Below are 56,579 nucleotides of genomic sequence, written 5' to 3'. Positions count from 1 at the left end.
ACCGCGCCAGCACCGCGCTGCCCGGCGAGTACGCCGGCCGCCACGCGCGCGCCGAAGGGCATCCGGATACGCATGTCCTGGTCCACGCGTCGGCGGCTTCGCCCGGGCGCCCGGCCGGCACCGCGATCTCCGCGCCGAAGGGCTGGTACGACGCCGGCGACTACAACAAGTATGTGGTCAATTCCGGCATCACCGTCTACACGCTGCTGTCTGCCTACGAGCAGTTTCCGGCTTACTTCGCCGCGCAAAAGGAAGGTATCCCGGACAGCGGCGGCGGCGTGCCGGACATCCTGCGCGAGGTCGACTGGAACCTGCAGTGGCTGCTGGCGATGCAGGATCCGGGCGACGGCGGCGTGTACCACAAGCTGACCAACCTGGACTTCGGCGGCATGCAGATGCCCGACCAGGCGCGCGCGCCGCGCTACGTGGTGCAGAAGAGCACCGCGGCCACGCTCGACTTCGCCGCGGTGATGGCCCAGGCCAGCCGCATCTACGCGCCGTTCGACGACCGCTTCGGCGGCGGCGTGTCCAAGCGCATGCTGCAGGCGTCGCGCCGCGCTTGGGCCTGGGCGCAGGCGCATCCGGACGCGGTCTACCGGCAGCCGGCGGATGTGCACACCGGCGGCTACGCCGACGACACGCTCGACGACGAGTTCGCCTGGGCGGCGACCGAGCTGTACCTGGCCACCGGCGAGGATGCCTTCTACGACGCGGCGATGGCGCGCAATGTGCCTGCGAGCGTGCCGAGCTGGGGCGCGGTGGGTGGGCTGGCCTGGATGTCGCTGGCGCAGCACCGCGCGCGGCTGACCGCGCATGCCGATCAGGCGCGCATCGCCCGCGAGATCGACGGCGTGGCCGCGCAGCTGCTGCGCGCCTGGCAGGATTCGGCGTGGAAGCTGGCGATGACCCCCGGCGACTTCCACTGGGGCAGCAACGGCAACGCGCTGAACCAGGCGATGCTGCTGTTGCAGGCGTATCAGCTGGAGCACAAGCCGCAGTATCTGCAGGCCGCGCAGTCGCAGCTGGACTACGTGCTCGGACGCAATCCGCTGGGCATGTCGTTCGTGACCGGCATCGGCGCACGCTCGCCGCTGCACATCCACCATCGCATCTCCATCGCCGATGGCGTCGCCCTGCCGGTGCCGGGCCTGCTGGTCGGCGGCCCGCAGCCGGGCCAGCAGGATGCCAAGGTGTGCAAGCATGCCTACGCCTCGTCGCTGCCGGCGCTGTCCTACCTGGACCAGGAGTGCAGCTACGCCAGCAACGAAGTGGCGATCAACTGGAACGCGCCGCTGGTGTACGTGAGCGCGGCGCTGCAGAACCTGCAGCGCTGAGGTCGCGCGGAGCTGCGGCTCAGGCGACCCGCGTACCGAAGATGCGGTCGCCGGCGTCGCCGAGGCCGGGCAGGATGTAGCCCTTGTCGTTGAGGTGGTCGTCGATCGCGGCGGTGTAGATCTCCACGTCCGGATGCGCCGCTTGCAGCGCCTGCAGCCCTTCCGGCGCGGCGACCAGGAAGATGCCCTTGATCCGCCGCGCGCCGGCGCGCTTGAGCATGTCCACGGTGGCGATCAGGGTGCCGCCGGTGGCCAGCATCGGGTCCAGGATCAGCGCGTCGCGTTCTTCCAGGCGGCCGGTGAGGCGCTCGAAGTAGGGCACCGGCTGCAAGGTTTCCTCGTCGCGCTGCAGGCCGACCACGCTGACCCGCGCCGTCGGAATCAGCGCCAGCACGCCGGGCAGCATGCCCAGCCCCGCGCGCAGGATCGGCACCAGGGTGATCTTGGCCCCGGCGATGCGTTGTACCTCGGTTGGGCCGGCCCAGCCGTCCATGGTGTGCGTTTCCGTCTCCAGGTCGGCGGTGGCCTCGTAGCCGAGCAGGGTGCCGAGTTCGGTGACCAGTTCGCGGAAGCCCTTGGTGCTAAGCGCGGCGTCGCGCAGCAGGCCGATCTTGTGCTGCACCAGCGGATGGCGGACTTCGACGATCTTCATGGGCGCGCTCGCAACGGGGATGCGCACAGTGTGCCGCAGCCGGCGCGAGCGTCGCCAGTTGCGTGCAGCGGCAAGTGCCGGCACCGGCGCCAGCCGGAGGCGCGAAATCCGGCCAGCCGCTGTGCTGTTCCGTCGCGTCGATGGCACGGGTAGCGCCGGCGCTCGAAATGCGTGCTGATCGCCGCCACCAGGTGTCCGCCCGCCGAGAAGCCCAGCACGCCGATCTTGATCAAAAGGAACGCTGGCTGCCAGCGAGGTAGTGGTCAGCTCGACCGAATGAGGCCGCCAGCGCGACTCACCGCGCCAGGCGGTAGAGCAGGAACGCGGCCAGTGCCAGCAGCGCCCAGCACGCCAGGCCCAGGATCATCAGCGCATCGTCGCTGGCGACCATGCTGCCGCTGGCGTCGCGATAGAGCAACGCTTGGCCGTGGTGGCGCTTGCCGGGCCGGTGCAGCGGCCGGTCGCGCCGGGCTTCGGCGCGAATCCAGCCCAGCGACAGCGCCGGTAGTAGCAGCCTGCGGCCGCTCCAGTAGCCGAACAGCTGCAGGACGCGTTCGAACAGCGGCCGGGCGATCGCCTCGGCCAGGTCCTGCAGCATGCGCCAGCCGGCCTTACGCGGCTGCGGCCTGCGCCAGGCGCGGACCCTCGCGCAGCGCGCGGCCGATCAGCCCGACCAGCAGGTCCAGCTCGTCGCTGTCCATCGCGAAATGCGGGGTGAAGCGCAGCGAGTTCTCGCCGCCGTGGATCACGTTGACCCCGTGCTGGCGCAGCCATTCCTCGGTGGAGCCGGCGCCGTAGCACTTGAACTGCGAGGCCAGCGCGCAGGAGAACAGCAGGCCGGTGCCTTGCACCTGGGTGATCAATCCGCCGAGCTCGCTCTTGAGCTTCTCCAGTTTCTGCACTGCCTCGGCGCCGCGCGCGCGGATGTTGGCGCGCACCTGCGGGGTCAGCTGCGCCAGCGTGGCGCTGGCCACGTCCAGCGCGCGCGGGTTGCTGGTCATGGTGTTGCCGTAGGTGCCCTTGCGGTACAGCTGCGCGGCATGCTCGGTCACCGCCAGCACCGACAGCGGATATTGCGCGGCGTTGAGCGCCTTGGAATAGGTTTCCATGTCCGGCGCCTCGAGTTGCTCGAAGCCGGGGTAATCCACCACCGACAGCACGCCGTGGGCGCGCAGCCCGGCCTGGATCGAATCGACCAGCAGCAGGCTGCCGTGGGCGCGGGTCAGTTCGCGCGCGGCGGCGTAGAACGCCGGCGGCAGCGCGCGGCCCGGGTCGCCTTCGCCCATCACCGGCTCCAGGAACACCGCCTCGACGAAGCAGCCGTGCTGCTCGGCATCGGCGAACGCGCGGCGCAGCGCGTCCACGTCGTAGGGCGCGATCGCGATCACCGAATCCTCGCCGCGATAGCTGGCCAGGTGCTGCAGATAGGCCTTGCGGCTGGAGTCGGAATACAGCCCGGGACGGTCGGTGCGGCCGTGGAAACTGCCCTTGACCACGATGCGCCTGATCCGGGCGCCGGCGTGGCGCGCGCCCGGGTCGGTCTGCAGCTTGGCGTTGATGTCGGCGATGCGCGCGGCCAGGCCGACCGCTTCGGAACCGGAGTTGAGGCACATGAACTTGCTGTACGGACAGCCGCCGCGGCTTTGGCCGATCTCGGCGCGCAGCGCGCGCTCGAAGCGCAGCTGCGCCAGGCTCGGGGTCATCACGTTGGCCATCGCCTGCGGCCGCGCCATCGCCTCCAGCACCGCGTCCGGGGTGTGGCCGAAGCCGAGCATGCCGTAGCCGCCGGCGTCGTACAGCACCGCGCCCTTCAGCGTGACCACCCATGGCCCGCGTGCGGTCAGCGCCACGTACGGGGTCACCGCGTCGTCGGCGTAGAAGTTGACGAAGCCGGCCTGCAGCGTGCGGATCTGCTCGATCTCGTCCAGCTCGAGCAGGTCGGCGAACTCCGTGACAAGACGCGCATGGTCCGCGGCGGCGGCGTCGATCGCGGCGCCCAGCTGCGGGTGCGAGGCGGCCAGACGGTCGATGCTGGCATCGTCCAGGCCAGCGGTCAGGCGTTCGCCGGCATGGGCGCGCAGCGGGGCGAGGGGGCCGAGGACGGACATGCGGGATCTCCTGGAGGCGGGGCGTTTGGCGATAGGCTTTCTATTATCAGGACCGGATCGTCGGTTGGCAGAGTTGATTTGTGCAGGAAATCGGATAATTTCGTCGATTCGACGAAATCTGGCCGCGCATGAAGATCACTTCCTCCGACGAACGCCTGCTCTCGCTGCTGCGCGAGGACGCCCGCGCCTCCACCGCGCAGATCGCCCGCAAGCTCGGCCTGTCGCGCACCACCGTGCAGAGCCGGATCGAGCGGCTGGAGCGCGAGGGGGTGATCTGCGGCTACACGGTGCGCACCCGCGACGACTTCGAGCAGGGCCACATCCGCGCGCACATCCTGATCACCGTGCTGCCGAAGAAGATGACCTCGGTGGTCAAGGCGCTGCGCGAGATCGACGAGGTCCGCGTGCTGCATTCGGTCAGCGGCTCCTACGACCTGATCGCGCTGGGGGTGGTGCCGGGCGTCAACGACATGGACGTGCTGACCGACCGCATCGGCGCGGTCGATGGGGTGGAGCGGACGACCTCGTCGATCATCTTGTCGACCAAGTTCGAGCGTTGAGGTGCCGGGATTGGGGATTCGGGATTAGGGATTGGTTAGAGCGGAGCCAGGCGCCGCGCTTTTTGCGAATCCCCAATCCCGAATCCCCAATCCCGGCCCTCCAGCTACAATGACCGGCCACCTGTACTGTGATGCGCCGGCCTTGAAGAAGTCCGATTTCCACTACGACCTGCCCGAGGAACTGATCGCGCAGGCGCCGCTGGCCGAACGTTCCGCCAGCCGCCTGCTGCTGGTGCCGCCGGCACCGGCGCCGTTCGCCGACCGCCAGGTGCGCGATCTGCCCGAGCTGCTGCAGCCGGGCGATCTGCTGGTGTTCAACGATACCCGGGTGATCCCGGCGCGGCTGTTCGGCAACAAGAGCAGCGGCGGTCGTGTCGAGATCCTGATCGAGCGCCTGCTCGGCGGCCAGCGCGCGCGCGCGCAGCTGGGCGTGAGCAAGTCGCCCAAGGCCGGCGCGCGCATCGCCCTGGATGCCGGCGGCGAGGCCGAGGTGCTGGACCGCGACGGCGAGTTCTACGTGCTGGAATTCCACGTACCCGACACCCTGGAGGCGTGGCTGCAGCAGGCCGGGCGCCTGCCGTTGCCGCCGTATATCCGCCGCGAGCCCGGGCTGGACGACCGCGAGCGCTACCAGACCGTGTTCGCGCGCGAGGCCGGTGCGGTCGCCGCGCCGACCGCTGGCCTGCATTTCGATGCGCCATTGCTGGAGGCGTTGCAGGCGCGCGGCGTGAGCGTCGGCCACGTCACCTTGCACGTGGGCGCCGGCACCTTCCAGCCGGTGCGGGTGGAGGCGCTCGCGCAGCACGTGATGCACCGCGAATGGCTCAATGTCGGCGCCAGCCTGGTCGAGCAGGTGCGGCGCACGCGCGCCGCCGGCGGCCGCGTGATCGCGGTCGGGACCACGGTGGTGCGCGCGCTGGAGAGCGCCTCCAAGGATGGCCAGCTGCATCCGTTCGCCGGCGAGACGCAGATCTTCATCCTGCCCGGCTACCGCATCCGCAGCGTCGATGCGATGGTCACCAACTTCCATCTGCCTGAAAGCACGCTGCTGATGATGGTTTCGGCCTTCGCCGGCCGCGAGCGCATCTTCGACGCCTACCGGCATGCGATCGAACAGCGCTACCGCTTCTTCAGCTACGGCGATGCGATGTTGTTGTGGGGCGGGGAATCGGGAATGGGGAATGCGGCGTCGTAAAAGCCAGAAGCCGTTGCTCCGTCCGTTGTCGTTTCCATTCCCGATTTCCGATTCTCCATTCCCGGCCTCTCCATGTCCCGATTGCAGTTCCAGCTCGATACCACCGACGGCGCCGCGCGCCGCGGGCGCCTGACCTTCCCGCGCGGGAAGGTCGAAACCCCCGCGTTCATGCCGGTCGGCACCTACGGCTCGGTCAAGGGCGTGCTGCCGGAGCAGATCAAGGCGCTGGGCGCGCAGATCATCCTCGGCAATACCTTCCATCTGTACCTGCGGCCGGGCCTGGACGTGATCGGCGACCACGGCGGGCTGCACGGCTTCGCCCGCTGGGACGGGCCGATCCTGACCGATTCGGGCGGCTTCCAGGTGTTCTCGCTGGCGCACCGGCGCAAGATCAGCGAGCAGGGCGTGACCTTCGCCTCGCCGACCGACGGCGCCAAGGTGTTCCTGGGGCCGGAGGAGAGCATGCGGATCCAGAAGGTGCTCGACTCGGACATCGTGATGATCTTCGACGAGTGCACTCCGTACCCGGCCACCGAGGACGTCGCGCGCCGCTCGATGGAGCTGAGCCTGCGCTGGGCGCAGCGCTCGCGCGAGGCGCACGACGGCCTGGACAACGACGCGGCGCTGTTCGGCATCGTCCAGGGCGGCGTGCATGCGGACCTGCGCACGCGCTCGATCGAGGGCCTGCAGGCGATCGGCTTCGACGGCTATGCGATCGGCGGGCTGGCGGTGGGCGAGCCGGAGCACGAGCGCAACGCGATGCTCGAACACCTGCATCCGCGTCTGCCGGCCGACCGCCCGCGCTACCTGATGGGGGTCGGGCGGCCGGAGGACCTGGTCGAGGGCGTGGCCCGCGGCGTGGACATGTTCGATTGCGTGATGCCGACCCGCAATGCGCGCAACGGCCACTATTTCACCGCGTTCGGCACCGTGCGCATCCGCAACGCCCGCTACGAGCGCGACCTGGCGCCGATCGAGCCGGGCTGCGGCTGCCACGCCTGCAGCGGCGGCTATACCCGCTCCTACCTGCGCCATCTGGACCGTTGCAACGAGATGCTGGCGCCGATGCTGGGCACCCTGCACAACCTCTGGTACTACCAGAAGCTGATGGCCGACATGCGCGCGGCGATCGCCACGGGAACCTTTGCCCAGTTCCGGCGGTCCTTCTATGCGGCGCGCGGGGCGGAAGCGACACCGCTTCCATCGGAGCAGTGACAAAGCCCCTCTCCTCCGGCAGAGGGGTTGGGGGAGGGGGCGGCGCGCAGCGTCTCGCGGAGTCTGGGTGCACCAGGCTGCGCCCGTACCCTCATCCGCCGCTGCGCGGCAGCTTCTCCCGACGGGAGAAGGAACAGCGGTCCCGGTGGGAGAAGAGAGGCGTTGCGGCCCGAACCAGGGGTAAGGAGAGATCGTGGCATAATCGGCGGCTGCTTGCCGCCTCAGGCGACAAACCAGCAGTCCGTGCCTTTCCCGGCGACGGGCTGCCCAAACCATAGGACACACCGATGAACCCGCTCGATTTCCTGATTCCCGTGGCCCAGGCGCAGACCGCCGGCGCCGCTCCTGCCGCCGGTGGCGGCATGCAGATGTTCCTGCTGCCGATCATCCTGATCGCGGTGATGTACTTCGTGATGCTGCGCCCGCAGATGAAGCGGCAGAAAGAGCACAAGTCGATGCTGGACAAGCTCGGCCGCGGCGACGAGGTCATCACCTCCGGCGGCGTGGCCGGCGTGGTCACCGATATCGGCGACAACTTCATCACCGTGGAAGTCGCCGACAACGTGCGTATCCGCGTGCAGAAGGCCGCCATCGGCAACGTGCTGCCCAAGGGCACGCTGAAGTCCGCCTGATCCATTTCTCTTACTGCTAGGCGCGGCGCCGGCGTGGCGTCGCGCGGGGTCCTGCAATGCTCGAGTTTCCGCGCTGGAAGTATTTCCTCATCCTGATCGTGCTGGCGTTCAGTGCGTTGTACGCGCTGCCCAACGTCTACCAGAAGGACCCTTCGGTACAGATCACCGCCAGCCGTGGCGGCCAGCTCGACGAGGCCCTGCGCGATCGGGTCAGCGCCGACCTGAAGGCGGCCGGGATCACCCCCAAGTCGGTGGCCAAGGAGGGCGACAGCCTGATGGTGCGCCTGCAGAACCTGCAGGCGCAGACCCGTGCCAACGACATCCTGCGCCAGCAGGTGGGCGAGAACTACACGGTGGCGCTGAACCTGGCCTCGACCGTGCCGCAGTGGCTGTCGGCGATCGGCGGCAAGCCGATGGTGCTGGGCCTGGACCTGGTGGGCGGGGTGCACTTCGCGCTGCAGGTGGACCAGAAGGCGGCGCTGGACAAGCGCCTGGACGCCTTCGCCGAGGACATCCGCACCACGCTGCGCGACAGCCGCATTCCTTACCGCTCGGTCGAGCGCCGTGCCGACAACAGCATCCAGGTCGGGCTGGGCGAGGGCGCCGACGTCAATGCCGCGCGCGCCGCACTGAGCAAGGCGCAGCCGACGCTGAGCTATGCCGTGTCCGGGCAGACCATCGCGGTCGGCGTGCCCGACGCCGAGCTCAAGCAGATCGCCGCCGGCGCGATCGAGCAGAACCTGACCACGTTGCGCAACCGCGTCAACCAGCTGGGCGTGGCCGAGCCGATCATCCAGCGCCAGGGCGAAGACCGCATCGTGGTCGAACTGCCGGGCGTGCAGGACACCGCCGAGGCCAAGCGCATGATCGGCGCCACCGCCACGCTGGAGTTCCGCGGCGTGGTCGAGGGCAATGCCGAGGACGCGGTGCGCACCGGCAACATCCCGCCGGAAGCCAAGGTGTTCCGCCTGCGCGACAGCGGCACGCCGGTGCTGCTGAACAAGCGCGTGCTGGTGTCCGGCGACCAGATGGTCGGCGCGGTGGTCAGCAACGACCAGAACGGGCTGCCGGCGGTCTCGGTGACCCTCAACAACGTCGCCGGCCAGCGCATGTTCGACTACACCAGCGCCAACACCGGCAAGCTGATGTCGGTGGTGTACATCGAGCGCATCCCGACCGTGAGCATGGTCGACGGCAAGGAAGTGCGCAGCGTGCGGGTCAAGGAAGAGGCGCTGGCGCCGACCCGCATCGCCGGCGTGTTTGGCAAGAACTTCCAGACCACCGGCCTGGAGAAGGTCGAGGCCGAGAACCTGGCCAAGCTGCTGCGCGCCGGTTCGCTGGCCGCGCCGATGGATTTCGTCGAGGAATACGTGATCGGCCCGAGCCTGGGCGCGGAGAACGTCGAGCGCGGCGTCACCGCGGTGGTCTATGCGTTCCTGTTCACCCTGGCGTTCTTCGGCGTGTACTACCGCATGTTCGGCGCGATCACCTCGGTGGCGCTGCTGATGAACCTGCTGATCGTGGTCTCGGTGATGTCGTTGTTCGGCGCCACCATGACCTTGCCCGGCTTCGCCGGCCTGGCTTTGTCGGTCGGTCTGTCGGTGGACGCCAACGTGCTGATCAACGAGCGTATCCGCGAGGAACTGCGGCTGGGCGTACCGCCGAAGTCGGCGATCGCCGCCGGCTACGAGAAGGCGGGCGGCACCATCCTCGACGCCAACCTCACCGGCCTGATCGTCGGCGTGGCCCTGTACGCGTTCGGGACCGGGCCGCTGAAGGGCTTTGCGCTGACCATGATCATCGGCATCTTCGCCTCGATGTTCACCGCGATCACCGTGTCGCGCGCGCTGGCGACGCTGATCTACAGCCGCCGCAAGAAGCTCAAGTCCGTTGCTATCTGATGCGAGTCCCTCGCAAGAGCCCGCACATCCCTGTGCGGGTTTTAAAAAATTGAAGAGCACGTCTCCATGAAAATTTTCCCGCTCCACCTGATCCCGAACGACACCAAGATCGACTTCATGCGTTGGCGGCGTCCGACCCTGGTGCTGATGCTGGTGCTGGCGGTGGCCTCGCTCGGGGTGATCTTCGGCAAGGGCTTCAACTACGCGCTGGAGTTCACCGGCGGTGCGCTGGTGCAGACCAGCTTCCAGAAGCCGGTGGACATCGACCACGTGCGCGAGCAGCTGGCCACGGCCGGCTTCGAGAACGCGCAGGTGCAGAACGTCGGCAGCGGCAACGCGATCGTGATCCGCCTGCAGCCGCAGGGCGAGCACAACAACGAAGACCTGACCAGGAACCTCGCCGAGCAGGTGCGCAAGGCGGTGACCACGGCGGAAAATCCGGCGACGGTGAAGCCGGGCGAATTCGTCGGCCCGCAGGTCGGCAAGGACCTGGCGCTGAACGGCGTGTACGCGACGCTGTTCATGCTGGTCGGCTTCCTGATCTACATCGCGTTCCGCTTCGAGTGGAAGTTCGCGGTGGTGGCCAGCCTGACCGCGCTGTTCGACCTGCTGGTGACGGTGGCCTACATCTCGCTCACCGGCCGCGAATTCGACCTGACCGTGCTGGCCGGCCTGCTGTCGGTGATGGGCTTTGCGATCAACGACATCATCGTGGTGTTCGACCGCGTGCGCGAGAACTTCCGCAGCCTGCGCGTGGAGCCGGTGGAAGTGCTGAACCGCTCGATCAACCAGACCCTGTCGCGCACCGTGATCACCGCGGTCATGTTCTTCCTGTCGGCGCTGGCGCTGTACCTGTACGGCGGTACCTCGATGGAAGGCCTGGCCCTGACCCACATGATCGGCGCGGTCATCGTGGTGGTGTCCTCGGTGATCGTGGCGGTGCCGCTGCTGTCGATCGGCCCGTTCCAGGTGACCAAGCAGGACCTGCTGCCGAAGACCAAGGATGTGGAGGCGTTGGCGCGGAGGCCGTGAGGAGCCGGGACCAGGGACCGGGGACCGGGGACCCGGAAGAGCGGGTTTCTGCTGCTGCAAGATTCCTGACAACAAAAAGCCGCGCATCTGCGCGGCTTTTTGTTTGACGAAGGGGCGGTAATGATCGGGGAGGGCGTCGCAATCGTCCTCGGCACCCCGGCTTTTGCTTTTCCGGGTCCCCGGTCCCCGGTCCCGAGTCCCGCCTCCTCAATCAAAACTTCGCGTCGAACTCCGCCGCATACCCGGTGTTGACGATCAGCTTCTGCAGCACTTCGCTGAGCTTGATGTTGCCGGCCACGATCTGGTACTGCGGGACGCCGCGGTCGTCGATGCGGCCCGGGGTGGCGCCCTTGAAGTCGGTGATGCGGCCGCCGGCCTCGCGCACCAGCAGCACGCCGGCGGCGATGTCCCAGGCCTTCACCCCCGCCTCGAAGTAGGCGTCGGTGCGGCCGCAGGCCACGTAGGCCAGGTCCAGCGCGGCCGAGCCGGTGCGGCGGATGTCCTCGGCCTGCACCATCAGCGCGTCCACGCACTTGAGCTGGGCGCTGGTGCGCTTGCGCTCGCGCGGGGCGAAGCCGGTGTTGACCATCGCCCCGTTCAAATCCTTGCGCTCGCTGACGCGGATGCGGCGGTCGTTGAGCACCGCGCCGTTGCCGCGGCTGGCGGTGAACAGCTCGTTGCGCAGCGGATCGAAGATCACCGCGTCGATCGGCTCGCCGTTCTCGACCAGCGCGATCGACACGCAGTAGTGCGGGAAGCCGCGCAGGTAGTTGCTGGTGCCGTCGAGCGGGTCGATCACCCACATGTAGCGGCCGCCGCCCTGCACGCCGCCTTCCTCGCCCATCACCCCGTAATCGGGATAGGCGCGGTGTAGTTCCTTGACGATCACCTTCTCCGCGTCGGCATCGACTTCGCTGGCGTAGTCCATGCGGTCCTTCTGCACCACGTTCAGCGCTTCCAGCCGGTTGATATGGCGCAGCAGCACATTGCCGGCGAGGCGGGCGGCCTTGACCATGACGGTGACGGCGGGTTTTTGCATGGCAACGGCTCCCGAGAGGGCGGAGAAGGATCTGGCGGAGGAAAAGAACAGTCCGGCGCGAAGGCCGGCCGCGCAGTTTACCATCTACGCCCCGTTCGCTCCGCATCTTCTCTGCCATGACCGCTTCTGCCCGCATCCGCTTCGTCCTGGTCGGTACCCAGCACCCCGGCAACATCGGCGCGGCGGCGCGGGCGATGAAGACCATGGGCCAGGCACGGCTGGTGCTGGTGGCGCCGGAGCGCGCGCTCGACGAGGACGCCTACCGGCGCTCGGCCGGCGCCGAGGACGTACTGCAGCAGGCGCCGGTGCTGGCCACCCTGGCCGAGGCGGTGGCCGACTGTCAGCTGGTGCTCGGCTGCACCGCGCGCAGCCGGCGGGTGGCGCTAGAAGAACTGCTGCCGGCGGACGGCGCGCAGCGCCTGGTGAGCGCGGCCGGGCAGGCCGAGGTGGCGCTGGTGTTCGGCCGCGAGCGCACCGGCCTGACCAACGAGGAACTGCAGCTCTGCCACGCGGCGGTGCACATTCCTTCCGATCCCGCGTTCAGCTCGCTCAACCTGGCCGCGGCGGTGCAGGTGCTGGCCTATGAGCTGCGCCTGGCGCACTTGCGCGGCGAAGGCACCGCGGCGGTGGCGCCGGAACCCGGCTTCCGCGAGGCCGCGGCCAGCCATGCTCAGCTGGAAGGGTTGTTCGGGCAATTGGGCGACACCCTGGACGACATCGACTTCCACAAGGGCCGCGCGCCGGATTCGGCGATGCGCAAGCTGCGCCGGCTGTTCCTGCGCAATGCGCTGAGCGAGCAGGAAGTGCGGCTGCTGCGCGGGATCCTGTCCGATGCGCAGCGCATGGCGCGGCTGGCGGGACAGGCGCGCAGTTAGTTTCGGGACTCGGGACTCGGGACTCGGGACTCGGCGAAGCAGGAGCCCTAGTCGTTGGCAGCTGGTCGCTTGTCGTGATGCACGGCACGTTCGTTTCCTTGCCGCGCCATGGGCGCCCCGAGTCCCCAGTCCCCAGTCCCGAGTCCCGAGTCCCGGCCCCAACAGCTGTTGCCAGCTGACGCTTTCGGCTAGGCTTATGGATTCTGCATGGGGAATGTGGTTTGCAAAGTTCGCGTTGGCGTGTCGTCATGGTGTGGCTGGCGCTGGCGATCTGCTGGCCTGCGGTCGTGCACGCGCGCCCGTCGGTGCTGGTGCTGGGCCGCATCAGCGACAACCCCAAGGCCCACTATGAGCAACTGAAACCGTTACTGGACTACGTGGTGCCGCGCATGCGCGATGTCGGCATCACCTCCGGGCAGATCCTGATGGCGCGCGACAGCCAGCAGATGAGCAGCTACCTGCGCCGCGGCCGGGTCGACTGGGTCACTGAAACCGCGGCCACCGCGATGGCGCTGCAACAGCGCGGCGGGGTGCGGCCGTTGCTGCTGACCGAGCGTGGCGGGGTGCGCGACTACCACACCGTATTCTTCGTGCGCCGCGACGGCCCGCTGCACACCCTGCGCGACCTGCAGGGACGGACCCTGGCGCTGCAGAGCACCTTGTCCACCAGCGCCTACCTGGTGCCGATGATGACCCTGTTCGAACACGACCTGCACCCGGAGATCCTGCTCTCGCCGAAGGACCAGGCCTCGGCGAATACGGTCGGCTACGTGTTCGCGCGCTCCGAACTCAACATCGCCTCCTACGTGCACAAGCACCTGGTGGACGCCGGCGCGCTGAGCAACCTGGACTGGGATGACGACCGCCGCGTGCCGCCCGCGTTCCGCCGCGATTTCCGGGTGATCTACCGCACCGAGCCGTTCCCGCGCGCGGTGGAGATGGTGCGCAGCGACCTGGCCTCGCCGGTGGAGGCGCGTCTGCGCGAGGTGCTGCTGGAAGCCGCCGACGACCCGCAGGGCAGCGCCGCGTTGCACAAGTTCTTCGGCACCTCCGGCTTCTACCCGGTCGATCGGGCCTCGCAGAGGCGGCTGGACCAGCTGCGTGCCGGCGTTGCGCAGGTCAAGCTGGAAGTGGAATGAAGAGGCTGCGCTTCGGACTGCAGGCCAGGTTCCTGCTGGCGATGGGCGTGGCCGCGTTGCTGATCATGGCGATCCTGGCGTTGATGCTGGAGCGGCAGGCGGCGATGCAGAACGAGGTGCGCACGCTCAGCGGCAACGTGATCCATGGCCTGTTCGACCGCAGCATGCGCACCCGCGGCGAAACCCTGGCGCGGCAGCTGTCCGAGTCGCTGGCCAACCCCGTGTACTACTCGGACCTGGACGCGATCGGCACCCAGGTGCGCGCGGCGCTGGGCTACGTGGCGGTGGCCTACGTGCTGGTGTACGACGCCGACGGTCGCCTGATCCACGACGGCAGCGACGATCTGCCCGGCTACGGCCAGCGCATGCGCGGCCCGATGGCCGAGGCGGCGATCAAGGCCAATGGCCTGCTGGCGCAGGAGTCCGAGGAGATCCTGGACGTGTCGATGCCGATCATGATCGGCGACCAGCGCGTGGGCGGGGTGCGCGTGGGCATGTCCTGGACGCGGGCGCTGGTCTACGAGCGCAAGGCCGGCGAGAACCTGGACGAGCGCCTGGGCGCGTTGGGCAAGCGCCACCTGGGCTGGCTGTTGCTGCTGCTGGCGGCGCTGGGGCTGACCGCGGTGATGGTGGCGATCTACGTGCAGCGCACGCTGGTGGCGCCGGTACGCTGGCTGGCTGCGGCCGCGCGCCAGATCGAGGCCGGCGACTATGTGGTGGAGCGCCGCGACAGCGGCCGCCACGACGAGGTCAGCGAACTGCTGCGCGCATTCGTGCGCATGAGCGAGGCGATCGCGCGCCATGACCGCGACGTGCGCCACATGGCCTACACCGACGCCTTGACCGGACTGACCAACCGGCTCGCGTTCCGCGAGGCGCTGGACCACCGCATGCTGACCGCGCGCACCTCGCACCGGCGCCTGGCGCTGCTGTTCGCCGACATCGACGACTTCAAGCGGATCAACGACACCCTCGGCCACGAGGCCGGCGACGAGGCGCTGCTGCAGTTCGCGCGGCGCATCCAGCTGGCGGTGGATCAGCTGGGCGGCCACGACGCGCTGCTGGCGCGTTTCGGCGGCGACGAATTCGTGATCCTGGTCGAGGACGAGCATGCGGTGCAGGTCGCCACCAGCCTGGCCGAGCGGCTGGTGCAGGAACTGCGCGAGCCGCTGCGGATCCAGGACCGTGAGGTGTTCATGGGCACCTCGATCGGCATCACCGTCTACCCCGGCGATGTCGAGGACGCTTCGGCGCTGCTGAAGAACGGCGACATCGCGATGTACCAGGCCAAGCTGGCCGGCAAGAACTGCCACCGTTTCTACAGCCGCGCGATGGACTACGCGGTGGAGCGGCGCATACACATGGAGCACGAACTGCGCGGCGCCTGGGACCGCGACGAACTGAAACTGGTGTACCAGCCGATCTTCCGCACCCTGGACCGGCGCATGGTCGGGGTGGAGGTGCTGCTGCGCTGGCAGCACCCGGCGCTGGGCACGATCTCGCCGACGGTGTTCATCGACGTGGCCGAGCAGAGCGGGCTGATCGAGAGCATCGGCCCCAAGGTGCTGCGCGCGGCATGCCTGGAGGCCACGCAATGGCAGCGCTTCGACGGCAGCCGCGACCTGTTCGTGTCGGTCAACGTGTCGCCGCGGCAACTGCGCAGCGGCGACCTGCCGGAAATCGTCGCCGACTGCCTGCGCGAATCCGGGCTGCCGGCGGCGCAACTGCACCTGGAACTGACCGAGACCGCGGTGATCGGCGACGAGTTGCAGGCCGCGAGCATGCTGGCGCGGCTGCACCGCACCGGGGTCAAGGTGTGGCTGGACGATTTCGGCACCGGCTTCTCGGGGCTGAGCCATTTGCGCCAGGTACCGGTGGACGGGGTCAAGATCGACAAGAGCTTCGTCGCCGACCTGCAGCGCGACCCCGACGACCTGGCCCTGACCACCGCGATCATCGCCATGGCGCATTCGCTGGGCATCACCGTGGTCTCCGAGGGCATCGAGCAGGAAGTGCAGTTCGAACTGCTGCGCGAGCGCGGCTGCGAACTGGGGCAGGGCTTCTGGCTCAGCCACCCGCTCAGCGCCGCCGAATTCCGCCAGCTGCTGGCGAGCGAGGGCATGGCGCGCGGTCAAGTCTAGTTCGGGACCCGGGACTCGGGACTCGGGACCCGGAAGAGCGGGGTTCCCGGTGCTGCAAGATTCCGAATGAAAATGGCTGCGCGGATGGCGGCTTTTTATTCGGTGAAGGCCAGGGGAATGGGGTGTCGCCATCGTTCCCGGCGTCCCGGCTTTCGCTGTTCCGGGTCCCGAGTCCCGAGTCCCGACAAAACCTACAGCGCCCGCTTCCCCGTATCGCCAGCAATCTCACGCACCAGCTTCGGCACCAGATACCCGGACAGCCGCGCGGCCAGGGCTTGGTGCAGGGCGCGCGCGGTGGCGTCGTCCACTTCGAAATGGGCCACGCCTTCGACCCGATCCAACTGGTGCAGGTAGTACGGCAGCACGCCGGCGGCGAAGCTGCGCTCGCTCAGCGCGGCCAGCGCGGCGACGCTGTCGTTGACCCCGCGCAGCAGCACCGCCTGGTTCAGCAGCTGCGCGCCGCTGTCGCGCAGCTGCGCCAGCGCGGCATCCACGCTGGCGTCGAATTCGTTGGCGTGGTTGGCGTGGATCACGAACGCCACCGGCCACGGCAGCGCGCGCAGCCAGGCCAGCAGCGGCGCATCGACGCGCTCGGGCAGCACCACCGGCAGGCGGCTATGGATACGCAGGCGCTTGAGGTGCGGAATGGCCGCCAACGCCTCGGTCAGCTCGACCAGCTTGGAGGTGGCCAGCGACAGTGGGTCGCCGCCGGACAGGATCACCTCGTCGATGTCCGGGTCGGCGGCGATCGCCGCCACCGCCTCGCGCCAGCCGTCGCGTGCGGCGGTTTCCTCGGCATACGGGAAGTGGCGGCGGAAGCAGTAGCGGCAGTGCACCGCGCAGCTGCCGGTGGCGACCAGCAGCGCGCGGCCGCGGTATTTCTGGATCACCCCGTCGGCCTTCTTGGCCGCCGCGTCGCCGACCGCATCCAGCGCAAAGCCCGGCATCCGGCGCAGTTCGGCGTCGATCGGCAGCACCTGGCGCAGCAGCGGATCGTGCGCGTCGCCATGGCGCATGCGCGCCACGAAGCCGCGCGGCACGCGCAGTGCGAACTGCGTCGCAGCCTGTTCGGAGACGCCGAGCGCCTGCGGGTCCAGCCCCAGCAACGCCAGCAATTCGCGCGGGTCGCGCACGGCGTCGCGCCATAGCTGCTGCCAGCGCGGCGGGGCCAGGACGGCGGGGGACGGGGACGGCTGCATCGGGCGGGGGGCTGCGGTTATCATATGCGGTCATAAAACGAGTGCCCGCCGGTTGCGGCGGGGCTTTCCATTCTATCCGGCCGGCCGCCGAACGCGGCGGGTTTGCCTTACCCGAGGAGTTTCAGATGGCCAGCTACGGCATGAACGACGTCAAGAACGGGATGAAGATCCTGGTCAACAGCGAGCCCGCGATCATCACCGATACCGAATACGTCAAGCCGGGCAAGGGCCAGGCCTTCACCCGCATCAAGTACCGCTTCATCAAGTCCGGGCGCGTGGTCGAACTGACCATGAAGGCGACCGACAGCCTGGAAGCGGCCGACGTGGTCGATACCAACATGCAGTACCTGTACACCGACGGCGAGTACTGGCACTTCATGCAGCAGGAAACCTTCGAGCAGGTGCAGGCCGACAAGACCGGCGTCGGCGACGCCGCCAAGTGGATCAAGGGCGAAGAGGATTGCGTGGTGACGCTGTGGAACGGCACCCCGATCCAGGTCACCCCGCCGAACTTCGTCGAACTGAAGATCGTCGAGACCGACCCAGGCGTGCGCGGCGATACCTCCGGCGGCGGCGGCAAGCCGGCCACGCTGGAAACCGGCGCCGTGGTGCGGGTGCCGCTGTTCGTCGGCCAGGACGAAATCATCAAGGTCGATACCCGCTCGGGCGAGTACTTCTCGCGCGTCAAGTAAGCCCACGGCCGGCGCGGCCGGGCGGCACCTGGCCGCCCGCCGGCAACCGGCAGCGGCTGCGCTGGACGGCAGCAGGTCGCATGGGTTCGCCGCGTGCGGCCGCCACGCCGATGCAATGCCGAATCGCCGTGCGGCGATCGCGGCCGATCCGCTTCCAGGAATACCCGCGACCATGAGCCACGCCGCCGCCGATGCCAAGTACCCGCACGACCGGGTCGTGTTCTTCAGCGATGCGGTGTTCGCCATCGCCATCACCTTGCTGGCGGTGGAGATCAAGGTGCCTGGGCATGCCCAGGTCGAGGCCGCCGGCGGCATCCTGGCCGCGCTGCGGCACATGCTGCCGCTGTTCATCGGGTTCGCGGTCAGCTTCCTGGTCACCGCGTTGTTCTGGAAGTCGCATCTGCAGTTGTGCCGGCACATCCGCCAGTTCGACGAACGGCTGATCTGGCTCAACGTGCTGCAACTGCTGCTGATCGGCCTGCTGCCGTTTTCCACCGCACTGTATTCGGACTATTTCGGCAACCACGAGGCGTTCGCGGTGTATTGCGCGCATCTGGCCGCGATCGGCCTGGCCGCCTACCTGATGCATGCCTAAGCGGTGCGCAAGGAGGGCCTGGTGCAGCGGCTGGGCGCGCTGCAGGCGCGGGCGATGACGCAGCGCGTGGCGGTCGCGCCGGTGGTGTTCGCGCTGTGCATTCCGCTGGCGATGGTTGCGCCGCTGCTTGGGCGGCTGGGCTTCGTGGCCGTGTTCGTGCTGCAGTGGGGGGTGATGCGCGTGTACCAGCGGCGCATCGACCAAGCCCAGGCGGCGACCTGATCTTTCCTTTTCCAGAGCGCTTGCGATGACCTCCAATCCCGAATCCTGCGACCTGCTGATCGAAGCCGGCTACGTGGTCCCGATCGAACCGCACGCGGTGGTGCTGGAAGACCACGCGGTGGCGGTGCGCGGCAGCGAGATCGTCGCGCTGCTGCCGACCGCGCAGGCGCGCGCGCGCTTCGCCGCCGCGCGCACCGTGTCGCGCCCGGACGCGGCGCTGCTGCCGGGCCTGGTCAACGCGCACACCCACAACCCGATGACGCTGCTGCGCGGCATCGCCGACGGCCTGCCGCTGATGGTGTGGCTGCAGCAGCACATCTGGCCGGTGGAGACCGCGGTGATCGGCCCGGAGTTCGTCGCCGACGGCACCGCGCTGGCGATCGCCGAGATGCTGCGCGGCGGCACCACCTGCGCCAACGAGAACTACTTCTTCTCCGACGTGCAGGCCGCGGTGTACAAGCAGCACGGTTTCCGCGCGCGGGTGGGCACGGTGATCATCGATTTCCCGACCGCCTGGGCCAAGACCTCCGACGAATACTTCGAACGCGCCTGCGAGGTGCACGACCAGTGGCGCGACGATCCGCTGATCGGCATCGCCTTTGCCCCGCACGCGCCGTACACGGTCAACGACGCCAACTTCGAGCGGGTGCGGATGCTGTCCGACCAGCTCGACGTGCCGGTGCACCTGCACACCCACGAGACCGCGCAGGAGATCGCCGACTCGCTCAAGCAGTACGGCCAGCGCCCGCTGGCGCGGCTGGACCGGCTCGGCCTGGTCAACGACCGCCTGATCGCGGTGCACATGACCCAGCTCACCGACGCGGAGATCCACCTGTGCGCCGAGCGCGGGGTCAGCGTGGTGCATTGCCCCGAGTCCAACCTCAAGCTCGCCTCCGGCTTCTGCCCGGCCTGCGCGCTGCAGCGCGCGGGCGTGAACCTGGCGATCGGCACCGACGGCTGCGCCAGCAACAACGACCTGGACATGTTCAGCGAGAACCGCACCGCGGCGATCCTGGCCAAGGCGGTGGCCAACGACGCCACCGCGCTCGACGCGGCCACCACGCTGCGCGCGGCCACGCTGGGCGGCGCGCGCGCGCTGGGCTTCGGCGAGAAGATCGGCTCGATCGAGGTCGGCAAGCAGGCCGACCTGATCTGCGTGGACCTGTCGGCGCTGGAAACCCAGCCGCTGCACAACGTGCTGTCGCAGCTGGTCTACGCGGCCGGCCGGCAGCAGGTCAGCGACGTGTGGATCGCCGGCCAGCGCAAGCTCGAGCAGCGCGTGCTGGTGGACATGGATACCGACGCGCTGGTCGCCAACGCGCGGCAATGGCGCGAACGCATCCGCAGCGTGCACGCCTGATCCGCTTTACTGCCGTGCCGCGCTGCGCGCGCGGCCCAACCGAGATGCCGCCATGACCGCTTCCGCTGCCAATACGTCCGCCAACTTCGATCAGGCCGAACTGGACAAGTTCGGCGCCCTGGCCACCCGCTGGTGGGACGCCGACGGCCCGCAGAAACCGCTGCACGCGCTGAACCCGGTGCGCCTGCGCTACGTCGCCGAGCGGCTGCCGCTGCGCGGCGCCAGCGTGCTCGACGTGGGCTGTGGCGGCGGCCTGCTCAGCGAGGCGCTGGCCAAGGAGGGCGCGCAGGTCACCGCGATCGACCTGGCCCCGGAACTGGTCAAGGTGGCGCGGCTGCACCAGCTCGAGTCCGGGGTGGAGGTCGACTACCGCGTGCAGTCGGTCGAGGATCTGGCCGCCGAGCGCCCGGGCAGCTTCGACGCGATCACCTGCATGGAAATGCTCGAACACGTGCCCGATCCGGCGGCGATCGTGCGCGCCTGCGCGACCCTGCTCAAGCCCGGCGGCCAGCTGTTCCTGTCCACGCTCAACCGCACCCCGGCCGCGTTCGCGCTGGCCATCGTCGGTGCCGAGTACGTGGCGCGGCTGCTGCCCACCGGCACTCATCGCTACCAGGATTTCATCAAGCCGGCCGAACTGGCCGCGTGGCTGCGCCAGGCCGAGCTGCAGTTGCACGACGTCAGCGGCATGCTCTACGAGCCGTGGCGCAACCGCGCGCGGCTGTCCACGCGCACCGAGGTGAACTACCTGGCGTGTGCGCTGAAGCCGGGAAGCGGGAATGGGGAATAGGGAATCGGCACCGCCGGCGTGCGGCGGATTTCCGCGCGCGGTGCTGTTCGACCTGGACGGCACGCTGCTCGATAGCGCGCCGGATCTGCTGGCCGCGGCCAATGCGCTGCTGGCCGAACGCGGGCGTGCCGCGCTGACCCTGGAGCAGCTGCGCCCGGTGGTGTCCAAGGGCTCGCGGGCGATGCTGGGCGTCGCCTTTCCCGAGTTGCCGGCCGCGGAGCGCGATGCGTTGATTGCCGATTTCCTGCGCCAGTACGAGATGCGGATCGGCCGGCATTCGCAATTATTCGACGGCATCGCGGCGCTGCTGCAGCGGCTGGAGGACGCCGGCTGCGTGTGGGGCATCGTCACCAACAAGCCCGAATCCCTGGCGCGGCTGATCCTGCCGCAGCTGGGCTGGGAACGGCGCTGCGCGGTGCTGATCGGCGGCGACACCCTGGCCGAGCGCAAGCCGCACCCGCTGCCGCTGCAGGTCGCCGCGCAGCGCCTGGGCGTACCGCCTGAGCAGATCGCCTACGTCGGCGACGACGAACGCGACATCCTCGCCGCGCGCGCCGCCGGCATGGCCTCGGTGGCGGTGCTGTGGGGTTACCGCCTGGACGGCGAGGATCCGCTGGCCTGGCGCGCCGATGCGCTGGTCGCCGCGCCGGCCGACTTGCTCGATGCGCGCGCCTGGCCCGGCGCGCCGCAGCTTCCCTGACCTTCCGGACGTTCCGATCGCATGAGCAGCACCTCCGCCCTGGATGCCTTCCTCGACAAATGGCGCAGCCGCTGGCCGGAATGGACGGTGGCCGAGACCTTCGTGCCGGCGCCGCAGCGCACGCGCGCGGTGGCGTGGTTCGCGCTGCTGCAGGAATTCGACGACATCCTCAACATCGCCGGCGATCCGCTGCCGGCCGACGCCAAGCTGGCGTGGTGGGGCGAGGAATTGCGCAGCTGGGCCGGGCAGCGCTCGCGGCATCCGCTGGGGCGGGTGCTGGAGCCGATCGCCGCGCCATGGGCGGCGCTGGCCGAGGCCTTGCCGGGGCTGCTCGCCTCGCGTGCGGCCGCGGCCGATCCGGCGCACGCCTACGCGCGCCTGGAGGCGTTCGCGCTGGCCGCGGCGCAGGTCGAATGCGCGGTGTTCGAGGGCCAGCGCGACGCGGCGGCGGCACTGGCCACGCAGGTGCTGGCGCAGCGCCTGGCCGACGCCGGCATCGCCGCGGTGCCGTTGTCGCTGCGCGGCGGCGACGCGGCGCAGGCACAGCAGCGCTGGGCGCAGGCCTTGCTGCAACGCTGGCCGCGGCGCGTGGCCGGGCCACGGCCGCGGCGCATCGTGGCGGCGCTGGCGCGTGCGCGGATCGCGCAGCAGGCCCGCGCTGCGCGCAAGCCGCCGAGCCCGATGGCCACGCTGTGGCGCGCCTGGTGGGCCGGCCTGGGCTGAGCGCCACGGCGCGCCGCGGTCACGCAGCTCAGTCGGCGCTGCCCGCGCCGCTGTTGGCGTACTCGTAGAAGCGGTTGGCCGATTGCGTGCAGCCGCTGCTGCAATACGGGCGGCCGACCGTGGAGGCGTTCCATGGCGCGCTCTTGCGCACGTGCGCGTCCAGGCTGGACTCGCGGATCACCACCTTGCCGTTGGGCGAGCTGCCGTTGACGTAGTTGGACAGGCTGCCGACGCTCTCATCCCAGGCGCGGCCCAGGGACACCGTGTTCGCCGCCGCGCCGCCGACCGCGTCGAAGCTGCTGGCGACGGCCAGGAAGCCGTAGCCGCTGCCGGGGCGGGTACTGGGCGCGAAGATCACCCCGCCGCCGCTGGCGCCGCGGCGCGCGGCGGTGTAGCGGATGCTGCTGCCGGAGAACACCGCCACGCCGGAGCCGAAGATGAAGTCGGTGTCGCCCTCGATGCTGCCGCCCTTGAAGAACGCACGGATCACCTTGTTGGCGCTGGCGGCGCTGACCAGCAAGGTGTCCTGGTTGCCGGTGAGCGCCACGTTCTCCAGCACCGCCTTGTCGCCGCGCAGCGCCAGCGCCACCGCCGACTGGTTGCTGCTGGCGTAGGTGTCCTCGACGTAGCTGTTGACGATGGCCAGGTTGCGCGCCTGGAACTGCGCCGCGCGCACGGTCACGGTGCCGCTGTCGGAGGTACCGACCGTGCTGCTGGACGCGTTGCTGGCGCAGGGATGGGTGGCGCTGCCGCTCGGTTTCGGTGTTGGGTTGGCGTTGCCGAAGCTGATGGTGGTGTTGGCCGGCGCGCTGCCCAGGCCGAACAGGGTGATCGGCGGCGCCGCGGCGGGCACGCAGACCACTTCCCTGTAGGTGCCGGGCTTGACGCTGATGTAGCGCCGCATCGTGCCGCCGGCCGCGACCGCGGCATCGACCGCGGCCTGCACGGTGCGGTAGCGGGTGGAGCCGTCGGCGGCGACCGCGTAGTCGGCAGTGAGCAGGGCGACGCCGGCGCTGGGGTTCCAGTTGTCGGTGCTCAGTGCGCCGATGGTGCCGGCCTGGGCCAGGTGCTTGGCGACGGTCTGGTTGGCCGCTTCCGAACTGGTCAATTGCGGCCTGGAGGCGGTACCGGTCAGCGCCCAGGCGCTGGCGATGACGCCGCCGGCCAGGGCGAGGATGGCGGGGATCTGGAACCGGCGCGATGCGGTCATGGCGGTGTGCTCTCGGTTGGGATGGAGGGGCCGGGGCCAAGGTGGCGCCCCTTGCACGCTTGGTGATACCGGTGTCATCCGGCGGCCGGGAGGTGGCAACCGGCAGCCGTGGATGTGGCCGGCGCGAATGCTAGGCGCGCATCGCCGCGCTGCCGGGCGAAACCGCAGCCAAGTGCCGATTGTGGAGGAGCGATCACATTTCGGCGTGGACCGCTGCGTTGGCCATGCCGCCGCCGTCGCCGCAGGTGGGATCGGTTGCCCGGCGGCAGCGGACTCGCATCCCAGGCCGACCGGTGGCAGTGCGCGCGCTCGGCGCACGCTGTTGCGCTGCGCCACGCTGTCGCGCGAGGCGGTGCGTGCGAATGGACAGGGCGCGTGCGCTGTTGCAGGGCGCGGCCACCCACGGCGCCGCTGCGCGCGCGGTGCCGGGCGCACGCGCCTGCCTGCCGTTGCGCATCGTCACATCAGCGGCTTCCTCGCAGCCGCGCCGCCCATCGCCTCGACCGCTGCGCAGCCGCGGACGTGGCGCGCCGCAGCCGCCCTGGCGGCAGCGCTGGAGCAGCGCCGTGCGCACGCCGGCGCTGCGCATGCACGATGCATGCGATCAGATCGGCGAATCGGCCAGTACGCTGCTGTAAGTGACGAATGCCGCGCTGCAGTCCAGCGGCTTGCCGGTTCCGGGCTGGCCCTGCAACTGCACGTCGTACTGGGTGGACGGGGCCAGCAGGTTGGCGAAGCTGACCGGTCCGCCGGTGAAGCGGAAGTGCGTGGCCGCCGGATTGGCGTCCGGCCCGCCATTGTGCGGCGGGGCGAAGGAAATGGCGCCGCCCTCGAGCACCACGTTGTCCAGCGCGAGCGTGATCGGATAGGACAGTTTCGCGTCGCGGTAACCGTAGAAACTCAACTGGCCTGCGCCGAAGTCGCGTGAACCCAGCGAATGCACGTTGCGCAGCGTGATGTTGTCGAAACGCGGATATGCGCTGCCGAGATCGGCATTGGCCGGCTTGCTGTAGAACGCATCGAACACCAGCGGGCGCGCCACGTTGCGCATGCAGATGTTCTCGAAGGTGATATCGGAGACCTGACCGCCGCGGGTGCGGTCGGACTTGATGCGCAGGCCGTTGTTGGCGGCGGGGTCCTTGATCGCGTCATTGCTGTTGAAGCCGTCGATGCTCAGGTTCTGCACCTGGACGCGGCGGATGCCGGTATCGGTTTCGCTGCCGAAGGACATCCCATGGCCGTAGTAGAACTGGTTGTTGAGGAAGGCCATGTCGGTGGACGGATTGCTGGATGTGGCGCTCGCGTGCGCCTTGATGGCCACGTCGTCGTCGCCGGTGCTGATGTAGGAATACGCCAGCAGCACGTTCCTGGACTGGCCGGGGTCGAAACCGTCGGTGTTCTTGGCCGTTTCCGGGGTGAAGCAGGTGGCGGGCGTGCGCTGGTCCGGCGTGCTGCCGGCCGGGCAAGCGTAGCCTGGCCGGGTGTAGACCAGGCTCGGGCTGAGGATCTTGATGCCCCAGGCGGTCACGCCGCTGACGTTGTCGGTGACCACATGGAAATTGGGCGAATTCTCCAGGGTCAGCGCATACAGGGTGAAATCCTTGCTGTTGTCGATCTGCAGCAGGCGCGGCGCGTGCTGCACCAGCCCCTGGCTCACGTTCTGGTAGGCCACGTCCCACCAGCTGCGCTTGCCGGCGTTGGGGCCTGCGGTCAGCACGCTGCCGCCGCGTCCGTCGATCTTGCCGTCGCCGACCACGCCGCTGTTGCTGATCGCGTTGCCGTAGATCAGCGGCTTGCAGGATTTGCCCTTGTCGGTGTTGGCGATGCCGCAGGTGCCCAGGCCGTTATCGTAGTCGCGCGGATTGCGCGAGCCGAACAAGGTGACGCCCCGGTCGATCCACAGCGTCACGCCGCTCTTGAGGGTCAGTGGGCCGCTGAGGAAGCCGGATTCGCCATGGGCGCCGGTCACCAGCTGCACCGCGCTGCCGGCAGGGCAGTCGCTGATCGCATCCTGGATGCGCAGCGTGTCCGGCGCCGAGTAGGCCGGGTCGGCATCGACGCCGTCGAGCGAGCCGCCGATCGGTTGCAGCGTCGCCGCCAGTGTCATGCACACGTTCTGCGGCAGCGTTGGCTGATCGATTGTGCCCCAGCCGGTACTGACGTTGGCGGCCTGGTCGCGCTGGGCGAGAGGCGGGTGCACGGCTGCGTTGGCATGCAGCGAGGCGATCGCCAGCAGCGGCAGGGCGAGGTTGAGACGGGACATCGCGCTTGCAGTGGTCATGAGGTGGGGTCTTCGGGTTTGACGAGGGGAGGGGAATGGAGACGCTGGATGCCGGCCCCGGCAGCCGCGCGAACGGCGGCGCGGCCGGGGCGGCGCGATTCAGTCGGCGCTGCCGGGGCCGGTATTGGCATATTCGTAGAAGCGGTTGCGGGCGTACGCGCAATCGGCGCTGCAATAAGGGCGCTTGGAGGTGCCGATCACCGCCGCATTGGCGTTGGTGGCGCAGGGCTGGCTGGGCGTGCCGACCGGCTTTGGCGTCGGATTGGCGTTGTCGAAGTTGATCAGCGTCTGACTGCGGGTTTCGCCGAGGCCGAACAGGGTGATCGGCGGCGCGTCGGCGGGTACGCATACCAGTTCGTTGTAGGTCCCCGCTGCGAGGCTGATGTAGCGGCGCATCTTGCCGCCATCGGCGACGGCCTTGTCCACCGCGGCCTGGACGCTCCTGAACGCTGCGGAGCCATCGCTGGCGACGCGATAGTCGGCGCTCAGCAGCGCCACGCCGGCGCTCGGATCCCAGTTGTCGGTGACCAGCGCACCGATCATGCCGGCCTTGGCCAGGTAGGTGGAGACGGTCTGCTGGCGGGCATCGGCAGCGCTCAATTGCGGCCGGTCGGCGGACCCGGTAACGGCCTGTGCGTGAGCGCTGAAGACGCTGCAGATGGCCAGTAGCGCGGAAACTTGCAACGAAGCGGAGAAATGCATGGAGGTTGCTCTTGTTCGAAGCAGGATGGCGGCGGGCATCGGTCGTTGGGCGCGGATCTGTGCGTTGCCGCTGTGGATCGCCCGAAGTGGATGCTTCTGCAAGTTCGCGCACGGCGACGGGAGTTCGCTCGCCGCCGCGTTTTTTTGTAATGGGTTTTGTGTCTGCAGGAGATTGCCGCGAAGTTATAGCGGGTGCAGATGAAGCGGTCCTGCGTTTTTCGCGGGAAACATGCTTTTTTCCGTGTTTTGAAGTGCATCCGCGTTATTGCCTGTGCGCGCAATCGCGTTTTCCATGTGCGGCCTTGCCTTATGCGCGCCGCAGTGGGCATCGCCTGCATGGCCGGCTGACCATGGCGCGGCGGCGATGCTGGTCCCGGTTGCTGCAGGGCGTTGGCCGATGCCGCCTGTCGCGGCTGAAGCCGCTTGTGTCTGGAGATTGCTCTACAGTTTGAGTGGAGAGCGATGTGCGGCACGCCGACAGGCCGTAGTGTTCAAGCACGTGTAGGAGCCAGGGCGGCCGCACATCGACCTCGTTGCCTAGCCCGAACAGTTGAACGAGCGTTCGCTCGAACTTCACAAGCGTGGGCAGCGACGAGGTGGCTCTCTCCTGTCCCCCAGTCTACCTAACGCTTATGCCTCTTTGGATCGGTATCGATGTGGCCAAGGACACCTTGGCCGTCCACGTGCTTCCCCTGGACCAGTTGCTGTCCTTTCCCAATACCGCCCAGGGCCACCAGCGCCTGTGCGACCACCTTGCCGGGCACTGCGTCGGCAACGCGCTGCTGGAGGCCACCGGCGGCTACGAACGGGCGGTGATGACGGCACTGGCCACGGCAGGGATCCCGGTGACCCGGATCAATCCGCGCCGGGCACGCGCTTTCGCCACGGCCTTGGGCACAACCGCCAAGACCGATCCGCTGGATGCGGCCTTGCTGGCGCGCATGGCTCACCTGGTGCAAGCGCCCGCGCCGGCTCCCGATCCCTTGCGTGAGCAACTGCGCATGCTGGTCCAGCGCCGCGAGCAACTGGTCCAGCAACGTGACGACGAGCGCCGTCGCTTGCATCAGGCGACCCTGGCCATGGTGCGCGCGTGCCTGATCGAGCAGATCGGCGACGTGCGCCGCCGTATCCAGCGGATGAACCAGGCGATCAAGCAGGTGCGGTGCCAGCTCGACGATGCGCTGGCGCACGCCCTGGGCACGGTCCCGGGCATCGGCGAGGTCACCACCGCCAGCCTGATGGCCTATCTGCCCGAACTGGGGACGCTGGATCGTCGCCAGATCGCGGCCCTGGTCGGCCTGGCTCCCTACAACGTGGACAGCGGGCAGCACTGCGGCAAACGCCGCATCCGCGGCGGGCGTGCCACGATCCGACGAGTGCTGTACATGGCCTGTTGGAGCGTTGTGCGCACTCAAGCCTCCTTCAAGGAGCGTTATCAACAGTTACGGGCACGCGGCAAGCCCGCCAAGGTCGCCATCACCGCATGCATGCGCGTGCTGCTTATCCGACTCAACGCCATGGCACGAGATCGCACACCATGGCGTGAGGTTATCGGATGAGAAGACAGTTGCTCCTACAAGGCGACGGGGACGTGCCTTGTGCACTGTAGGAGCGGCTTCAGCCGCGACAGGTGCTACGTGGAAGGCCCGTCGCGACTGAAGCCGCTCCCACAAAAAAGCACAGACCGTTACTTGCTCCGCTCCAGCACCAACAGCGGATCGATCCGCACATCGAACCAGTTCATCCCCCAATGCAGATGCGGCCCGGTCGCGCGGCCGGTGGCGCCGACCGCGCCGAGCACCTGGCCCTGGGCGATGCGGTCGCCGACCTTCACGTCGATCCGCGACAGGTGCAGGAAGTTGGAGCTGACTCCGTAGCCGTGGTCGAGCAGCACGGTGCCGCCGGTCAGGTACAGGTCCGGCGCGGCGAAGGTGATCACGCCGGCCGCCGGTGCCTTGACCGGGGTGCCGGTGGGCACGGCGATGTCCATGCCGGAGTGGCCGGCGCCGGGTTGCCCGTTGTACACGCGGGCATTGCCGAAGCGGCCGCTGATGCGGCCCTGCACCGGCCAGATGAAGGGCGCGGCGAAGTCGGTGCGGTCGTCGTCGCGGTCGCGCGCGGCGGTGACCTGCGCCTGTTCGCGCTTGATCCGCTCGGCGATCGCCGGCGGCGGGTTGACCGTTTTCGGCGGCACGCCGTTGACGCGTTCCAGCGGCCAGTCGCGCGGCGTCACCGCGATGTCGATGGTTTCGTTGGAACCGTCGGCGTGCTGCACCAGGATCCGCAGCGGGCCGCGTTCGTCGCGGCCGATGCCGAACACCACGCTGCCGTAGCCGCTGACCCGCAGCGTGCGCCCTGCGTATTGCACGCGGCTGCCGGGCGCCACCTTGCCGATCACCAGCGCGCCCTGCGAGGCGCTGGCCGGGAACACGCTGCGCGTGTCGGCGCTGGCGGCGGAGCCGGCCTGCGCCTGCAGCGACGGCATCGCCAGCGCCGACGCCAGCAGGCCCAGCGCCAGCGCGGCGCCCGGCACGCGTACGCGCCGCATCAGCGGTCGAACGCCAGGCGCTGCCCGTTCGGGCTGCCGACCAAGCGGGTGCCGTCCCAGGCCAGTGCGCCGTTGACCCAGGTCGCGGCGATCTTGGAGCGGAACGTGCGGCCCTCGAACGGCGACCAGCCGCACTTGGACAGGATGTCCTCGCGGCGCACGGTGAAGGCGGTATCGTCGATCAGCACCAGGTCGGCGTGGTAACCCTCGCGCAGGAAGCCGCGCTGCTGCACGTCGAACAGCAGCGCCGGTGCATGCGCGAACTTGTGTACCACCTGGGCCACGCTGAGCCGGCCTTCGTGCACCAGCTCCAGCGCCGCGACCAGCGCGTACTGCACCAGCGGCAGGCCCGACGGCGCCTGCGCATACGGCTTGCTCTTCTCTTCCCAGGTGTGCGGGGCGTGGTCGGTGGCGAGCACGTCGATCACGTCCTCGGCCAGCGCGCGGATCAGCGCCTCGCGGTCGCTGGCGTCCTTGATCGCCGGGTTGCACTTGATCAGGTTGCCCAGCGTCGCGTAGTCGGTGCGGTCGAAGCGCAGGAAGTGGATGCAGGTCTCGGCGGTGATGCGCTTGCCCTGGATCGGGCCGGGCGCGAACAGCGCCAGTTCGTCGGCGGTGGAGATGTGCAGCACGTGCAGGCGGGTGCCGTGCTTCTTCGCCAGCGATACCGCCAGCTGCGAGGATGTCAGGCAGGCCTCGCGCGAGCGGATGTCCGGATGCATCTCCGGGGTCAGCGCGTCGCCATACTTTTCCTTGAACGCGGCCAGGGTCGCGTCGATGGTCGGGGTGTCTTCGCAGTGGGTGATGATCGGGGTCGGCGCGTCGCGGAAGATGGCGTCCAGCGTCTGCGGGTTGTCCACCAGCATGTTGCCGGTGGAGGCGCCCATGAACACCTTGATCCCGGGCGCGGTCTTCGGGTCCAGGGTCTGGATCGCGGCCAGGTTGTCGTTGCTGGCGCCCAGGTAGAAGCCGTAGTTGCCCCAGGCGCGGCCGCCGGCGGCGTCGCACTTGGCCTGCAGCGCCGCCGCGTCCAGGGTCGGCGGGTTGGTGTTGGGCATGTCCATGAAGCTGGTCAGGCCGCCGGCCACCGCGGCCGCCGACTCGCTGGCGATGTCGCCCTTGTGGGTCAGGCCGGGTTCGCGGAAGTGCACCTGGTCGTCGATCATGCCGGGCAGCAGCCAGCGCCCGGCGGCATCGACCACGGTCTCGCCGTCGCGGGCGGACAGCTGCGGGGCGATCGCGGCGATGCGGCCGTCGGCGATGCGCAGATCGCCCTGGGTTTCGTGGCCTTCGTTGACCAGGCGGGCGTTGACGATGAGGGTGGAGGAGGACATTCAGTGTTTTCCTGGGCAGCGGCAGGCCGGCGGCGCCGCGGGATCGGGCACCGGGTCGAACCCGCCGGGATGGAAGGGATGGCAGCGGCCGACGCGGCGGGCGGCCATCCAGCCCCCGCGCAGCGCGCCGTAGCGGGCGATGGCGGTGACCGCGTAGGCCGAGCAACTGGGCACGAAACGGCAGCGCTGCCCCAGCAGGGGGCTGATGAAGCGCTGGTACAGGTGCAGCAAGGCAATGAGAGCACGGGCGATCACCCGGCCATGATATGCCACTTGCGCAACGGGCCGCCGTTCCCCGGCCTGCCGTTCATTAGCGTGTAGACGGCGTGGTTGCCGCTGGGGGTAGGGTAGGCTATAAAGGCCCGCTTTCCCGGGCCCCGGGGAAACCAAGGAAGAGCGATTCGTGGCTGCTAAAAAACCTGCAAAGAAGGCCGTCAAGGCCTCCACCAAGAAGCCCGTCCAGCCCGTTGCCAAGAAAGCGACGGCGTCCGCTGCTGCCAAGCCGCTGAAGAAACCGGCGGCCAAGCCGGCGCCGGCGAAGAAGGCGCCCGCCAAGGCCGTGGCGAAGAAGCCGGTGGCCAAGCCGGTCGCTGCGCCCGCCAAGAAAGCCGCGGCCAAGCCGGCCGCCAAGCCAGCGGCCACCGCCAAATCCAGCGCCTCGCCGGCCCCCAAGCCGGCCAAGCCCGCAGGCAAGCCGGTCGCGCCTGTCGCAAAGCCAAAGCAGGCCACCACCCCGGTCGCCCCGGCGGTTGCCACATCCGTACCGAAGCCGGCTACCAAGCCGGCGCCGGCCAAGTTTGTCCCGGCCAAGGCCGCCACGCCCGCCGCTGCACCGGTTTCCAAGCCGGTCGCCGCCAAGCCCGCCGTGCCTTCGGCCCCGTCACATAAGAATCCCGTGTCCGTTTCGAAATCCTCCGCGAAAACCCCCACCAAATCCGAATCCACCCCCAAGCCGCCGGTCGCCAAACCCACCGGCAAGGTCGCCGTCGCGGTGACCGCCAAGTCCAATACGCCGGCCAAGCCGGCCAAGTTCAAGGTGGTCGATTACAAGATCGACGAGGCCACCGGCCGTCCGATCCTGCCCAAGGGCTACAAGCCGGCGTCCGACGAGGAGTACATGAGCACGCTGCAGCAGGAGTACTTCCGCCAGCGCCTGCTCAACTGGCGCGCCGATCTGGTCGAGGAGTCCAAGCAGACCATCGAGAACCTGCGCGACGAAGTCCGCGACATCGGCGACGAAGCCGAGCGCGCCACCCGCGAGACCGAGAATTCGCTGGAACTGCGCACCCGCGACCGCTACCGCAAGCTGATCGGCAAGATCGACAGCACGCTCAAACGCCTGGATGCCGGCGACTACGGCTATTGCGTGGACACCGGCGAAGAGATCGGCCTGGAGCGCCTGGAGGCGCGCCTGACCGCCGAGCGCACCATCGATGCGCAGGAGCGCTGGGAACACCTGCAGAAGCAGCAGGGCGACTGATTCGCCAACCTCCGCGTCTGCGTTCGCCCAAGGCCCTGCTCGCGCGGGGCCTTGCGTTTTCTGGCCGGTCGCACCGATCGGGCCGGCACGCCTGCCTGCCGCCAAGCGTGCCATCCGCTGCCGCGGCGATGCGCGGGAGGCCAGCGACGCTGGCCTCCCGCGCATCGCGCGGTCGCTGCCCCTGCTGCGTCCGCGATGGCGCGTGCCTAGGTCCGGCGACGTCGCCGATCGCGTGTTGGCCGATCCGCGTGGCGCACGCCGGTTACCGCGCCGCGGGCGCGACGGCGACATTCAGCGGACGCCGTTGACCAGACCGCTTTTCGCGTCCTTGCGCAGCTTCAGGCCGGGCAGGCCGAAATTATCCAGGTCCGCCTTGCTGGCGGCGATGTTCAGCCCGACGATGGCCGAGGTGTCCGGATCCACGTCCACGCCCAGCGGCATGGCGGCGAACTGTACATAGTCGCGACTGTCGTTCCATTGCGGGCGGCCGCCGATCGCCTGGAGCAGGCGGTCGATGTGGGTGCCGGCCGGCTGGCCGAGCAGGGCGAAGGGCAAGGGGACGTTCGGATCGGCGAAGGCGATCAGGTTGGTGACCCGGTCGTTGCGCAAGCCCACGGCCAACGTGCTGTGGACCAGCGTGCCGGCCGCACGCGGATGCTGCGCCAGTTGCGCGTTGAGCTCGCGCGGGTACAGGTACACGACGCTGAGCATCTGTGGGTGTGCGGCATCGTTGCGGGTGACGTCCGGCTGGCCGAGCGCGGCCAGGACCTGTTGCTTGCGCATGCCCAGCGCGATCGGTCCGATCCGCGTGCACGCCGCGGGCAGGGTCGCCGCACTGGCGGAGGCGGCGAAGGCCTGGCGCAACGCGCGCGTGCAGGCGGCGGCGTCGCTGCCGGCGGCATGGGCCTGCGCGATGGCCATGCCGAAGGCGAGCAGGCCGAACAGCGAAAGGGACCTGGGTGTCATGGGAGATCTCCACAGCATGTCGTGGCGAATGAGGCCGGGATGCGCATCACGGCTTCACCGCTGGGTGACTGCGTTGCCGGTCGCAGACCGGCGCGACGTGGCAGCCGGCAATGGTGGCTGCGTGCCATGGATGGCCACGGCAATCGCGCGTTCCGCGGGGACGATCAGCGTGCCGAACGCTCACCTCCGGCGTTGCGCCGCCGCTCCCTCGCTGGAGCACACCAATTTCAACTGCAGCTGGCGGACAGTCCAATGCGACGGCGTGTCGATCGTCCCGGTCGCGTGGACATGGTAGGCGGGGCAGTCCGCATCCTCCTCGGGATTGTCCTTGATGTCGCAGCTGCCCTCGATCATGAACGTGTGGGTGCCTTTCGCTGCGCTGCGGGTGAATGTCAGATGCGGGCACGCCCCGAACGTCCTCGACAAGACGATGTCGTTCTTCAGGACATGGGCGAGCGCCTGTTCCGCTTCGTTTTCGGGAGCGGGTTGCATCGCCTGCAACGACCCTTGCACGGCGAAGGCGAGAAGCGACGCCATGAACATGCGCGGTAGCCAGAGGAACTTCATGGGGATCTCCGATAGGTGGTTGTCTCCCGGGCTGGAACGGCTCCGGTCCGGAAGACGGAAGTGAGGATCGAATGACGTGAAGACGCTGATATGGACCTGCGTCGTGTCGCTGCTTTCTCCGCTAGCGGACGTCCAGTCCGCGCTGGGGCTAGACCTGATGAAATTGCCGGCGGTGCCTTCTTCAACTTCGCACTGGAACACGTGGGCGGCGGCGAACGTGGGGTTGCGTCAAGACGCTGCCGCCGATTCTGGATTGACGGTTCCATGCGTGGCTTTCGCTAGCCTTTCCGCATAGAGGCGCTGCAGCTCGGCCGTGGTACGCAGGTCCGCTGCATGGCACCAGCGCGCGCGACCGCATGCGAGTCGCGCCGCGCGAGTGCCAGGAAAACCAAGTCCGCCGCAGTGCAAGCGAGCCGGCGCACACGACGCGGCAAGGTCGTAGACACATGCGCCGGATCCGCATGCGGCGAAGCTTGCGCAAGCCGGGAAGAGCGTGCCTGTGCGGCCGCATACGCCTGGCCGGTATCGGATTTAAATGCACCTGTCATGGCGCCACCCCACACTCAACGTGTGGCGCACGGCCACGTGGCCGCCGCTTTCCGATGCTTTCCAGTCGTCTTGTTTTTGCGCCGCAGCGCGCGGTTGCCTTGGCCGTGTATGGTCCTGCCGCGCGGCGCTGCGACGCTGTCGTCGCCGACAGCGCTACGCGCGGCGTGCCGGGCAGGTCGCCGCGTGCGCGGCGCTGTCCGCGGCGGGCAGCGGACGTGTGCACATGAGGCGTGGATCCGTTTCCGGCGCAGCGCGGCCGCGCGCGCTTGGCGCCCGTGTCTGGCGCTACGCGCGCTGGCCGCTGCTGTTCTTGCTGGTGCTGCTGGCGGTGCTGGCGCTGGGGCCGCGGGTCAGCCCGGCGCTGCCGCAGATCGCGTTGCCGGCGGTGCCGCAGGATCCGCTTGCGCTGCAAGCCTGGCTGGACGCGCGCGAACGGGCCACTGCCGGCCTGCGTGCGGACAACCAGGCGCGCATCGTCTGGGCCGATCCAGCGCATCCGGGACGGCGCGACTGCGCCATGGTCTATCTGCACGGCTTCACCGCCAGCCAGGGCGAGGGCGCGCCGACCCATCGGCGCCTGGCGCGCAGCTTCGGCTGCAATCTGTATCTGCCGCGCTTGCCGGGGCACGGGCTGGTCGCCGCCGACGCCTTGCGCGGCATCGATGCGCCGCGCCTGCTCGGCGGCGCCGCCGAGGCGTTGGCGGTGGCGCGGGTGCTGGGCCGGCGGGTGGTGGTGATCGGCAATTCGATGGGCGGCGCGCTGGCGCTGCAGACCGTGGCCGCACACCCGCAACAGGTGCAGGCCCTGGTGCTGTGGTCGCCGCTGGTGCGCGAGCACGGCGAGCAACTGCAGCCGATGCTGTGGCCGTGGGGCGCGCAGCTGCTGCTGTGGTCGCGCAACGGCGGCGATCCGGTCATGCGCTACCCGGTCGACAGCGGCTACTGGGCCGACGCCACTCATGTCGACGGCTACCGCGCGCTGGCCGCGCTGACCCGCGGCGGCATGCTGCCGGCGACCTATGCGCGGATCCACGTGCCGGTGTTCCTCGGTTACTACTATCGCGATGCGCAGCATCAGGACGCGACTGTGTCGGTGGCGGCGATGCAGGCGATGTTCGCGCAACTGGGCACGCCGCCGGCGCTGCGCCAGGCGGTGGATTTCGCCGATGCCGGCAACCACGTGCTGGCGTCGCCGATCCGCTCCAGGGCGGTGCCGGCGGTGTTCGCGGCGACCTGCCGGTTCCTGGCCGGCAAGGGCGGGCTGCGCCCGCCGGCGAACGTACCCGATTGCGCGGCGGCGTGGGACGCCGATGCGCGCGAGGACGCCGCCGCGCGCTGAGCGGTGCGGTCAGCGCACCGTCACTGCAGTTCGCGCAGATCCAGCTTGCGCAGCTTCGGCGCTTTCCAGGCAGTAACGCCGACCACGACCAAGGTCACGCATCCGCCCACCACCACCGCGGGCACTAGCGTGATCAGCCGCGCCATCACCCCATCGTAGAACGCGCCCAGCTCGTTCGACGAGCCGATGAAGATGCCGCTGATCGAGGACACGCGGCCGCGCATCGCATCCGGCGTGGCCAGCTGCAGGATGGTCGAACGCACGATCACCGACACCCCGTCGCACATGCCGTAGACCAGCAGGATCGCCGCCGACAGCCAGAAATGCCGCGACAGGCCGAAGGCGATGGTGCACAGGCCGAAGCCGGCCACCGCCAGCAGCAGGATGCGGCCGGCATTGCGCTGCAGCGGCCGCCGCGCCAGCCACAGTCCGACCAGCACCGAACCCAGTGCCGGCGCGCCGCGCAGGATGCCCAGGCCCTCGGGGCCGTAATGCAGGATGTCGTGGATGAAGGCCGGCAGCATCGACACCGCGCCGCCGAGCAGCACCGAGAACATGTCCAGCGCCATCGCCGCGAGCATGATCTGGTTGGACAACACGAACTGCGCGCCCTCGGCGATGCTGCGGAAGATCGGCGCACGCGGGCCTTCGTTGACCGGCTCGGTCACGCGCAGCAGCACCAGCGCCAGCATCGCCACGCAGGCCACCGCCATCGCCACGCCGTAGGACAGACCCTTGCCGCCCCAGCCGACCAGTACCCCGCCCAGCGCCGGCCCGATCACCATGCCGGCCTGGAACGCCACGCTGCCGACGCCCGCGCCGCGCGCATACGCCTCGCGCGGCAGCACGCGCGCGAACAGCCCGTTGTAGACCGGCGACAGGAACGCCCGCGCCGCGCCGGTCAGCGTGATCGCCGCGTAGATCGGCCACACGCCGTGCACCGGCAGCCAGCCATGGGTGAGCGCGGTCAGCACCGCCGCGGTCGAGATCACGCCCAGGCTGGCGAGCATGCCCAGCCGGCGCCGCGGCAGATGATCGACCAGGTAGCCGGCGAACGGCGCGATGCAGAAGAACGGAAGGATCTCGGCCAGCCCGATCAAGCCCAGCGAGAACGGATCGCGGGTGATCTCGTAGATGTGCCAGCCGACCGTGACCGCGACGATCTGGTAGGACAGCATCGTGCAGATGCGGTAGGCCAGCACCAGCGCGAAGCCGGGATGCGCCAGCAGCGTGCGCAGGCTCTGTGCGGGCGAGGGCAGCGGGGCGCTCATGCCTGCGCGCGCGCGCTGTCCTGGATGAAGCCCAGGATCGCGGCCAGGCCGTTGCTGCGGGTCGGCGACAGGTGCTTGCCCAGGCCGATCGCGGCGACGAAGTCCGGTGCGGTGGCCAGGATCTGCGCGGCGCTGCGCCCGGAGTAGACCCGCAGCGCCAGGTAGATCAGCCCGGAGACGATCGCCGAATCGCTGATCGCATGGAACACCAGCCGCTGCGCATCGCCCTCGGGCACGATCCAGACCATCGACTGGCAGCCATGCAGGCGGTGCTGCTCGGTCTTCCATTCCTCGGGGAACTCCGGCAGCTTGCGGCCCAGATCGATCAGGTACTGGTAACGCTCGGACCAATCGCCGAAGAAGCCGAATTCCTCGGCGATGGCGGCCTGGGCATCGGCGGGCGTGGGTTCCAGCGGGAAATCGGTATCGGTCATCGCAAATCCAGGATCAAGCGGTAAAGCCCGGCTCCCCTCGGGAGAGGGGAGGGAGGGTACAGGCGCACCCTCGCCCGCGGGGAGAAGCAAGGGCTCAGCTGCGCTTCCAGCGTACGCCTTGCGCCGTGTCTTCCAGCACCACGCCTTCGGCGGCCAACTGCTGGCGGATCGCGTCGGCGCGGGCGAACTCGCGCTGCTGCTTGGCGGCGCTGCGTTCGTCGATCAGCGCCTGGATGCGCGCGTCGTCGCCGTCGCCAACGCCGCGGTTGAACCAGGCTTCGGGCGTCTGCTGCAGCAGACCCAGCGCCAGGCCGGCGCCGAGCAGATCGGACTTGGCCTGCTGCAATTGCGCTTGCAACTGTGCGTCGCGCGCTGCGTCGGGGCCGCCGGCCGGCGCGAGCAGTTGCCGCGCCACCGTCGCGATCCGTGCCATTTCGGCCAGCGCCTGCGGGGTGTTGAGGTCGTCTTCCAGCGCGGCCTCGATCGCCTGCGGAATCGAGGCGCTGGCCTGGATCGCGTCCAACGCGCGCAAGGTGCCGTACAGCCGGTCCAGGGTGTTCTTGCACTGCTCGATCAGCGCATCGGACCAATCCAGCGGCTGCCGGTAGTGCGCGCTCAACAACGCATAGCGCAGCGCTTCCGGCGGATGCCGGGCGATCAGGTCGTGCACGGTCTCGATGTTGCCCAGCGACTTGCTCATCTTGGCGCCGCTGAAGTTGAGCATGCCGTTGTGCAACCAGAACCGGGCGAAGGTGGCGCCGCCGTGGGCGCACTCGCTCTGCGCGATCTCGTTCTCGTGATGCGGGAATTGCAGGTCCACACCGCCGGCATGGATGTCGATGGTCGGCCCCAGGTGCGCGGCGGCCATCGCCGAGCATTCGATGTGCCAGCCTGGGCGGCCGCGGCCCCACGGCGAATCCCAGCCCGGCAGGTCGCCGCTGGACGGTTTCCACAGCACGAAGTCGCCGGGATCGCGCTTGTACGGGGCCACCTCGACGCGGGCGCCGGCCAGCATCTCTTCCGGGTCGCGCCGCGACAGCTTGCCGTAGCCGGCGAAGCTGGCCACCGCGAACAGCACATGGCCCTCGGCGGCATAGGCGTGGCCGCTGCCGACCAGCCGCTCGATCATCGCCACGATCTGCGGGATGTGCGCGGTGGCCTCCGGTTCCAGGTCCGGCGGCGCCACGCCCAGCGCGGCCATGTCCTGGCGGTAGATGGCGGCGAAGCGGTCGGTGATGGTGGCGATCGGCACGCCCTGCGCCTGTGCGGCGGCGTTGATCTTGTCGTCCACGTCGGTGATGTTGCGCGCGTAGCGCAGCGCGCCGTAGCGGCGCCGCAGCAGCGCGGCCAGCACGTCGAACACCACCGGGCCGCGCGCGTTGCCGATGTGCGCGTAGTTGTAGACGGTGGGGCCGCACACGTACAGGGTGGGACCGGCGATCGGATCGAGCGGTTCGAAGGCGTCGACCCGGCGGGTCAGGTTGTTGTGCAGGCGCAGGCTCATCGGCATCGGGCGTGGGGAAGCTTTGCGATTCTACCGGCAGCGGCCCGGAGCGTCTCATCACTTACCCGTGCCGGCCGGGCGTGTGGCGCAGGACGCCCCAAGCCGGTGCATGCGGCTGCGGCGTGGGCTTGCGTTCAGCCCGACGCAAGCTGCGATGCCTACACTGATCGATCTGTCCTTCGAAGCCTGGTGCCGATGCGTCCGTACCTGTTGTTGCCGCTGGTCGGCCTGTTCGCATGCGCCGCGCCGGCCTGGGCGCAGGACAGCGAGGCGCGCAACCGCGTGGTGGTGATCGAGAACGTCAAGCTCGACTACGCGCAGGTGCTGAACGTGGAGCCGGTCTACCAGACCCTGCGTGCCACCCGCACCGAACAGCAATGCGATCCGGTGCAGGCGCCGCTCCCGGCCCCGGCCCCGGCCAAGCTGGAGGACGACAGCCGCCTGAACCGGCTGATGGATTCGGTCAAAGATATCTTCAGCCGCCGCCACGAAGAGGCGCCAGCGCCGGCCGCCGCCACGCCGGTGCCCGCGTCGAGCGGGCGCAACTGCCGCACCGTCGAGGTCGGCCGCGAGTTCCGGCGCCCGATCGCCTACGACGTGGACTATGTGTACAAGGGCACCAAGTACCGCTCGCGGTTGCCGGAGGATCCGGGCAACCGCTTGCGCATCCGCGTGTCGGTGGCGCCGTACGTACCCGACGCGGTCGTGGTGCCGCCGCGTTGAGCGCCGCGCGCGCTTGCGCCTGCGGCGTGCGCGTGCGAGGATGCGCGCCGATGAAAGCGAACCTGCCCCAGCACGATCTCAGCGCCGCACGCATGGCTTCGGGCATGACGTCGCGCGCGCGCCGACCGGAATCCCACATCCTGGCTGGGTAACCGGAGCGCTGTGCCGTTCGTTCTGAAAAACCCAGCCCGAGGCTGGGTTTTTTCGTTTTCATCCTGCGGAAAGGTTTCACCCGTAAAGAACTACCGAGCAACCCCTGCGCGTCCCGCGCACGCCACCGCCGCGGTGGCTCCACGCAGCAAAGGATGGACCGATGTCTCTGAAGCACTTCTTGAACACCCAGGACTGGAGCCGGGCCGAGCTGGACGCGCTGTTGACCCAGGCCGCGCTGTTCAAGCGCAACAAGCTGGGCAGCGAGCTGAAGGGAAAGTCGATCGCGCTGGTGTTCTTCAACCCGTCGATGCGCACCCGCACCAGCTTCGAGCTGGGCGCGTTCCAGCTGGGCGGGCATGCGGTGGTGCTGCAGCCTGGCAAGGACGCCTGGCCGATCGAGTTCGACCTGGGCACGGTGATGGACGGCGACACCGAGGAGCACATCGCCGAGGTGGCGCGGGTGCTGGGCCGCTACGTCGACCTGATCGGGGTGCGCGCGTTCCCGAAGTTCGTGGACTGGTCCAAGGACCGCGAGGACCTGGTGCTGCAGAGCTTCGCCCGGTACTCGCCGGTGCCGGTGATCAACATGGAGACCATCACCCACCCGTGCCAGGAGCTGGCGCACGCGCTGGCGCTGCAGGAGCATTTCGGCAGCCAGGACCTGCGCGGCAAGAAGTACGTGCTGACCTGGACCTACCACCCCAAGCCGCTGAACACCGCGGTGGCCAATTCGGCGCTGACCATCGCCACCCGCTTGGGGATGGACGTGACCCTGCTGTGCCCGACCCCGGATTATGTGCTGGACCAACGCTACATGGACTGGGCGGCGCAGAACGTGGCCGAGAGCGGCGGCTCGCTGCAGGTCAGCCACGACATCGACAGCGCCTATGCCGGTGCCGACGTGGTCTACGCCAAGAGCTGGGGCGCGCTGCCGTTCTTCGGCAACTGGGGCCCGGAGAAGCCGATCCGCGACCAGTACCAGCACTTCATCGTCGACGAGCGCAAGATGGCGCTGACCAACAACGGCGTGTTCTCGCACTGCCTGCCGCTGCGCCGCAACGTCAAGGCCACCGACGCGGTGATGGACTCGCCGAACTGCATCGCCATCGACGAGGCCGAGAACCGGCTGCATGTGCAGAAGGCGGTGATGGCGGCGTTGGTGCGGGACGCGGGACGCGGGACGCGGGACTCGTAAAGTCCAAGCCGGGCATCTTCGTATTTCTTTCTTATCCAGCATTCCCCCAGGAGTTCATCCATGTCGCAATCCACCGCTTCTCCGAGTCCCGAGTCCCGAGTCCCGAGTCCCGGCACCAAGGACATCGTCCTGGCCTTCTCCGGCGGCCTGGACACCAGCTTCTGCATTCCCTATCTGCAGGCCAAGGGCTATGCCGTGCACACGGTGTTCGCCGATACCGGCGGGGTGGACGAGGAGGAGCGCGACTTCATCGAAAAGCGCGCCGCCGAGTTGGGCGCGGCCAGCCACGTCACCGTCGATGGCGGCCCGGCGATCTGGAGCGGCTTCGTCAAGCCGTTCGTGTGGGCCGGCGAGGGCTATCAGGGCCAGTATCCGTTGCTGGTGTCCGACCGCTACCTGATCGTCGATGCCGCGCTCAAGCGCGCCGACGCGCTGGGTACCCGGATCATCGCGCACGGCTGCACCGGCATGGGCAACGACCAGGTGCGCTTCGACCTGGCGGTCAAGGCGCTGGGCGATTACGAGATCGTGGCGCCGATCCGCGAGATCCAGAAGGAGCACACCCAGACCCGTGCCTACGAACAGAAGTATCTGGAAGAACGCGGCTTCGGCGTGCGCGCCAAGCAGAAGGCCTACACGATCAACGAGAACCTGCTCGGCGTGACCATGTCCGGCGGCGAGATCGACCGCTGGGAAGCGCCGGGCGAGGGCACCCGCGGCTGGTGCGCGCCGCGCAGCGCGTGGCCGATCGAGCCGCTGACGGTGACCCTGAAGTTCGAGCACGGCGAAGCGGTGGCGGTGGACGGCAAGCCGCTGGAAGGCGCCAAGCTGCTGGCCAAGCTCAACAAGCTGTTCGCCCCGTACGGCGTGGGCCGCGGCATGTACACCGGCGACACCGTGATCGGGCTGAAGGGCCGCATCGTGTTCGAGGCGCCGGGCCTGATCGCGCTGCTGGCCGCGCACCGCGCGCTGGAAGACGCGGTGCTGACCAAGCAGCAGAACCGCTTCAAGCCGGACGTGGCGCGCAAGTGGGTGGAGCTGGTCTACGAAGGCTTCTACCACGATCCGCTGAAGACCGACCTGGAGGCGTTCCTGGATTCCTCGCAGGCCAAGGTCAACGGCGAAGTCACGCTGGAAACCCGCGGCGGTCGCGTCGATGCGGTGGCGGTGAAGTCGCCGCACCTGCTCAACGCCAAGGGCGCGACCTACGCGCAGTCGGCGGACTGGGGCGTGGCCGAGGCGGAAGGCTTCATCAAGCTGTTCGGGATGAGCTCGACGCTCTACGCCCAGGTCAACCGCGGTTGAGCTGGGCGTAGAGCCCGCGCATTCCACCTAACCCCCGCGCCGTTGGCGCGCCCCCTTCAACATGAAGGGGGCTCTGCTCCAGACGAGCGGATGCAGTGTTGAAGGATCCTCGATTCATGCTCGAACAGACGCTCGATCACCTGCACCAGCTGGTGTCCTTCGACACCCGCAATCCGCCGCGCGCGATCGGCACCGGCGGCATCTTCGACTATCTGCGTGCGCAGCTGCCCGGGTTCCAGGTCGAGGTGATCGATCACGGTGCCGGTGCGGTCAGCCTGTACGCGGTGCGCGGCACGCCCAAGTACCTGTTCAACGTGCATCTGGACACGGTGCCGGACTCGCCGCACTGGAGCGCCGATCCGCACCGCATGCGCCGCACCGAGGACGGGGTGATCGGCCTGGGCGTGTGCGACATCAAGGGCGCGGCCGCGGCGCTGGTCGCAGCGGCCAATGCCGGCGACGGCGATGCCGCGTTCCTGTTCTCCAGCGACGAGGAAGCCAACGATCCGCGCTGCATCGCCGCGTTCCTGCAACGCCGCATTCCCTACGAGGCGGTGTTGGTGGCCGAGCCGACGATGGGCGAGGCGGTGCTGGCGCATCGCGGCATCAGTTCGGTGCTGATGCGTTTCGCCGGCCGTGCCGGGCATGCGTCGGGCAAGCAGGATCCGTCGGCCAGCGCGCTGCACCAGGCGCTGCGCTGGGGCGGCAAGGCCCTGGACCACGTCGAGTCGCTGGCGCATGCGCGCTTCGGCGGCCTGACCGGCTTGCGCTTCAACATCGGCCGGGTCGAGGGCGGAATCAAGGCCAACATGATCGCGCCAGCGGCCGAGCTGCGTTTCGGCTTCCGGCCGCTGCCGTCGATGGACGTGGACGCGCTGCTGGCGAGCTTCGCCGGCTTCGCCGATCCGGCCGCCGCGCACTTCGAGGAGACCTTCCGCGGGCCGAGTCTGCCTTCCGGCGACATCGCGCACGCCGAGGACAAGCGCCTGGTCGCGCGCGACGTCGCCGATGCACTGCACCTGCCGATCGGCAACGCGGTGGACTTCTGGACCGAGGCCGCGCTGTTCTCGGCCGGCGGCTACACCGCGCTGGTCTACGGCCCGGGCGACATCGCCCAGGCGCACACCGCCGACGAGTTCGTGACGCTGCAGCAGTTGCAGCGCTACGCGAACTCGGTGGACCGCATCATCAACGGCGTGCGCTGAGCACGCGCCGCCGGGGCCACGGCCCTTCCATCCCGGATCACGGAACCGCCATCACCGCCATGCACGCCAACAAGCAAACCCGCCAGACCATCGTCCGCCTGCTCTCGAGCATGGCCAGCGCCAAGGAGATCAGCCAGTACCTCAAGCGCTTCTCGCAGCTGGACGCCAAGCGCTTCGCGGTGGTCAAGGTCGGCGGCGCGGTGCTGCGCGACGACCTGGAGGCGCTGACCTCCTCGCTGTCGTTCCTGCAGGAAGTCGGCTTGACCCCGATCGTGCTGCACGGCGCCGGCCCGCAGCTGGACGCGGAACTGTCGGCCGCCGGCATCGAGAAGCAGACCGTCAACGGCCTGCGGGTGACCTCGCCGGAAGCGCTGGCGATCGTGCGCAAGGTGTTCCAGGCGTCCAACCTCAAGCTGGTCGAAGCGCTGCAGCAGAACGGCGCGCGCGCCACTTCGATCACCGGCGGGGTGTTCGAGGCGCAGTACCTGGACCGCGACACCTACGGCCTGGTCGGCGAGGTCAAGGCGGTGAACCTGGCGCCGATCGAGGCCAGCCTGCAGGCCGGCTCGATCCCGGTGATCACCAGCCTGGGCGAAACCCCGAGCGGGCAGATCCTCAACATCAACGCCGATTTCGCCGCCAACGAACTGGTGCAGGAACTGCAGCCGTACAAGATCATCTTCCTCACCGGCACCGGCGGGCTGCTCGACGCGGACGGCAAGGTGATCGATTCGATCAACCTGTCCACCGAATACGCGCACCTCATGCAGCAGCCGTGGATCAACGGCGGCATGCGGGTCAAGATCGAGCAGATCAAGGATCTGCTGGACCGCCTGCCGCTGGAGTCGTCGGTGTCGATCACGCGCCCGGCCGACCTGGCCAAGGAACTGTTCACCCACAAGGGCTCGGGCACGCTGGTGCGGCGCGGCGAGAAGGTGCTGCGCGCCACGGCGTGGAGCGAGCTGGACACGCAGCGGCTGAAGTCGCTGATCGAATCCAGCTTCGGCCGCACCCTGGTGCCGGACTATTTCGACAAGACCCGGCTGCTGCGCGCCTACGTCAGCGAGAACTACCGGGCCGCAGTGATCCTGACCCACGAGGACGGCTACACCTACCTGGACAAGTTCGCGGTGCTCGACGACGCGCAGGGCGAAGGCCTGGGCCGCGCGGTGTGGAACGTGATGCGCGAGGAGACGCCGCAGCTGTTCTGGCGCTCGCGCCACAACAACCCGGTCAACATCTTCTACTACGCCGAATCCGACGGCTGCTTCAAGCAGGAGAAGTGGAAGGTGTTCTGGTACGGGCTGGAGAACTTCGAGCAGATCCAGCACTGCGTGGCGCATTGCGCCACCCGCACGCCGACCCTGCTGGGCTGAGCGCGATGCCCCTGGACCTGCTGCCTGCGCTGTGGCGCGCCGTGCCGACCCTGCAGGGCCGGCATGCGTCGCTGGAGCCGTTGCGGCATGCGCATGCCGAGGCCTTGCGCGCGGCGCTGCACGGCAGCGGCCTGGAGCGGCTGTGGTACACCAGCGTGCCGGCTGCGGACCAGGTCGATGGCTACGTGGCCGCGGCGCTGGACGCGCAGGCGCAGGGCCGGGTGCTGCCGTTCGTGGTGCGCGACGCGGCCGGCGCGGTCGTCGGCAGCACCCGCTGCTACGGGCTTGACCCCGAAGTGCCGACGCTGCTGATCGGCTACACCTGGTATGCGCCGCGGGTGCAGCGCAGCGGGGTCAATACCGAGGTCAAGCGCATGCTGCTGCAGTACGCGTTCGAGACCTTGCGCTGCCTCAGCGTCGGCTTCGAGACCAGCTGGTTCAACCACACCTCGCGCGCCGCCATCGCCCGCCTCGGCGCCAAGCAGGACGGCGTGCTGCGCAACCACAAACGCCACGCCGACGGCACCCCGCGCGACACCGTGGTGTTCTCCATCATCGACACGGAATGGGCCGGGGTGAAACGCCACCTGCAGTTCCGCCTGGACTCGCATACATGACTTCCAAGACCTACAGCGTCGGCATCGTCGGCGCGCGCGGCCATACCGGCGCCGAACTGATCAAGCTGGTCGCCGCGCATCCGCAACTGCAGCTGGCCTTCGTCTCCTCGCGCGAGCTGGCCGGCCAGCGCGTGGCCGAGCACAGCGCCGCCTACCAGGGCGAGCTGCGCTACGAGAACCTGGATGCCGACGCGGTCGCGGCCAAGCGCGCCGACGCGGTGGTGCTGGCGCTGCCCAACGGCAAGGCCGCGCCCTACGTGGCCGCGCTGGACGCGGCGGCGGCCGAGACCATCGTCGTCGATCTGTCGGCCGACTACCGCTTCGATCCCAGCTGGTACTACGGCCTGCCGGAACTGACCCGCGGCCGCTATGCCGGGCAGAAGCGGATCAGCAATCCCGGCTGCTACGCCACCGCGATGCAGCTGGCGATCGCGCCGCTGCGCGACCAGCTGGCCGGCCCGCCGCAGTGCTTCGGCGTGTCCGGCTATTCCGGCGCCGGCACCACGCCGTCGGACAAGAACAACCCCGAGCTGCTGCGCGACAACCTGATGCCGTACGCGCTGACCGACCACATGCACGAGCGCGAAGTGTCCATGCAGCTGGGCGTGCCGGTGGAATTCATGCCGCACGTGGCGCCGCATTTCCGCGGCATCAGCATGACCGTGAACCTGTGGTTGCAGCAACCGCTGACGCTGGACGCGATCCAGCGCCGTTACCGCGAGCGCTACGCCGGCGAGCCGCTGATCGACGTGCTCGACGAGGTTCCGTGGGTCAGCCGCATCGCCGGCAAGCACGGCGTGCAGATCGGCGGCTTCACCCTGGCCCCGGGCAACAAGCGCCTGGTGGTCGTAGCGACCCTGGACAACCTGCTCAAGGGCGCGGCGACGCAGGCGATGCAGAATCTGAATCTGGCGCTGGGACTGGACGAGTTGCTGTCGATTCCAGTGATGGGCCAGCCGCAATGACGCTATTGGGACGGGACTCGGGACTCGGGACTCGGGACTCGATAAAGGCAAAAGCATCTTCGTCTGGCCCGCGAACCGAACGACCGCAGCCAATCGCTTTCCGAGTCCCCAGTCCCGAGTCCCGAGTCCCGAAGGAACCCCAATGACCAATCTCCTCTGGCAAAAACCCGGCGTCGCCGTTGACGCCAAGATCCAGGCCTTCCTGGCCGGCGACGACGTGATCCTGGACCGCGAATTCTTCCTCCACGACATCGCCGCCAGCGGCGCGCATGCCGAAGGCCTGCAGCGCATCGGCATCCTGTCGGCCGACGAATTGGCCGGGCTGCAGCGCGAACTGGCGATCCTGGCCGAGGATTTCCGCAGCGGCGCGTTCGTGCTCGACGCGCGCTTCGAGGACGGCCATTCGGCGATCGAGGCGCGGCTCACCGAGCGCCTGGGCGATGCCGGCCGCAAGATCCACACCGGGCGCAGCCGCAACGACCAGATCCTGGTCGCCACCCGCCTGTGGCTGAAGGAACGGCTGGCGCAGCTGGCGCAGCTGAGCCGCGAGATCGCCAAGGTCGCGCTGGACCGCGCGCAGGCCGAGCAGGCGCTGCCGCTGCCGGGCTACACGCATATCCAGCGCGCCGTGGTGTCCTCGGCGGGGATGTGGTGGGCCGGCTGGGCCGAGGCCTTCATCGACGATGCGCTCCGCGCCCACGACACGCTGCGCCTGATCGACGCCAATCCGCTCGGCACCGCCGCCGGCTACGGCGTCAATCTGAAACTCGACCGCGAACACACCACTGCCGCGCTGGGCTTCGCGCGCATGCAGGTCAGCCCGATCTACGCGCAGCTGTCGCGCGGCAAGTTCGAGATGGCCGCGCTGGAAGCGCTGGGCAGCGCGACCCTGGACCTGCGCCGGCTGGCCTGGGACCTGTCGCTGTTCACCAGCGGCGAGTTCGGCTTCGTCGCCTTGCCGGCGCAGTACACCACCGGCAGCTCGATCATGCCCAACAAGCGCAACCCGGACGTGATCGAACTGATGCGCGCCACCCACGCCAGCGTGGCCGCGGCGCGCACCGAGATCGAGCAGTTGCTGTCGCTGCCGTCCGGCTATCACCGCGACCTGCAGAGCAGCAAGGGCGCGATCTTCCACGGCTTCGGCCGCGGCCTGGCCGCGCTGGAGCTGCTGCCGGCGCTGCTGGCCAACCTGGAGTGGCGCGAGGACAGGCTGCGCGCGGCGATCGACTCGGGCATGTATGCCACCGACGTCGCGGTCGAGGCGGCGCTGGCCGGGGTGCCGTTCCGCGAGGCCTACCAGGCCGCCGCCGCGTCGGCGGACAGCGCAGGGCAGGGGCGCACCCCGGAAGGCAGCCTGGCGGCGCGGGTCTCGCCCGGTGCCGCCGCCGATCTGCGTCTGGCGCAATTGCAATCGCGCTGGGACGCGCTGGCCGGCTGAGGCAGCAGGCTGCCACGCTGGGTTTACGGGTTTTCATCGGACGGAGGATGCATGAACCGATCGACCGCGCTGCCGCAGCTAGCCAAGCGCCTTGGCTGGGCCGTGCTGGCGGCGTTGCTGTTGCCGTTGCTGCTGGGGCTGTCCTTGCCGGCGCATGCGACAGCCGCAGATGGTGATGCGCTGAAGGTGGCGGTCTACCGGGGCAAGGCCGGTTGCCGCGGCTGTTCGGAAATGGTGGCGAAAGCGTTGCAGGGAAGCGGCCTGAAGCTCGAACTCGCCTATGTCGGCGAGCGCGAGCCGCTGAAGGTGAACGCGCGCACGTTGAGCGGATTCGACCTGTACATCCAGCCCGGCGGCGGGCAGGACATCCCTGCCGCCTATGCCGCCATCGGCGACGACGCGATCCGCGCGTTCGTGCGCAGCGGCAAGGGCTTCCTCGGCCTGTGCATGGGCGCGTATCTTGCCGACCGCGACTGGATCGGGCTGGTCGATGTGGCGCTGCAATCGGAGGTCGGGCGCCCGGGCTCGGGCATCGACGACGAAGGCGACCATACGATCGAGGTGCGCTGGGATGGGATGCTGGAACGCTTCTACTATCAGGACGGTCCGTATTTCACCGGCAAGGCCGCGTCGGGTTACGCGCCGATCGCCCACTACCGCAACGGCGACGTGGCCATGGCCCGCTACGGCTATGGCGCCGGCACGGTGCTGCTGACCGGTCCCCATCCCGAAGCCGACGCCAGCTGGATGGACGACGATGGCGGCGACGCTGCGGCGCAGGACAAGATGCGGCGCCTGCTGCGCTACTTCGCGGCGACACGCGTGGCGGTGGTGCGCTAGTGTCGGCAGCGGCCGCTGGCGGATGGTGCGGGAATGGCGCGCGGCCACGTTGGCCGGGTGGTGACCTGGTCGATCGAGGAGAAGCACGATGACGTTGTATCTGGTGATGGCGATACGCAAGCCGGACTTTCCGCTGTCGGTGGTCCAGCCGCACCGCGATTTTCTCGCCGCCTTGCGCGCGCGCGGGCTGCTGGAACTGGCCGGCGGTTTCGGCGACGGCAGCGGTGGCGCCTACCTGCTGAAGAACGTCGCCAGCCTGGAGCAGGCGCGGGCGATCGTCGCCGAGGATCCGCTGGCGATCGAGGACGCGTCCGCACTGAGCGTGCATGCATGGAACGCGCAATGAGCCGGGCGCGTCCGCGATGAGCGTGGTGACCGCTGCCGCATCGGCGTTCGTTGAGCAGGCGCTGCCGCCGTGGCGGCGCGCGGTGCTCAAGGTCGGCAGCAGCCTGCTCGCCGCCGACGGAGGTGGCGGGCTGTCGCCGCGTTACGCGCTGGGGCTGGCGCAGTTCGTCTCGGCCAACCTGGCGGCCGGGCGCGAACTGGTGATCGTGTCCTCCGGCGCGGTCGCCGCCGGCCGCGCGATCCTGCCGCGCGCCGCCGAGGCCGGCGCGGCGATCGCCGCGCGACAGGCGCTGGCCGCGCTTGGCCAGGCGCAGCTGATCGCGCTGTGGCAGCGTTTCTTCGAGCGCCCGGTGGCGCAGGTGCTGCTGACCCACGACGACCTGCGCAACCGCCGCCGCTACCTCAACGCGCGCGCTACCCTGGGCGAGCTGTTGCGGCTGGGCGCGCTGCCGGTGGTCAACGAGAACGACACCGTGTCGGTGGACGAACTCAAGCTCGGCGACAACGACAATCTCGCCGCGATCGTCGCCGCGCTGGTCGATGCCGACGCGCTGTTCATCGCCACCGACATCGACGGCCTGTACACCGCCGATCCGCGCAGCGACCTGCGCGCGCAGCCGCTGGACGACGTCCCCGAGCTGACCGCGGCGGTGCTGGCGATGGCCGGCGGCAGCGGCAGCAGCGTCGGCACCGGCGGCATGCGCACCAAGCTGGAGGCGGCGGCCAAGGCCGGCGCCGCCGGCATCGAGACCTATCTGTTCAACGGCCGCAGCGCCGAGGTGGTGCGCGGCCTGGCCCAGGACCGCCTGCGCGGCACCCGCATCCATCCGGCGCGCACCCGCCTCGCCGCGCGCAAGTACTGGCTGCGCCAGGTACCGGTGGAACCTGGCGCGATCCTGGTCGATGCCGGCGCCGCCGCCGCGCTGGCCGACAAGGGCGCCTCGCTGCTGCCCGGGGGCGTGGCCGGCGCCGAAGGCGACTTCCGCCGCGGCGACATGGTCCAGGTGCGCCTGCGCGACGGCGCCGGCGACCGCTGCCTGGCGCGTGGCGTCAGCCAGTACTCCGCCGCCGACGTGCGCCGCATCGCCCGCCGCCACTCGCGCGACATCGAAGCGATCCTGGGGTATAGCTATGGAGAGAATGTGATTCACCGCGACGATCTGGTGGTTGTTCGGGACTCGGGACTCGGGACTCGGGACTCGGTGTGAGCGTGGCCGGTCGGCGCATGCGCAGGCCGACACGCCACTGCATCGCGCACCTTCGGCAAATGCGAGAACGCGTCTAACGTTTTTCGCTTCGACGGCTTGACAGTCCTTACCGCCCACGCAGACTTTCCCGAGTCCCGAGTCCCGAGTCCCGAGTCCCGAGTCCCGAACCAACTGGAACCATCAATGAGCACGATCCGAACCCAAGCCCTGCAATGCCGCGATGCCGCGCAGGCGCTGGCGCAATTGTCTTCCGCGGCCAAGCAGGCCTTGCTGGAGGCGATGGCGGCGGCGCTGGAGGCGGATGCGGAGACGATTCTCGCCGCCAATGCGCGCGATCTGGAGGCGGCGCGGGCCAAGAACGTCGGCAGCGCCATGCTCGACCGGCTGGCGCTGGACGGCAAGCGTCTGGCCGGCGTTGCCGCGGCGCTGCGCGAAGTGGCGGCGCTGCCCGATCCGGTCGGCCAGGTCACCCGCGACGACGTGCGCCCGAACGGCATCCGCGTACAGAAGGTGCGGGTGCCGCTGGGCGTGATCGCGATGATCTACGAGGCGCGTCCGAACGTCACCGCCGATGCCGCGGCGCTGTGTATCAAGGCCGGCAACGGGGTGATCCTGCGTGGCGGCTCCGAAGCGATCCATTCCAACACCGCGATCGCCGCCGCGCTGCGGCGCGCGTTGCGCGAGGCCGGGATCGGCGAGGACGCCTTGACCCTGGTGGAAGACCTGCGCCGCGAGACCATGCTGGAACTGCTGCAGCTCAACGACATCGTCGACCTGGCGATCCCGCGCGGCGGCGAGGGCCTGATCCGCTTCGTCGCCGAGCACGCGCGGGTTCCGGTGATCAAGCACTACAAGGGCGTCTGCCACATGTTCGTGGACGCCTCGGCGGACCTGGCGCTGGCGGTGAAGCTGCTGGTGGACGGCAAGACCACGCGCCCGGCCGCGTGCAACGCGCTGGAGACGCTGCTGGTGCACGCCGATATCGCCGCGCGCTTCCTGCCGCTGGCGGCGCAGGCGCTGCAGCAGCGCGGCGTGGCCCTGCGCGGCGACGACGCCAGCCGCAAGCTGCTGCCGGACATCGACGCGGCCAGCGATGCCGATTACGCGGCCGAATACCTCGACCTGATCCTGGCGATCCGGGTGGTGCCGGACCTGGACGCGGCGATCGCGCACATCCGCCACTACGGTTCGGACCACACCGAAGTCATCGCCACCGCCGACGCGGCCAACGCCGAGGCGTTCGTGCAGGCCATGCGCGCGGCGGTGGTGATGGTCAACGCCTCCTCGCGCTTCTCCGACGGCGGCGAACTCGGCCTGGGCGCGGAGATCGGCATCTCCACCACGCGCCTGCACGCCTACGGCCCGATGGGCCTGGAAGCGCTGACCGTGGAGCGCTTCGTGGTGCGCGGCGCGGGGCAGGTGCGGCATTGACGCATGCGTTGCAGACGGGGAATGCGCGTTGTTGTAGGAGCGGCTTCAGCCGCGACGAGCGAAGTGGTGAATTGCCCGAACGGGCCTGCAGTCGGGACTGAAGTCCCTCCCGCAAAAGACCTCGTAGCGCGATTGCGCTGCGGAAGCCCTTGTGGGAGCGACTTCAGTCGCGACGAGCGCAGCGGTGGTCCTTCCGGCTTCGGACGTTGTCGCGTCTGAAGCCGCTCCTACAGTGCACCCACCCGGCTATCCGCAGGCCGTTGTAGGAGCGGCTTCAGCCGCGACGAGCGAAGTGGTGAATTGCCCGAACGGGCATGCAGCTGGGACTGAAGTCCCTCCCGCAAAAGACCTCGTAGCGCGATTGCGCTGCGGAAGCTCTTGTGGGAGCGACTTCAGTCGCGACGAGCGCAGCGGCGGTCCTTCCGGCTTCGGACGTTGTCGCGTCTGAAGCCGCTTGTGTCTGGAGATTGCTCTACAGTTTGAGTGGAGAGCGATGTGCGGCACGCCGACAGGCCGTAGTGTTCAAGCACGTGTAGGAGCCAGGGCGGCCGCACATCGACCTCGTTGCCTAGCCCGAACAGTTGAACGAGCGTTCGCTCGAACTTCACAAGCGTGGGCAGCGACGAGGTGGCTCTCTCCTGTCCCCCAGTCTACCTAACGCTTATGCCTCTTTGGATCGGTATCGATGTGGCCAAGGACACCTTGGCCGTCCACGTGCTTCCCCTGGACCAGTTGCTGTCCTTTCCCAATACCGCCCAGGGCCACCAGCGCCTGTGCGACCACCTTGCCGGGCACTGCGTCGGCAACGCGCTGCTGGAGGCCACCGGCGGCTACGAACGGGCGGTGATGACGGCACTGGCCACGGCAGGGATCCCGGTGACCCGGATCAATCCGCGCCGGGCACGCGCTTTCGCCACGGCCTTGGGCACAACCGCCAAGACCGATCCGCTGGATGCGGCCTTGCTGGCGCGCATGGCTCACCTGGTGCAAGCGCCCGCGCCGGCTCCCGATCCCTTGCGTGAGCAACTGCGCATGCTGGTCCAGCGCCGCGAGCAACTGGTCCAGCAACGTGACGACGAGCGCCGTCGCTTGCATCAGGCGACCCTGGCCATGGTGCGCGCGTGCCTGATCGAGCAGATCGGCGACGTGCGCCGCCGTATCCAGCGGATGAACCAGGCGATCAAGCAGGTGCGGTGCCAGCTCGACGATGCGCTGGCGCACGCCCTGGGCACGGTCCCGGGCATCGGCGAGGTCACCACCGCCAGCCTGATGGCCTATCTGCCCGAACTGGGGACGCTGGATCGTCGCCAGATCGCGGCCCTGGTCGGCCTGGCTCCCTACAACGTGGACAGCGGGCAGCACTGCGGCAAACGCCGCATCCGCGGCGGGCGTGCCACGATCCGACGAGTGCTGTACATGGCCTGTTGGAGCGTTGTGCGCACTCAAGCCTCCTTCAAGGAGCGTTATCAACAGTTACGGGCACGCGGCAAGCCCGCCAAGGTCGCCATCACCGCATGCATGCGCGTGCTGCTTATCCGACTCAACGCCATGGCACGAGATCGCACACCATGGCGTGAGGTTATCGGATGAGAAGACAGTTGCTCCTACAGTGCACCCACCCGGCTATCCGCAGGCCGTTGTAGGAGCGGCTTCAGCCGCGACGAGCGAAGTGGTGAATTGCCAGAACGGGCCTGCAGTCGGGACTGAAGTCCCTCCCGCAAAAGACCTCGTAGCTTGACTGCGCTGCGGAAGCCCTTGTGGGAGCGACTTCAGTCGCGACGAGCACAGCGGTGGTCCTTCCGGCTTCGGGCGTTGTCGCGGCTGAAGCCGCCTGCCCGTTTCACAACACCCGCAAACGTCCGCTCTGCGCCAACTCCACCGCGCGCGCCGTTGCCGCCGCTCCGGGTGCCGCCAGTTCCGTGTCCTGGCGCATCCGCACCGCGACCTCGTGCGGACACGCCGGACCCTGCGCGCCGCGCAGACACTTCCGCCCGGGAAGCGGTTGCGCCTACAGTCGTCGTCTCACTGCCCGGAGGTTCCATGCGCCCCATCGCCGTCCGCTTGCTCGTCACCGTTATCGCTGCCGCGCTGGCCGCTGCCGCCCAGGCGCAGACCGCGCCGATGACCCCCGACATCACCGGCAAGGCCTTCGTCGCGCCGACCGCGGCCAACGACTACGTCAAGCGCGAGGTGATGATCCCGATGCGCGACGGGGTCAAGCTGCACACGGTGATCGTGCTGCCCAAGGGCGCGCAGCATGCGCCGATGCTGCTGACGCGCACGCCCTACGACGCCAGCGGCCGCGCCAGCCGGCTGGCCTCGCCGCACATGCGCGACCTGTTGCCGCAGGGCGACGAGGTATTCGTCGACGGCGGCTACATCCGCGTGTTCCAGGACATCCGCGGCAAGTACGGTTCGCAGGGCGACTACGTGATGACCCGGCCGCTGCGCGGGTCGCTCAACGGCAGCAAGGTCGACCACGCCACCGACGCCTGGGACACCATCGACTGGCTGGTCAAGAACGTGCATGAGTCCAACGGCAAGGTCGGCATGATCGGCTCGTCCTACGAAGGCTTCACCGTGGTGATGGCGCTGACCGACCCGCACCCGGCGCTGAAGGTGGCCGCGCCGGAAAGCCCGATGATCGACGGCTGGATGGGCGACGACTGGCTCAACTACGGCGCCTTCCGCCAGGTCAACTTCGACTACTTCACCGGCCAGCTGAGCAAGCGCGGCAAGGGCAGCGGCATCCCGCGCCACGGCCACGACGACTACAGCAATTTCCTGCGCGCCGGCTCGGCCGGCGACTACGCCAAGGCCGCCGGCCTGGAGCAACTGCCGTGGTGGCACAAGCTCACCGAGCACCCGGCCTACGACGCGTTCTGGCAGGACCAGGCGCTGGACAAGGTGATGGCGCGCACCCCGCTGAAGGTGCCGACGATGTGGCTGCAGGGCCTGTGGGACCAGGAGGACATGTGGGGCGCGATCCACAGCTACCAGGCGATGGAGCCGCGCGACGCCGGCAACGACAGGAACTACCTGGTGATGGGGCCGTGGCGGCATAGCCAGGTCAACTACGACGGCTCGGCGCTGGGCGCGCTGAAGTTCGACGGCGACACCGCGCTGCAGTTCCGCCGCGACGTGCTCAAGCCGTTCTTCGACCAGTACCTGGTCGATGGCGCGGCCAAGGCCGACACGCCGCCGGTGTTCATCTACAACACCGGCGAGAACCACTGGGATCGCCTGCAGGCCTGGCCGCGCAGCTGTGCGCAAGGCTGCGCGGCGCGCAGCAAGCCGCTGTACCTGGGCGCCGGCGGCACGCTGTCGTTCGACGCGCCGACGGCCGGGCAGGGCGACTACGCCGAATACGTGTCCGACCCGGCCAAGCCGGTGCCGTTCGCGCCGCGCCCGGTCGCGTTCGGCGACCGCGACATGTGGACCACCTGGCTGGTGCACGACCAGCGCTTCGTCGATGGCCGCCCGGACGTGCTGACCTTCGTCAGCGCGCCGCTGGATGCGCCGCTGCGCATCGCCGGTGCGCCCGAGGTGCACCTGCAGGCCTCCACCAGCGGCAGCGACAGCGACTGGGTGGTGAAACTGATCGACGTGTATCCGGACGAAATGGCCTCCGATCCGAAACTGGGCGGTTACGAACTGGCGGTGTCGATGGCGATCTTCCGCGGTCGCTACCGCGAGAGCTTCGAAACGCCCAAGCCGATCGCGCCGAACCAGCCGCTGGCGTACCGCTTCGGCCTGTCCACCGCCAACCACACCTTCCAGCGCGGCCACCGGGTGATGGTGCAGGTGCAGTCCAGCCTGTTCCCGCTGTACGACCGCAACCCGCAGACCTACGTGCCCAACATCTACTTCGCCAAGCCGGGCGACTACCAGAAGGCGACGCAGCGCATCTGGCACACGCCGCAGCAGGCGAGCTACATCAGTCTGCCGGTGCGCTGAGCGGGCGGGCGCCAGCCGCACGGCGATCGCTGGCGCCGGCGCCGGCAGTCTGGCGGCCGCACTGCACGCGACCGCCAGACCGGTACGGCGGCGCCCGTTCGCGTGGCCGGCATGCCGCGGCACACCGCACAGGGGCGGCGGCGGCGAACTGCCGGTGACCGTGGCAGCGCGCCCGCTGCCGTCTCGGGCAGGGCTACACCGGCGGTGCCGGCGCTGCGTGCGGTGCCGGAGAGGCCTGCGATGTCGGAGAGGCCGGCGGCGACGGCAACGGCACATGCAGATCCTGATACGGAATGCGCTCATCCAGGGACGGCTCGCCATAGCCGAGTTTGCGCACCACGGTCGGAACAGATTCGAACACCGCGTTCATGCCATCGACGATGGCGGTGCCGAGTCGGTGCAGGAAATTGCGCTGCTGGCCGAGCCGCTCGTGCAACTCTTCCGGGCTGATCGTGCGTTCTTCGGCATCCATCTGTTGGCTGGCACGGATGAGAATGGTCTGCGCCAGGCGTGCGTGCTTGGTATCGTGGGAATCGAAGACCTTGGGGATATTGACGCGGCTGCTCAGCGCCAGCGCGTTGAGCGCGATTGCCTCGATCGGATTGAACACGGTGCTGCGGAAGATGCGCAAGACCCGTTCCGACAGCACGCCGGTCGCCTTGTCGCTGGCGATCAACGGGATCAGGCCGACCATCGCCGCCACGCCCATGGATTTGACCGCGGTGCTTTCGCCTGGCCCGATCTCCAGCGCATGCTTGGTCATCTGCTCGACCGTTTCCCGCGCCGAGTCCGCGTCGGCAGGCGCCGCGAGCACGCCCGCTCTCATGCTCTGGAACAGGCCTGCGCGCAGGTGTTCCTCGTTTTCCTTCACTTCGGGCGGAATCCCCGACGCTGAGCCGAAGATGGCCGCTTCGGTCGTCAGCACGTTGGCGGCAAGGTCCACGGGCCGTGACTGGAAGCCGGCGTATTGCAACAGGTTGTTGGGAAAGGAAACCACCGAGGAGATCGCGCCGGCGGTCGTGGCCTTGCGCAGCAAAGCGCTCAGCGGTTCGCTCTCGCCTTTCATGCGCTGCATGATGGACAGCACACACATGGTGTCCAATGTCTCGATCAGCATGGGCGGCACCGAATCGATGCCTGCCAATTGCAGCGCATGCTTGCTCGGCGAATAGTGGGCGCCGAAGAAGATGTCCTTCAGTGCCGGCGCCGCTTTCAATTCCCAAAGCGAGCCGAGTACGCTGCTCACGGCAAGGCTGCCGAGCAGCCCGATTGGAACCGTCTCTTTCTTGGTGGCGGCGTGCAGCAGCGACTGCGCGCCCAGGCGCACCAGTAGATCGCGGTCGCAGCGGACGCGTTGGTTGACGTTTATCTCCAGAGGGTCGTCGTTGGAGGTGATGATGGGGGCATGCAAGGCCAGGAACTGTGCTGCAGTCAACTCTTCGCCGTCGTGGGGGATCTTTGCATTTTCGCCAAATGCGCTCGCGCCTTTTTCGATGGCTTTTTGCAACACGGCAATATGAATGTCGCCC

General features: G+C 68.9%; 51 protein-coding genes and 2 pseudogenes (2 of these 53 cut by a window edge). 35 read left to right on the top strand and 18 right to left on the bottom strand.

Annotated elements, in window-relative coordinates; genetic code table 11:
* Nucleotides 1-1,334, top strand: the 3' portion of a protein-coding gene (locus KHF85_RS12680) for a glycoside hydrolase family 9 protein (RefSeq protein ID WP_345782160.1). 400 nt of this gene lie to the left of the window's left edge; 1,334 of the gene's 1,734 nt are visible here — the last part of the coding sequence; its start codon lies off the left edge, out of view; the stop codon is at nt 1,332-1,334.
* A gap of 19 nt (nt 1,335-1,353) precedes the next feature.
* On the opposite strand, the gene upp is transcribed toward KHF85_RS12680, so the two are convergent.
* The 4 genes and pseudogenes from upp to KHF85_RS12665 all read right to left on the bottom strand — a co-directional run bounded on the left by upp (nt 1,354) and on the right by KHF85_RS12665 (nt 4,094).
* Nucleotides 1,354-1,986, bottom strand: a complete 633-nt coding sequence (gene upp / locus KHF85_RS12675) for a uracil phosphoribosyltransferase (RefSeq protein WP_284566935.1) — start codon at nt 1,984-1,986, stop codon at nt 1,354-1,356.
* Nucleotides 1,987-2,086: 100 nt separating this feature from the next.
* Nucleotides 2,087-2,213: pseudogene (locus KHF85_RS20660) on the bottom strand (alpha/beta hydrolase); the annotation flags it as partial.
* Nucleotides 2,214-2,281: 68 nt separating this feature from the next.
* Complete coding sequence (locus KHF85_RS12670) at nt 2,282-2,584, bottom strand: hypothetical protein (protein ID WP_284566934.1); 303 nt, start codon at nt 2,582-2,584, stop codon at nt 2,282-2,284.
* Nucleotides 2,585-2,597: 13 nt separating this feature from the next.
* The gene (locus tag KHF85_RS12665; protein ID WP_284566933.1) at nt 2,598-4,094 is read right to left on the bottom strand and encodes an aminotransferase class III-fold pyridoxal phosphate-dependent enzyme; all 1,497 of its coding nucleotides are present in this window, start codon (nt 4,092-4,094) and stop codon (nt 2,598-2,600) included.
* 128 nt (nt 4,095-4,222) lie between these two features.
* On the opposite strand from KHF85_RS12665, the gene KHF85_RS12660 reads away from it, so the two are divergent.
* The 6 genes from KHF85_RS12660 to secF all read left to right on the top strand — a co-directional run bounded on the left by KHF85_RS12660 (nt 4,223) and on the right by secF (nt 10,629).
* Entirely contained in the window at nt 4,223-4,654 is a 432-nt protein-coding gene (locus tag KHF85_RS12660) for an Lrp/AsnC family transcriptional regulator (protein WP_053837440.1), read from the top strand.
* Between the two features lie 142 nt (nt 4,655-4,796).
* Entirely contained in the window at nt 4,797-5,849 is a 1,053-nt protein-coding gene (gene queA / locus KHF85_RS12655) for a tRNA preQ1(34) S-adenosylmethionine ribosyltransferase-isomerase QueA (protein WP_284566932.1), read from the top strand.
* A 72-nt stretch (nt 5,850-5,921) separates the two neighbouring features.
* Entirely contained in the window at nt 5,922-7,064 is a 1,143-nt protein-coding gene (tgt, locus tag KHF85_RS12650; RefSeq protein WP_284566931.1) for a tRNA guanosine(34) transglycosylase Tgt, read from the top strand.
* 287 nt (nt 7,065-7,351) lie between these two features.
* Nucleotides 7,352-7,696 (top strand): preprotein translocase subunit YajC, encoded by a 345-nt coding sequence (yajC, locus tag KHF85_RS12645; RefSeq protein WP_053834448.1) that lies wholly within the window; start codon nt 7,352-7,354, stop codon nt 7,694-7,696.
* A 56-nt stretch (nt 7,697-7,752) separates the two neighbouring features.
* Nucleotides 7,753-9,597: a protein translocase subunit SecD gene (gene secD / locus KHF85_RS12640; protein ID WP_284566930.1), complete on the top strand. Its 1,845-nt coding sequence runs from the start codon at nt 7,753-7,755 to the stop codon at nt 9,595-9,597.
* 66 nt (nt 9,598-9,663) lie between these two features.
* Complete coding sequence (secF, locus tag KHF85_RS12635; protein ID WP_284566929.1) at nt 9,664-10,629, top strand: protein translocase subunit SecF; 966 nt, start codon at nt 9,664-9,666, stop codon at nt 10,627-10,629.
* A gap of 211 nt (nt 10,630-10,840) precedes the next feature.
* Here the strand turns inward: secF and KHF85_RS12630 are convergent, their stop codons facing one another.
* A complete protein-coding gene (locus KHF85_RS12630; RefSeq protein WP_284566928.1) occupies nt 10,841-11,668 on the bottom strand; it encodes an inositol monophosphatase family protein in 828 nt (275 codons plus the stop codon).
* Nucleotides 11,669-11,784: 116 nt separating this feature from the next.
* Here KHF85_RS12630 and KHF85_RS12625 point away from each other — a divergent pair, with 116 nt between their 5' ends.
* From KHF85_RS12625 to KHF85_RS12615, 3 genes are all read left to right on the top strand, one after another.
* Nucleotides 11,785-12,543, top strand: coding sequence for an RNA methyltransferase (locus KHF85_RS12625; RefSeq protein ID WP_284566927.1), 759 nt, complete (start codon nt 11,785-11,787; stop codon nt 12,541-12,543).
* A 248-nt stretch (nt 12,544-12,791) separates the two neighbouring features.
* Nucleotides 12,792-13,682 carry a phosphate/phosphite/phosphonate ABC transporter substrate-binding protein gene (locus tag KHF85_RS12620; protein WP_284569549.1) on the top strand — a complete coding sequence of 297 codons (891 nt, stop codon included), beginning with the start codon at nt 12,792-12,794 and terminating at the stop codon, nt 13,680-13,682.
* Nucleotides 13,679-15,823: a putative bifunctional diguanylate cyclase/phosphodiesterase gene (locus KHF85_RS12615; RefSeq protein ID WP_284566926.1), complete on the top strand. Its 2,145-nt coding sequence runs from the start codon at nt 13,679-13,681 to the stop codon at nt 15,821-15,823. The genes KHF85_RS12620 and KHF85_RS12615 overlap by 4 nt, the downstream gene beginning before the upstream one ends.
* Nucleotides 15,824-16,014: 191 nt before the next feature.
* Here KHF85_RS12615 and epmB read toward each other — a convergent pair whose 3' ends face one another.
* On the bottom strand, nt 16,015-17,046 hold the full coding sequence (epmB, locus tag KHF85_RS12610) for an EF-P beta-lysylation protein EpmB (protein ID WP_284566925.1): 1,032 nt from the start codon (nt 17,044-17,046) through the stop codon (nt 16,015-16,017).
* Nucleotides 17,047-17,147: 101 nt separating this feature from the next.
* Between epmB and efp the strand changes: the two genes are divergently transcribed.
* The 7 genes from efp (at nt 17,148) to KHF85_RS12575 (ending at nt 22,104) form a co-directional block, all read left to right on the top strand.
* The gene (gene efp, locus KHF85_RS12605; protein ID WP_003466096.1) at nt 17,148-17,714 is read left to right on the top strand and encodes an elongation factor P; all 567 of its coding nucleotides are present in this window, start codon (nt 17,148-17,150) and stop codon (nt 17,712-17,714) included.
* A gap of 172 nt (nt 17,715-17,886) precedes the next feature.
* Nucleotides 17,887-18,309, top strand: coding sequence for a TMEM175 family protein (locus tag KHF85_RS12600; RefSeq protein WP_284566924.1), 423 nt, complete (start codon nt 17,887-17,889; stop codon nt 18,307-18,309).
* A gap of 3 nt (nt 18,310-18,312) precedes the next feature.
* Nucleotides 18,313-18,531, top strand: a complete 219-nt coding sequence (locus tag KHF85_RS12595) for a hypothetical protein (protein WP_284566923.1) — start codon at nt 18,313-18,315, stop codon at nt 18,529-18,531.
* A 25-nt stretch (nt 18,532-18,556) separates the two neighbouring features.
* A complete protein-coding gene (locus KHF85_RS12590) occupies nt 18,557-19,891 on the top strand; it encodes a TRZ/ATZ family hydrolase (RefSeq protein ID WP_284566922.1) in 1,335 nt (444 codons plus the stop codon).
* A 52-nt stretch (nt 19,892-19,943) separates the two neighbouring features.
* Nucleotides 19,944-20,681, top strand: a complete 738-nt coding sequence (gene ubiG, locus KHF85_RS12585) for a bifunctional 2-polyprenyl-6-hydroxyphenol methylase/3-demethylubiquinol 3-O-methyltransferase UbiG (protein ID WP_284566921.1) — start codon at nt 19,944-19,946, stop codon at nt 20,679-20,681.
* Nucleotides 20,671-21,381: a phosphoglycolate phosphatase gene (locus tag KHF85_RS12580; RefSeq protein ID WP_284566920.1), complete on the top strand. Its 711-nt coding sequence runs from the start codon at nt 20,671-20,673 to the stop codon at nt 21,379-21,381. The genes ubiG and KHF85_RS12580 overlap by 11 nt, the downstream gene beginning before the upstream one ends.
* Before the next feature lie 21 nt (nt 21,382-21,402).
* The gene (locus tag KHF85_RS12575) at nt 21,403-22,104 is read left to right on the top strand and encodes an isoprenoid biosynthesis enzyme family protein (protein ID WP_284566919.1); all 702 of its coding nucleotides are present in this window, start codon (nt 21,403-21,405) and stop codon (nt 22,102-22,104) included.
* A gap of 28 nt (nt 22,105-22,132) precedes the next feature.
* Here KHF85_RS12575 and KHF85_RS12570 read toward each other — a convergent pair whose 3' ends face one another.
* The gene (locus KHF85_RS12570; protein WP_409976613.1) at nt 22,133-23,314 is read right to left on the bottom strand and encodes a putative acyl-CoA thioester hydrolase; all 1,182 of its coding nucleotides are present in this window, start codon (nt 23,312-23,314) and stop codon (nt 22,133-22,135) included.
* A 362-nt stretch (nt 23,315-23,676) separates the two neighbouring features.
* On the opposite strand from KHF85_RS12570, the gene KHF85_RS12565 reads away from it, so the two are divergent.
* Complete coding sequence (locus KHF85_RS12565; RefSeq protein ID WP_284566918.1) at nt 23,677-23,952, top strand: hypothetical protein; 276 nt, start codon at nt 23,677-23,679, stop codon at nt 23,950-23,952.
* Here the strand turns inward: KHF85_RS12565 and KHF85_RS12560 are convergent.
* Both KHF85_RS12560 and KHF85_RS12555 read right to left on the bottom strand, forming a co-directional pair.
* On the bottom strand, nt 23,919-25,595 hold the full coding sequence (locus tag KHF85_RS12560) for a glycoside hydrolase family 28 protein (RefSeq protein WP_284566917.1): 1,677 nt from the start codon (nt 25,593-25,595) through the stop codon (nt 23,919-23,921). The two genes, KHF85_RS12565 and KHF85_RS12560, sit on opposite strands and share 34 nt — an antisense overlap.
* Before the next feature lie 186 nt (nt 25,596-25,781).
* Nucleotides 25,782-26,297, bottom strand: a pseudogene (locus KHF85_RS12555) (pectinesterase family protein); the annotation flags it as partial.
* A gap of 632 nt (nt 26,298-26,929) precedes the next feature.
* Here KHF85_RS12555 and KHF85_RS12550 point away from each other — a divergent pair.
* On the top strand, nt 26,930-27,856 hold the full coding sequence (locus tag KHF85_RS12550) for an IS110 family RNA-guided transposase (protein WP_284566813.1): 927 nt from the start codon (nt 26,930-26,932) through the stop codon (nt 27,854-27,856).
* Nucleotides 27,857-27,984: 128 nt separating this feature from the next.
* On the opposite strand, the gene KHF85_RS12545 is transcribed toward KHF85_RS12550, so the two are convergent.
* Genes KHF85_RS12545 through yidD form a run of 3 tightly spaced genes read right to left on the bottom strand, consistent with a single transcriptional unit; the run spans nt 27,985 to nt 30,452 of the window.
* On the bottom strand, nt 27,985-28,845 hold the full coding sequence (locus tag KHF85_RS12545; protein WP_284566916.1) for a M23 family metallopeptidase: 861 nt from the start codon (nt 28,843-28,845) through the stop codon (nt 27,985-27,987).
* Entirely contained in the window at nt 28,845-30,179 is a 1,335-nt protein-coding gene (locus KHF85_RS12540) for a dihydroorotase (RefSeq protein ID WP_284566915.1), read from the bottom strand. The genes KHF85_RS12545 and KHF85_RS12540 overlap by 1 nt, the downstream gene beginning before the upstream one ends.
* Complete coding sequence (yidD, locus tag KHF85_RS12535) at nt 30,180-30,452, bottom strand: membrane protein insertion efficiency factor YidD (protein WP_074375764.1); 273 nt, start codon at nt 30,450-30,452, stop codon at nt 30,180-30,182.
* 130 nt (nt 30,453-30,582) lie between these two features.
* Between yidD and dksA the strand changes: the two genes are divergently transcribed.
* Entirely contained in the window at nt 30,583-31,659 is a 1,077-nt protein-coding gene (gene dksA / locus KHF85_RS12530; RefSeq protein WP_284566914.1) for an RNA polymerase-binding protein DksA, read from the top strand.
* A 291-nt stretch (nt 31,660-31,950) separates the two neighbouring features.
* Here dksA and KHF85_RS12525 read toward each other — a convergent pair whose 3' ends face one another.
* Entirely contained in the window at nt 31,951-32,625 is a 675-nt protein-coding gene (locus KHF85_RS12525) for a secreted signal peptide protein (RefSeq protein ID WP_284566913.1), read from the bottom strand.
* A gap of 180 nt (nt 32,626-32,805) precedes the next feature.
* Nucleotides 32,806-33,192 (bottom strand): hypothetical protein, encoded by a 387-nt coding sequence (locus KHF85_RS12520; protein WP_284566912.1) that lies wholly within the window; start codon nt 33,190-33,192, stop codon nt 32,806-32,808.
* A 772-nt stretch (nt 33,193-33,964) separates the two neighbouring features.
* Here KHF85_RS12520 and KHF85_RS12515 point away from each other — a divergent pair.
* A complete protein-coding gene (locus tag KHF85_RS12515) occupies nt 33,965-35,080 on the top strand; it encodes an alpha/beta hydrolase (protein WP_284566911.1) in 1,116 nt (371 codons plus the stop codon).
* 20 nt (nt 35,081-35,100) lie between these two features.
* Here KHF85_RS12515 and KHF85_RS12510 read toward each other — a convergent pair whose 3' ends face one another.
* From KHF85_RS12510 to cysS, 3 genes are all read right to left on the bottom strand, one after another.
* Nucleotides 35,101-36,351 (bottom strand): MFS transporter, encoded by a 1,251-nt coding sequence (locus KHF85_RS12510; protein ID WP_284566910.1) that lies wholly within the window; start codon nt 36,349-36,351, stop codon nt 35,101-35,103.
* Nucleotides 36,348-36,785 carry a SufE family protein gene (locus tag KHF85_RS12505; protein ID WP_064539413.1) on the bottom strand — a complete coding sequence of 146 codons (438 nt, stop codon included), beginning with the start codon at nt 36,783-36,785 and terminating at the stop codon, nt 36,348-36,350. Before KHF85_RS12505 ends, KHF85_RS12510 begins: the two co-directional genes overlap by 4 nt.
* Before the next feature lie 94 nt (nt 36,786-36,879).
* On the bottom strand, nt 36,880-38,289 hold the full coding sequence (gene cysS / locus KHF85_RS12500; protein ID WP_284566909.1) for a cysteine--tRNA ligase: 1,410 nt from the start codon (nt 38,287-38,289) through the stop codon (nt 36,880-36,882).
* A 195-nt stretch (nt 38,290-38,484) separates the two neighbouring features.
* Between cysS and KHF85_RS12495 the strand changes: the two genes are divergently transcribed.
* The 14 genes from KHF85_RS12495 to KHF85_RS12430 all read left to right on the top strand — a co-directional run bounded on the left by KHF85_RS12495 (nt 38,485) and on the right by KHF85_RS12430 (nt 55,050).
* Nucleotides 38,485-39,012: a hypothetical protein gene (locus tag KHF85_RS12495; protein WP_284566908.1), complete on the top strand. Its 528-nt coding sequence runs from the start codon at nt 38,485-38,487 to the stop codon at nt 39,010-39,012.
* Between the two features lie 313 nt (nt 39,013-39,325).
* Entirely contained in the window at nt 39,326-40,360 is a 1,035-nt protein-coding gene (locus tag KHF85_RS12490; RefSeq protein WP_284566907.1) for an N-acetylornithine carbamoyltransferase, read from the top strand.
* Nucleotides 40,361-40,420: 60 nt separating this feature from the next.
* Entirely contained in the window at nt 40,421-41,665 is a 1,245-nt protein-coding gene (locus KHF85_RS12485) for an argininosuccinate synthase (protein ID WP_284566906.1), read from the top strand.
* A 116-nt stretch (nt 41,666-41,781) separates the two neighbouring features.
* Complete coding sequence (locus tag KHF85_RS12480) at nt 41,782-42,870, top strand: acetylornithine deacetylase (RefSeq protein ID WP_284566905.1); 1,089 nt, start codon at nt 41,782-41,784, stop codon at nt 42,868-42,870.
* 59 nt (nt 42,871-42,929) lie between these two features.
* Nucleotides 42,930-44,246: an acetylglutamate kinase gene (locus KHF85_RS12475; RefSeq protein ID WP_284566904.1), complete on the top strand. Its 1,317-nt coding sequence runs from the start codon at nt 42,930-42,932 to the stop codon at nt 44,244-44,246.
* A gap of 5 nt (nt 44,247-44,251) precedes the next feature.
* Nucleotides 44,252-44,863, top strand: a complete 612-nt coding sequence (locus KHF85_RS12470) for a GNAT family N-acetyltransferase (protein ID WP_284566903.1) — start codon at nt 44,252-44,254, stop codon at nt 44,861-44,863.
* Nucleotides 44,860-45,828: an N-acetyl-gamma-glutamyl-phosphate reductase gene (argC, locus tag KHF85_RS12465; protein ID WP_284566902.1), complete on the top strand. Its 969-nt coding sequence runs from the start codon at nt 44,860-44,862 to the stop codon at nt 45,826-45,828. Before KHF85_RS12470 ends, argC begins: the two co-directional genes overlap by 4 nt.
* A gap of 142 nt (nt 45,829-45,970) precedes the next feature.
* Nucleotides 45,971-47,269: an argininosuccinate lyase gene (gene argH / locus KHF85_RS12460; protein ID WP_039006632.1), complete on the top strand. Its 1,299-nt coding sequence runs from the start codon at nt 45,971-45,973 to the stop codon at nt 47,267-47,269.
* 51 nt (nt 47,270-47,320) lie between these two features.
* The gene (locus KHF85_RS12455) at nt 47,321-48,109 is read left to right on the top strand and encodes a hypothetical protein (RefSeq protein WP_284566901.1); all 789 of its coding nucleotides are present in this window, start codon (nt 47,321-47,323) and stop codon (nt 48,107-48,109) included.
* A gap of 88 nt (nt 48,110-48,197) precedes the next feature.
* Complete coding sequence (locus KHF85_RS12450) at nt 48,198-48,455, top strand: YciI family protein (RefSeq protein WP_284566900.1); 258 nt, start codon at nt 48,198-48,200, stop codon at nt 48,453-48,455.
* Nucleotides 48,456-48,471: 16 nt separating this feature from the next.
* A complete protein-coding gene (gene proB, locus KHF85_RS12445) occupies nt 48,472-49,662 on the top strand; it encodes a glutamate 5-kinase (protein ID WP_284566899.1) in 1,191 nt (396 codons plus the stop codon).
* Between the two features lie 183 nt (nt 49,663-49,845).
* Nucleotides 49,846-51,093 (top strand): glutamate-5-semialdehyde dehydrogenase, encoded by a 1,248-nt coding sequence (locus KHF85_RS12440; RefSeq protein WP_284566898.1) that lies wholly within the window; start codon nt 49,846-49,848, stop codon nt 51,091-51,093.
* Between the two features lie 663 nt (nt 51,094-51,756).
* Nucleotides 51,757-52,683, top strand: a complete 927-nt coding sequence (locus tag KHF85_RS12435) for an IS110 family RNA-guided transposase (RefSeq protein ID WP_284566813.1) — start codon at nt 51,757-51,759, stop codon at nt 52,681-52,683.
* A 450-nt stretch (nt 52,684-53,133) separates the two neighbouring features.
* Nucleotides 53,134-55,050, top strand: coding sequence for a CocE/NonD family hydrolase (locus tag KHF85_RS12430; RefSeq protein ID WP_284566897.1), 1,917 nt, complete (start codon nt 53,134-53,136; stop codon nt 55,048-55,050).
* Between the two features lie 193 nt (nt 55,051-55,243).
* Here the strand turns inward: KHF85_RS12430 and xopB are convergent, their stop codons facing one another.
* On the bottom strand, nt 55,244-56,579 hold the 3' portion of the coding sequence (xopB, locus tag KHF85_RS12425) for a XopB/HopD1 family type III secretion system effector (RefSeq protein WP_284566896.1). It continues 551 nt past the right edge of the window; 1,336 of the gene's 1,887 nt are visible here — the last part of the coding sequence; the start codon falls outside the window, past its right edge; it ends in the stop codon at nt 55,244-55,246.

It is taken from the genome of Xanthomonas graminis pv. graminis, assembly GCF_030168915.1.
GTDB classification, from domain to species: domain Bacteria; phylum Pseudomonadota; class Gammaproteobacteria; order Xanthomonadales; family Xanthomonadaceae; genus Xanthomonas_A; species Xanthomonas_A translucens.
This window is presented reverse-complemented; position numbering and strand designations above follow the sequence as displayed.

Coding starts and splice junctions, on each gene's coding strand:
- KHF85_RS12440 (WP_284566898.1), top strand. CDS start 49,846: ATGAGCACGATCCGAACCCAAGCCCTGCAATGCCGCGATGCCGCGCAG.
- KHF85_RS12630 (WP_284566928.1), bottom strand. CDS start 11,668: ATGCAAAAACCCGCCGTCACCGTCATGGTCAAGGCCGCCCGCCTCGCC.
- KHF85_RS12545 (WP_284566916.1), bottom strand. CDS start 28,845: ATGCGGCGCGTACGCGTGCCGGGCGCCGCGCTGGCGCTGGGCCTGCTG.
- yajC (WP_053834448.1), top strand. CDS start 7,352: ATGAACCCGCTCGATTTCCTGATTCCCGTGGCCCAGGCGCAGACCGCC.
- KHF85_RS12565 (WP_284566918.1), top strand. CDS start 23,677: ATGGACAGGGCGCGTGCGCTGTTGCAGGGCGCGGCCACCCACGGCGCC.
- KHF85_RS12670 (WP_284566934.1), bottom strand. CDS start 2,584: ATGCTGCAGGACCTGGCCGAGGCGATCGCCCGGCCGCTGTTCGAACGC.
- KHF85_RS12600 (WP_284566924.1), top strand. CDS start 17,887: ATGAGCCACGCCGCCGCCGATGCCAAGTACCCGCACGACCGGGTCGTG.
- KHF85_RS12525 (WP_284566913.1), bottom strand. CDS start 32,625: ATGACACCCAGGTCCCTTTCGCTGTTCGGCCTGCTCGCCTTCGGCATG.
- KHF85_RS12540 (WP_284566915.1), bottom strand. CDS start 30,179: ATGTCCTCCTCCACCCTCATCGTCAACGCCCGCCTGGTCAACGAAGGC.
- efp (WP_003466096.1), top strand. CDS start 17,148: ATGGCCAGCTACGGCATGAACGACGTCAAGAACGGGATGAAGATCCTG.
- KHF85_RS12615 (WP_284566926.1), top strand. CDS start 13,679: ATGAAGAGGCTGCGCTTCGGACTGCAGGCCAGGTTCCTGCTGGCGATG.
- KHF85_RS12455 (WP_284566901.1), top strand. CDS start 47,321: ATGAACCGATCGACCGCGCTGCCGCAGCTAGCCAAGCGCCTTGGCTGG.
- KHF85_RS12435 (WP_284566813.1), top strand. CDS start 51,757: ATGCCTCTTTGGATCGGTATCGATGTGGCCAAGGACACCTTGGCCGTC.
- tgt (WP_284566931.1), top strand. CDS start 5,922: ATGTCCCGATTGCAGTTCCAGCTCGATACCACCGACGGCGCCGCGCGC.
- KHF85_RS12480 (WP_284566905.1), top strand. CDS start 41,782: ATGCTCGAACAGACGCTCGATCACCTGCACCAGCTGGTGTCCTTCGAC.
- argC (WP_284566902.1), top strand. CDS start 44,860: ATGACTTCCAAGACCTACAGCGTCGGCATCGTCGGCGCGCGCGGCCAT.
- KHF85_RS12625 (WP_284566927.1), top strand. CDS start 11,785: ATGACCGCTTCTGCCCGCATCCGCTTCGTCCTGGTCGGTACCCAGCAC.
- secF (WP_284566929.1), top strand. CDS start 9,664: ATGAAAATTTTCCCGCTCCACCTGATCCCGAACGACACCAAGATCGAC.
- proB (WP_284566899.1), top strand. CDS start 48,472: ATGAGCGTGGTGACCGCTGCCGCATCGGCGTTCGTTGAGCAGGCGCTG.
- KHF85_RS12575 (WP_284566919.1), top strand. CDS start 21,403: ATGAGCAGCACCTCCGCCCTGGATGCCTTCCTCGACAAATGGCGCAGC.
- secD (WP_284566930.1), top strand. CDS start 7,753: ATGCTCGAGTTTCCGCGCTGGAAGTATTTCCTCATCCTGATCGTGCTG.
- KHF85_RS12430 (WP_284566897.1), top strand. CDS start 53,134: ATGCGCCCCATCGCCGTCCGCTTGCTCGTCACCGTTATCGCTGCCGCG.
- KHF85_RS12505 (WP_064539413.1), bottom strand. CDS start 36,785: ATGACCGATACCGATTTCCCGCTGGAACCCACGCCCGCCGATGCCCAG.
- KHF85_RS12660 (WP_053837440.1), top strand. CDS start 4,223: ATGAAGATCACTTCCTCCGACGAACGCCTGCTCTCGCTGCTGCGCGAG.
- KHF85_RS12520 (WP_284566912.1), bottom strand. CDS start 33,192: ATGAAGTTCCTCTGGCTACCGCGCATGTTCATGGCGTCGCTTCTCGCC.
- KHF85_RS12590 (WP_284566922.1), top strand. CDS start 18,557: ATGACCTCCAATCCCGAATCCTGCGACCTGCTGATCGAAGCCGGCTAC.
- cysS (WP_284566909.1), bottom strand. CDS start 38,289: ATGAGCCTGCGCCTGCACAACAACCTGACCCGCCGGGTCGACGCCTTC.
- KHF85_RS12495 (WP_284566908.1), top strand. CDS start 38,485: ATGCGTCCGTACCTGTTGTTGCCGCTGGTCGGCCTGTTCGCATGCGCC.
- KHF85_RS12475 (WP_284566904.1), top strand. CDS start 42,930: ATGCACGCCAACAAGCAAACCCGCCAGACCATCGTCCGCCTGCTCTCG.
- KHF85_RS12485 (WP_284566906.1), top strand. CDS start 40,421: ATGTCGCAATCCACCGCTTCTCCGAGTCCCGAGTCCCGAGTCCCGAGT.
- KHF85_RS12515 (WP_284566911.1), top strand. CDS start 33,965: ATGAGGCGTGGATCCGTTTCCGGCGCAGCGCGGCCGCGCGCGCTTGGC.
- KHF85_RS12665 (WP_284566933.1), bottom strand. CDS start 4,094: ATGTCCGTCCTCGGCCCCCTCGCCCCGCTGCGCGCCCATGCCGGCGAA.
- KHF85_RS12510 (WP_284566910.1), bottom strand. CDS start 36,351: ATGAGCGCCCCGCTGCCCTCGCCCGCACAGAGCCTGCGCACGCTGCTG.
- KHF85_RS12560 (WP_284566917.1), bottom strand. CDS start 25,595: ATGACCACTGCAAGCGCGATGTCCCGTCTCAACCTCGCCCTGCCGCTG.
- KHF85_RS12620 (WP_284569549.1), top strand. CDS start 12,792: ATGGTGTGGCTGGCGCTGGCGATCTGCTGGCCTGCGGTCGTGCACGCG.
- KHF85_RS12580 (WP_284566920.1), top strand. CDS start 20,671: ATGGGGAATAGGGAATCGGCACCGCCGGCGTGCGGCGGATTTCCGCGC.
- ubiG (WP_284566921.1), top strand. CDS start 19,944: ATGACCGCTTCCGCTGCCAATACGTCCGCCAACTTCGATCAGGCCGAA.
- KHF85_RS12570 (WP_409976613.1), bottom strand. CDS start 23,314: ATGACCGCATCGCGCCGGTTCCAGATCCCCGCCATCCTCGCCCTGGCC.
- KHF85_RS12470 (WP_284566903.1), top strand. CDS start 44,252: ATGCCCCTGGACCTGCTGCCTGCGCTGTGGCGCGCCGTGCCGACCCTG.
- argH (WP_039006632.1), top strand. CDS start 45,971: ATGACCAATCTCCTCTGGCAAAAACCCGGCGTCGCCGTTGACGCCAAG.
- upp (WP_284566935.1), bottom strand. CDS start 1,986: ATGAAGATCGTCGAAGTCCGCCATCCGCTGGTGCAGCACAAGATCGGC.
- KHF85_RS12450 (WP_284566900.1), top strand. CDS start 48,198: ATGACGTTGTATCTGGTGATGGCGATACGCAAGCCGGACTTTCCGCTG.
- KHF85_RS12490 (WP_284566907.1), top strand. CDS start 39,326: ATGTCTCTGAAGCACTTCTTGAACACCCAGGACTGGAGCCGGGCCGAG.
- epmB (WP_284566925.1), bottom strand. CDS start 17,046: ATGATAACCGCAGCCCCCCGCCCGATGCAGCCGTCCCCGTCCCCCGCC.
- KHF85_RS12550 (WP_284566813.1), top strand. CDS start 26,930: ATGCCTCTTTGGATCGGTATCGATGTGGCCAAGGACACCTTGGCCGTC.